This is a genomic window from Kitasatospora sp. NPDC015120 (assembly GCF_043080305.1).
GTDB lineage: Bacteria > Actinomycetota > Actinomycetes > Streptomycetales > Streptomycetaceae > Kitasatospora.
The window spans coordinates 114,141-170,261 of the sequence record NZ_JBIBVJ010000007.1 but is presented as its reverse complement, the minus strand read 5'-3'; the positions used below and the strand labels follow the sequence as shown (position 1 = coordinate 170,261).

Sequence of the window (56,121 nt, the reverse complement as noted above, 5' to 3'; positions counted from 1 at the left end):
GCCGTCGAGCCAGAAGGCGTAGTTGTTCGCGGTGTCCAGGACCGTCCCGCCGCGCTCGACGAAGTGGTCCAGGAGCCGGAACGAGGTCTCCTCGTCGACGATCGTGCCGAAACCCAATGTGCCCAGGACGATCGTCCGCTGAGGAATCGTCATCGGTTCGCACCCCTCCCGTTGTGGTCCGGACCATTCAAGACCGGTTCGCGATCACCCGCAACGGTTTCCCGGATCACCTGAGGAGGAACACCAACGCCGCGAGCGCCGGCGCCGTGCTCCCCACGGCCGGCATCGCGAGGATCGGCGCCCGGAACCGGAGCGCTCCCGGCGATCCCCCGGGGCCGGTGTCCAGCCCGGCCGGCGGCGGCGCCGCCACGGCTACCAGTCCACCGTGCCGGCCTCGAAGAAGTCACGGAGGCAGGCGGGTTCACGCGCCTCCGCGGAGCCGCCACCGGCCGTCAACTGATCGGCGACGATGCGCAGTTCGCCGGGCGTGCGGCCGGACAGCGCGCGGAAGTCGCGGTTCATGTGGGCCTGGTCGTGGTAGCCGCTCATCGCCGCCACATCGGTGAGGGAGAGGTGGGTCCGGCCGGAGAGGGCGAGCGCGCGCTGGAAGCGGAGGATCCGGGACACCGTCTGCGGCGGTACGCCGACGTGGTCCCGGAAGACGCGCTGGAGCCGGCGCTCGCCCCGGCCGGTCGCGGCGGCGAGTTCCCGCGCGCTCAGCCCGCCGTGCGCCTCGTGCAGCCGCTGCCAGGCCTCCACGGCCAGCCCCGGGGCGGACGGGGCGGCGGCGAGCCGCGGTCCGAGGGCGGCGTCGACGGCGGCCCAGCGGGCGGGCCAGTCCGGCGCCTGCGCCAGCCGTTCGGTGAGCCGCGCGGTCCAGCCCGGGCCCATCGCCTCGTCCGGGTGGACGGCGGTGTTGGTGAGCAGGTGCAGCGGCAGTCCGAAGACCCGGGACGCCCCGACGGCCGTGAACTCGATCTCCACGGCGAGGCCCGACCCCCGGAACCCCGCCAGCACCGGTGCCGTCTGCAGGCCGGCGATCATCGCCTGGCGCGTCTCCGCACGCCCCGTGCCGCCCAGCCCCTGACGGATGTGCAGCGGTTCGCCCCAGCCCACCAGCAGGGTCACGGCGGCGCTGGGCAGCGTGACCCTCGGGTTCTGGACGCCGACCGACAGGTACCCGCGGGCCCTGACCACGTCACCGCGCATCCACGGAGGCGGCCGCCGTTCGACCTTCTCGCCGCGCTCGCCCGCCGCGCCGCCGCTCGTCGCACCCATGTCCCCTCCTCGCCCGCGGCGTCCGCGGCCTCCCCGCCGCGGCCCACCGGGTTCGCTTTCGTACAAGGATCCACCGGCCTCCCGGCCCCATGCTGGACGGGTGCCGCCCGGTGCCGGCCCCGCACGGGGGGCGGGGCCGCCACCGGGCGGGAACGCCGGGGCGGGACGCCGGACCGGCCGGCGTCCCCGCCGGCCACACCCGCGCGAGCGGCTCACCGCGGCGCGGGCACGGGCCCCGCGGCTCACCGTACGGCACCGCGGGGCGCCCGCACGACGCGGTTCCCGCCGAGACGTCCCGGCCGGCCGGGCCCCTCGTCCCGTTCGCCCCCGGTTCGTCCCGGTGTGGGCCGGATCACGGCGACCTCGGCCGCCCCGTCCGCCTACGATGCGGGAACGACGCACCTGCCCCGCTCAAGGAGACGGCCCCCGTGACCACCAGCACGATCGCGCGCGAGAGCTACTACGAGCGGACGGGCGAGCACACGTTCAAGCCCACCGCGCACGCGGGCGGGGCGTGGAGCGCCGACGAGCAGCACTTCAGCCCGCTGGCCGGCCTGGTGGTGCACGCCGTCGACCGGTACCTCGACGGGCGCCCCGGCGGTCTGACGCTCGCGCGGATCAGCTACGACATCCTCGGGCGGATCGCGCTCGACGAGTGCGAGATCACCGTGCGCACCGTCCGCCCGGGCCGCACCATCGAACTCCTCGAAGCGACCGTGACCACGGGCGGCCGCGCCGTCGTGCGGGCCCGCGCATGGCTGCTGGCGACCCTGGACACCTCGGCCGTCGCCGACAGTCCGCGCGAGCCGCTGCCCGCGCCCGAGGACCTCCCCGTCTGGGCCATGGGCGACGCGTGGGACGGCGGCTACATCTCCTCCGTCGAGGTCCGCCGGGTGCCACCGGCCCGCCGCGGCCGCGCGACGGCCTGGCTGACCTCGAACGTCGACCTGGTCGCGGGCGAGCCGAGCAGCCCGCTGGCCTCGTTCGTCGCCCTGGTGGACACCGCCAACGGCATCGCCCCGCAGCAGGACCCGGCCGAGTGGATGTTCCCCAACGTCGACCTGACGATCCACCTCCACCGCGCGCCGCGCGGGCCGTGGACCGGCCTGGACACCACCGTCACCTTCGGCCCGGCCGGCCAGGGCCTCACCAGCACCGTGCTGCACGACGTGGACGGCCCGGTCGGCCAGGCCGAGCAGATCCTCACCGTCCGTCCGCAGCCGCGTCCCCTGGGTTGAGCGGGCCGCCGGTCGCGTACTCCAGCGGCGGGGCGATCGCCTGCGCGTCCGCGCCCTCGCCGACCCAGAGGCCGATGAACAGCGCGGCGGTCGCCTCCAGCAGGCCCGCCCGGTCCAGCCCTCCGGCGGCCAGCGGCCGGCAGCCGGTGTCCCGCACCAGCCCGGACACCAGGGCGAGGGCCTGCGCGCCGTCCCCGCACAGCGGCACGGCCAGCGGCCGGCCGTCGAACACCGGCGGCCGCAGCCGCCACACGTCCTCGTGGCAGAGGTTGAACGCCTTCACCACCTCGGCCCCGGGGGCGGCCTCGGCGAGCAGGCGCGCCGCCGACGTCCCGCCCTCGGTCAGCAGCCGGAAGCCGGGGCCGACGGGGTTGGAGCAGTCGACCAGCACCCTGCCGTCCAACTCCGCGCGCAGCTCCCGGACCACCTCCGCGCCCGCCCCGAAGGGCAGCGCGGCCAGCACCACCTCACCGGACGCGGCCGCCGCCCGCAGCCCGGCGGCCCGCGCCCCGCCCCCGATCCGCCGCGCGAGGCGCTGCGCCCGGGCGGCGTCGCGCCCACCGACCGTCACCTCGTGCCCGGCCCGCACCCAGTGGGTGGCGAGCGCGTCCGCCATGTTGCCCGTGCCCAGCACACCGATCCTCATCGGACTGCTCTCCGTTCGTCGTTCGGGACCGTCCCCTGCGACGTTAGGGAACCCGTCGGGCACCATTCGGTACGTGACCACCGACGCCTTCCTCGCCGACTGCCGCGCCCGGCTCGCCTTCGACCTGCTCGCCAACACCTGGAACGCGGTGGTCCTCTGGGCCCTGCGCGACGGCCCGCTGCGCCCCGTGGACCTGCGCGGGCGGATCGGCGGCATCAGCTCCAAGGTGCTCACCGAGACCCTGCGCCGCCTGCAGTTCAACGGCCTGGTGGAACGCCGCGCCGCACCCGGCGCCCCGCCCCGCGTCGAGTACCGGCTGACCGCGCTCGGCCGCACCTTCCTCGCCCCCATCGACGCGGTGGGCGCCTGGGCGTTCGAGCACGGCGACGAGGTGATGGCCGCCCAGGAGCTCGCGGAGGCCCGCGCACGGAGCGCGGAGGGGCGGGCGGAAGGGCCTGGCGCCTGACCTCCCCGCTCCCGGGCGGGGCGGCGCCGTGATCCGGGCCGGGCCGGCCCGCTACTCCACCGGACCGGCCAGGGTGTCGACGGGCCAGAACGGCGCGAGCGGTTCCTCGCGGGTGAGGGCGGCCAGTTCCTCCGGCGGCTCGGCGCCGTCGCGCACCGCCGCGACGTAGGCCCTGGCCTGCGGCAGCCCCAGCCGCGGGGCCCGCCGGCGCAGCTCCCGCAGCGCGGCCACGACCCCGGCGGAGCCCACCAGGGCGCGGACCTCGGCGGCCAGCGGATCGGGGCGCCGGACGCCCTTGGTCTGGAGCAGGTAGTGGTCCTCCCACCCCTCGGGCCGCCACCAGGCCTCGGCGACGTAGTGCAGGCTCCCGTCGTACCGGTCCACCAGCACATGGCTGTCGCCGCCGACGGGCCTGTCGTGCGCGCTGCCGGCGCGGTCGCGCGCGGCGGGGCCCCAGAACACCAGCCACCCGACCTCGCATTCCTCCACGGCGTGCACGACCCGCTCGGGCCCCGGCCCCGGCCCCGCCGGCCGCTCGCCCGCCAGATAGGCCTCGACGAGCCCGATCGCGCGTTCCCTGTCGATCACCCTGCCATCGTCCACCCTGCGTCAACCGGGTTTCCGGCGCCGGCCGGCCCCGGCGGAGCCCGCACCCCCTGGACCGGCCGCTGCGCCGCCTACGTCAGCCGGGCCAGGGCGTCGGCCACCCGGTCGATCGCCTGACAGACCACGTCCGGCCGGTAGGCCGTGAAGCACAGGCGGAAGAATCCGGGCGCCGGGCTGTGCATGGTCTGGCCCGGGAGGAGGGTGACCTCGGTGGGCTCGCAGCGCAGGTACTCGAAGAGCCACTGCTCGTCGGGGTCCATGTCGTTGGGCGGCGTGAACGTCGTCGTCCCGCAGGGCAGCTCGCCGGTGCGCCTGCCCAGGTACGCCGTCAGGTCCAGCCAGAAGAACTGGGCCGGGTTGTCGCCCTCCGTGTGGACGAAGTCGATCTCCTTCTCGACCAGCCTCGCCCGCACCTTCTCGAAGCTCTCGCTCAGCATCTCCTGGTACTGCCGCATCGCGTAGGTGGTGTACAGCTCCGTGCCGCCGTTCACCGTGCCCTCCAGCAGCTCGCCGAGGACGTAGTGCTTCAGCGAGTCGACCGGGGTGAACCACGACATCGAGTGGGTCTTCTCCTCGATGTCCGTCGCACCGGTCATCGCCCGGTGCACCGGCCCGTACTTCGACACCACGAAGCCGGTCCGGAAGCCCGAGAGCCCGAAGTCCTTGGCGAACCCCCACACCACGTGGATCCGCTCCGGGGCCCGCGTGTACGCGTCCAGCGCGAACGCGCTCGTGAACGGCACCCGCGCACCGGCCACCTGCGAGTGGCAGTAGATCTCGTCGGAGACGATGTGCATGTCGGTCTCGTCGAGCACCCAGGCGTAGATCTCGTCGAGCAGCGGCAGACCGTAGTTGACGCCCAGCGGGTTGTGCGGATTGGTGAGCGCGAGCAGCCGGGGGAACTCGCCGGACAGCCGCTTGTACGTGAAGTACGCCTCCCTGATCACGTCCAGGGTCAGCCGGAACCGGTCCGGCCCCTGTGCCGGAAGCCCCACCGGTACGCACTTCAGCCTCGGGCGCTGCTCGAACGACCAGTTGAAGCCCTGCCAGTACGGCGCGGGCAGCAGGACGGCGTCCCCCTCCTTCAACGGCGGCGGACCGGCCTCCCCCGGCCTCGGCGGGGACTGCAGCGCGAACGCGAGGCACTCCAGCGCGGAGCCGACGCCGCCCGTGCCGAACACGTCGTCCGGTGCGACCGGCGCGTCGAAGGCCCTGGCCAGGAGTGCCGCGACCGCCTCGCGCAGCTCCGGGGAGCCGTACGGGGTGGCGTAGTGGATGTACTTCTCCGGGAGCAGGTCGATGTGGTCGAAGATCATCTTCTGCATCGAGCCCTCGTAGACGAGGACGTTCTCCGCGACGGACAGATTGATCGCGGTGTCCGGTTCCAGGTCGCGGTGGAGGGCGAGGGCCTGCTCGAAGTCGGGGATCCGGGCGAGGAGTTCGGCGGTCGGCGTCGGGCGGCCGGTCGAAGCGGTCATGACGGCGTGGCTCACTTCCGGGGTGCGGTCGGTTCGCATGCGGACGGCTCCAGCGCACCACGCGTCCCCGGCCCCCGCCAGCCGTTCGCGCCCATCCGGCGACGGGCCGGCAGCCCGCCCGTCCCGCCGCACCCTCCCCGGCGGCCGCGCGCCCCCACCGGCCCGGAGCCTCCCCGGCCGGGGAGGCTCCGGGGGAGGTGTCAGGAACAGGTGGGCGGCGACTCCGTCCAGCCCGAGGTGTAGCTGCCGTTCGTGTACCACATCCGGGTGCAGAAGCAGTACCCCGGCGCGCCGCCCACGTAGAGGTCACCGCGATGCTGCCACCGCGTCCGGCGCCTTCCCAGGGGCGGCGGCCCACCTCGGACGGGCCTGCACGAGCCTGCACGGATCCGGACGGCCGTGGACGGGCACGACGGGGCGGGGGGACGACCGCACCGGCCCCCGCGCGGGCGGTCAGCCGGTCCGCTCCGGCCCCGCCAGCGGCTTCGCCCAGCGCGTCCACTGGGGCTGCGGCCCGTACCCGGCGGCCCGCCAGGTCCGGTGGCCGAGCGCGTTCTCGTCCAGCACCATCGCGTCCGCCCGCCGCCCGCCGAGCGCGGCGAACCGGTCCTCCGCGGCCGCCAACAGCGCCGCGCCGATGCCACGCCGGCGGTGCTCCGGGTCGACGGCGAGCCGGTATAGGTGGCAGCGCCAGCCGTCCCAGCCCGCGATGACCGTGCCGAGCAGCACGGCCGGGTCGTCCGCCCGGACGGCCACCAGCAGGCACTGCGGGTCACGGGCGAGCAGCGCCGCCACGCCGTCGGCGTCGTCGGTGATGCTGGTGCCCTTGGCGGCGCGGGCCCACAGGGCGAGCACGGCGGGGATCTCGTCGGGGCCCGCGGTGCGCAGGGTGAAGTCGCTCATGGGTGGCTGTCTACCAGCGCACCGCGCCGCCGCGCGCTCCATATCGACAGCCGGACACTCAGCCGCCCGCCAGCTCCCACACCGTGGTCGTCTTCAGCGCCGCGTCCTCCAGGTCCGCGACCACCGGCACGTCGTACGCCGCCAGCGCGGTGAACCGCTCGCGCGGCAGGTACGCGCGGCCCGGGTCACCGACGATCACCACCGCGCCCCGCGCCCGGGCGCGTTGCAGGAACGGCAGGAACCGGGCCGCCATCGCCCGCTCGTAGAAGACGTCCCCGGCGAGCACCACCTCGGCCGGTGCGCCGTCCCCGTCCAGCAGGTCCTCGACGGCGGCGGACACCTCCACCCCGTTGGCGGCCGCGTTGACCTCGATGGCGGCGACGGCGTACGCATCGATCTCGGCGGCCCGCACCGCACGGGCGCCGCGCAGCGCCGCCGCGACGCCGACCACCCCGGAGCCCGCCGCGAGGTCCAGCACCGTGCGCCCGGCGACCAGCTCCGGGTGGTCCAGCACGTACCGCGCGACCCCGACGCCACCCGCCCAGGCGAACGCCCAGAACGGCGGCGGCAGCCCGCGCTCACCGCGGGCGGCCTCGGTGGTCTCCCACAGCGCGATGGCGTCCTCCGCCATGTGCAGGCGCACCTCCGGCACGAACGGCACCGGCCCGATCCGGGTCTGTGCCCGCACGAACTCCTGATCCGACAAGATGGCCGCCCCCGAACCCACCGGGCGTGTCTCGCTCAGCATGCGCAGCAGCATAAGCCCCCTGAGCAGGTGCTCCGCCCACCCCGCCGCGCCCGCCCGGTCAACGGCCCCGCGGACCGGGCCGATCGGGGGCCGTGACACCGGGCCTGCTGTGCGCTCAGGGCGCTGGGGCCATCGTTCCCCGTGCGGCGGGGGGATCCCATGGTCCGACGGAGAGGCGGCTCGGAGGAACTCAACCGGACTGCCCGCCAGTCTTTTTGACGTTCCGCCAGGTAGTCATCATGTCGCGTGAGCACCACTGCGCCGCCGCCGGTCCAGGACCGTACGGCGGCCCTGCGGACGCTCCTCCTCCGGCGCGACGAGCACCCGCGTCCGGGGCGGTCAGCGGCGGGGGTCCGCCGGGGCCAACGGGACCGTCATGGGCCTGGCCGCGTTCCACGCCGACGTGCACGGCTCGGCGCACTCCCCGGGGTCCTCGGCCGTGGACCGGGCCGTCCACGCCCTGCTGCTCGCCGGCCGGCCGCTCGGCCGGCAGATCACGGGCCGCCCGCACCCGCGCCGCGCCGGTGGCCCGCCAGAACGGGCACCGCAAGCCGCCCCGGATCGGGCAGTGACGGCCGGACCGGACGTCCGAGGGCCAAGGGAATCCCGGGCTCGGGGCGCCGTCGTCAGGGTGCTCCGGCTCCGCCCTCAGCGCCGCCCGGCGCCTCCGGCTCGGGTGCGGGCAGGCCCAGCGCCGCGTGCAGTTCGACCACTGTCGCCCGGTCCAGCGGCCCCGTCCGCGCCGATCCCAGCCGGCGGGCCAGCTCGGGCGCGTACAGCTGGCTGACGCGGCGCACGTGCTCGGCGAAGCCGGCCGTGGCCGCCCGCAGCCGGTACCGGGCGACCAGGAGGACACCGCCCGCCAGGAACAGCAGCGGCCAGCACGCCGAGCCGAGCAGCAGGTACAGCCAGCCCCAGCCGAACAGCCCCGTCGCCGAGCCCACCGCCGCCCGCTCGGCGTTCAGCTCCGCCCGGTCGGCGTCCGGCACCACCAGCCACAGACTCGGCCAGAGCCCGGCGAGGTCGAGCCCGTAGGCCGCGCGCAGCGCGTCGCCGGTCCCGAGGATCCGGTCGCCGCTCCAACTGGCCCGCACCGGGGGTCCGGTGAGGATCCGGGCGGTGCGGCGCAGCACCCGGGGGGCGTCGTCCGGCAGCGGACGGGGCTCTCGGGCGTCCTGGCGGGCCGCCTCCCGGGCCAGGAGGCGCAGGTGCCCGGCCCGGCGGCGGCGGACGATGCCCGCCACCGGCCGGCCCAGGGGGGCCGGCCAGCGTTGCCAGTCGTCGGTGAGCGCGGCGACCTCCGTGATCTTGCCGAGCCCGCGCGCCGCGAGTCCGGCCGCGGCCGCCGCGAGCCCGGCGGCGAGCGCCGCCGTCGCGATCACCCCCGCTCCGCCCGAACCGAGCCCGGCCGCCAGTGACTTCGCCCCGGCCTGCAGCCCGGCGACGTCGAGGGCGTGGCCGAGCCGTACGGCGGCGGCCCCGATCACGACGTAGAGGGCGCCCCACAGCAGCAGCGATCCCTCATCGCCTTCTTGCCGAGGGCGGAGAGGACGGCGTCCACGTCAGGACCCGGCCCCGGACCCGGTACCGGTACCGGACAGCCTCATCGGCCCGCCGTCGACCGCGCAGACCGGCGCCGGCATCGCGTCCTTCCCCAGTTCGAGCCGCCGGCACCGGCCACCCGGGCACGCGTAGACGGCGGCCCGGGCCTGCGCCGGCCGGCCCAGGCCCGGGAAGGACGAGGCGGGCGACACCGGTTCGGCGCCCCGGAGTTCGCCGTAGAGGCCCTTCGCGTGCCCGGCGCGGCGCAGCGCGTCGTGCACCCCGTCGAGCCCCTCGCGCACGCCCGTGCCGGAGCGGATCGCGGCCAGCGCCGCGTCCAGCACGGCTTCGGTCCCGGCCGCGGCCAGCGTCCTGCGGATGCGTGCCTCCCCCTCGCACAGGTAGGGCACCGCCCGGTCGATCCCGTTCCCTCTTCGCACCATCCGCCGCTTCCTCCTGGACCCGTCCGCACATTTCTGATATCAGATCAACTGAGATGGTACGAACGCATGTTGAGTGGATCAATGACAGCGGGGGAACAGTGTGACGGCCGATCCCGGGGCAACCCTGCACCTCGCCGCACAGCAGGCCCGGCGGGGGCAACCGTTCCCCCTCGCACGGCAGCGGACCCTCCGGCGCCTCGCCGCCGCGTTCGAGGAACAGCTCGACCGTGAGGAGGACCTCGCGGCGCGCAGCGACCTCGGCTGGGTCCACCTGGGGCTGTCCGAGGCCGCATCGCTCACCGAGGACGAACGCTCCGAGGCCCTGCAGGCCGCCCTCGGCTCCTTCGCCCTCTGCCGGCTGAGCGGCATCGGCGACGTCCCGCACGCCCTCGCCGGGCTGATGCCGATGGCCGTCCTGTTCCGGGCCCAGCGGTTCTTCATGATGATCACGACCGACCCGGACCCCGGGACGGCCGCCCGGGCCATCGGCGGCATCGACCGGCTGGTCCGGCTCGCCGGGACGGGGCACCCCGAGTACGCCGACCTGGTGAAGATCCTCTGCATCGCCGTCCAGGCACGTCTCGGCATCACCGATGCCCCCGCCGAGGTCGAGCGCGCCGCCGCCGTCCTGGAGCCGCTGGTGACCGACGGCGCCACGGCGGCCGTCTGGCTGGCCCACGGGCAGGTACTGGGTCACCGCTTCGAGCAGACCGGCGACCTCCGCGACGCCGACCGGGCGATCCGGTCGCTGCGCCGCGGCATCGCCCTCACCCCCGCCGACGACCCGGACCGGCCCGGCTACCTGTCGAACCTCGCCGTCGTGCTGATGCTCCGGTTCGAACAGACCTGGTCGCTCGACGACCTCGACACCGCCATCGAGATCCACCAACAGGTGCTCGCGGCGTTCAGCGACGACGATCCCAACGCCGCCGCCCTCCTGCTCAACGTCGGCGCCGCCCTGACCGCCCGGTTCGAACGGTCGGGGTCGATCGACGACGTCGACACCGCCGTGGACTGGCTGCGCGAGTCCGTCCGCCGTGCCACGCCGGGCGACGAGGTTCACCGCCGGGCGCTCACCACCCTGGCCGGCGCGCTGCTCCTCCGCTACCGCCGGGAATCCCGGCCGGAGGACGCCGAGGCCGCCCTGACGCACGCCGGGGAGGCCCGCCGCCGCACCCCCGCCGACCACGCCGACCAGCCGCTGCTGGCCTTCTCGGTGGCGGCCGTGCTGCACTCCCGGTTCGAGCGGCACCCGCAGCACGACCCGGCCGACCTGGACCGGGCCGTCGAACTCTTCCGGCAGGCCCTCGTCGCGACCGATCCCGGGCACCCGTCGTGGCCGGAGTACGTGATCCACCTGACCGCGGCCCTGCAGCAGCGGTACGACCGCACCCGCGACCTCGCGGACCCCGCGCTGGCCGTCGACCTGCTGCGCCCGATGACGGCGTCCGTCGAGCGCGGCGGACCGCGCCACGCCCTCGGCCTGGTCAGGCTGGGCACCGCGCTCATCCACCTCGGCGCGGCCGCCTCCGACCCGGACGCTTCGAGGGCCGCTTTCGCGGAGGCCGCCCACTGCCTCACGCAGGCCGCCGACTCCCCCACCGCCCAGGCCAGCCTGCGGATCGACGCGGCGCGGTTCGTCGCGCTCATCACCTCGAAGGCCGATCCCGCTCTCGGCGCGCGGCTGCTGGCCCAGGCCGTCGGGCTGCTGCCGCAGGTGGCACCGCGGTTCATCCACCGCGGGGACCAGCAGCAGGCGCTCGGCGGCTTCTTCGGCCTGGCCGCCGACGCCGCCGCGCTCACCCTCGCCGCCCGCCCCGGCGACCCCGGCCGGGGGCTCGCGGCCCTGCGGCTGCTGGAGTCCGGCCGGGCCCTGATGCTCGGTCAACTGCTGCACTCCCGAACCGATCTCACGGCGCTGCGCGACCACCGCCCGGATCTGGCCGACCGCTTCGAGCAACTGCGGCGGCTGCTCGACACCGACGAGGTCGGCCTGCTGAACGGCGGGGTCCTCCCGGCCACCGGCGCCGAGCCGCCCGAGCTCGCCACCCGGCAGCGGCTGCTCCGGGACTTCACCGCGACGGTGGAGGAGATCCGGGCGCTCGACGGGTTCGCCTCGTTCCTGCGCCCGGTTCCGGCGGAGCGGCTGTTCGAGGCGGCGGCCGAGGGGCCGGTGGTGGTGTTCAACGTGAGCCGGTTCGGGAGCGCGGCCCTGGTGCTGACCCCGTCCGGTGTCCGGGTCCTGCCGTTGCCCGGGCTCACCCCGGAGGTGGTGGCGGAGCGGACCGCGGCGTTCCGCACCGCCGTCGCGGCCACCGCGGACGACGACCCGGAGGTCTCCGTCCCCGCCCAGCAGCGCCTCGTCGGATTGCTCGAATGGCTCTGGGACGCGGCCGCCGGACCAGTGCTGGACGCGCTCGGGCCGCCGGCACCGGATCGCCCGGGCGCCGCGCTCCCCCGGGTCTGGTGGTGCCCCGGCGGGCTGCTCGGGCAACTGCCGCTGCACGCGGCCGGCCACCACCGGGCCGGGGCCGCGACAGCGCCCGACGGGCCGCGGCGCACCGTGCTGGACCGGGCGGTGTCCTCGTACACGCCCACCGTCCAGGCGCTGCTGCACGCCCGGCGGCCCGCCCCGTCCGCTGCCGCCGGACGGCCGGACGCGGCACTGCTGGTGGCGATGCCGAGCACCCCGGGGCAGCCCGACCTGGACCACGCCCTGGACGAGGTCGAGGCCGTCCGCGAGCTCCTCCCGCTGCCGTCCGCCGTGCTCGCCCCGGCCGGGCCCGACGGTGCGGGTGCCGACCCGGCCGTCCTGCCGACGGCGGCCCGGGTGCGGCACGCGCTGGGCTCGGCCGCCGTCGCCCACCTGGTCTGTCACGGGATCAGCGAGGCGGCCGACCCCTCGCACAGCAGGTTGCTGCTGCACGACCACCTCAGCTCCCCGTTCACCGTGCTCAGCCTCGCCCCGCTCGACCTCGACGGCGCCCGACTCGCCTACCTGTCCGCCTGCGAGACCGCCGTCAGCACCAACGACGACCTCGCCGACGAGTCGATCCACCTGGCCTCGGCGTTCCAGCTGATGGGGTTCCGGCAGGTGATCGGCACCCTCTGGAAGGCCTACGACGACGAATCCGACGCCATCGCGTCCGCGTTCTACCGCGGGCTGCTGCGCCCCGACGGCGGAATCGACTACGGGCGGGCGGCGGCGGCCCTGCACACCGTGGTGCGGGAGCGGCGCGACGCCCTGCCGGGCACTCCGTCGCTCTGGGCGGCGCACCTGCACGTCGGCGCCTGAGGAGCGCCTCGCCGCCCGGGCCCGGCCCGGGCGGTAGGTTCTCCCCGGGGCCGGTGTGCGGCCGGCCGGAGACGGGGTGTCGGGATGACGGACGGGGTGCTCGCGGGCCGGGCGGCGGTCGTCACGGGCGGATCGCGCGGGATCGGGCGAGCCGTGGTGGAGCGGCTGACGGCGGACGGTGCGGACGTGGTGTTCGGGTACGCGCACGACGACGCGGCGGCGCAGGAGGTGGTGCGCGCGGTGACCGCGCGGGGCGCCGGGCGGGCGCACGCGGTGCGGGCCGACCTCGGCGCACCGGAGGGTGCGGAGTGGCTGATGGCTGCGGCCCAGGAGGAGTTGGGCGGCCTCGACGTCCTCGTCAACAACGCGGCGCGCGCCTTCACCCCCGCGCCGCTCGCCGAGACCGACCCGGCGGACTTCGACGCCCTGCTCGCCGTCAACGTCCGCGCGGTGTTCCTGACGTTGCGCTACGCGGCCCAGCACATGCGCGACGGAGGGCGGATCGTCAACCTCTCCACCCTCAACACCCGCCGCCCGGTCCCCGGCATCGCCCCGTACCTCGCCGGCAAGGGCGCGCTGGAGCAGCTGACGCAGGCCGCCGCGGTGGAGCTCGGACCGCGCGGGATCACCTGCAACACCGTCTCCCCCGGGCCGGTGGAGACCGATCTGCTGCGCGCCACCAATCCCCCGCAGGCGCTGGAGGCGGTGGCCGGGATGACGCCGCTGCGGCGGCTCGGGCAGCCGGCGGACGTCGCCGACGTGATCGCGTTCCTGGTCGGGCCGGACGGCCGGTGGGTGTCCGGGCAGAACCTCGGGGCGACCGGTGGCCTGCTCTGACGGCGGGGCGGAAAGGGCAGGGTCACGCACGGCCACCCGATCCGTACCATTTCGATACCGAAGCCTGGATGAGCTGGGAAGATGCTCGCCGGGCGGGGCGGGGCCCCGGTAGCATCCGGCTGAGGCCATCCGGACCGGCGCAGGCAACACAGCACGCCGTGCCGTTCCCGCCGGGCGGCCGATTCCCGCGGGTCCGCCCGGGGGCGGCCTCCGGCACGACCGGCCGGTGGCGTCGCCCGGTGGTGCCCGTGTACACGGCACGCGCGAAAGGGCAGTCGCGCGGAACGGCGAAGGGCAGCGTCTTGACGGACAGACTCACCGGCGGCGACTCCTCACTCCTGCGGCGGATCAACGCCGCGGTGACCCTCCGGGCGCTGCGCGAGGGCCATGCGGTGACCCTGACCAAGCTGGTCGGGGACACCGGGCTGTCGCGGCCGACGGTCGAGGGCGTGATCGAGGGGCTGGTGGAGACCGGCCTGGTCGCCGAGGTCGAGCAGCCGCAGCCGGGCAGTCAGCCCGGCGCCGGCCGGCGCGGGCGGCCGGCCCGGTGGTTCCGGTTCCGGTCGGAGGCCGGGCACATCCTGGGCATCGAGATCGGGGTGCACGACATCCGGATCATCCTCGCCGACCTCGCCGGTGAGGTGGTGGGCAGCCACTTCCGGCCGGTCGACGAGACCCTGGACGCGGAGGAGCGGCTCACCGCCGTGCGGTCGGTGGTCGCGGAGGTGCTGCGCAAGGCGGGCGTCTCCCGGGACAACCTGTGGGCAGTGGGCGTCGGCACGCCCGGCATCGTCGACCGGGACGGCACCGTGCAGTTGGGCACCGCGATGCCCGGGTGGACGGGGCTGGACCTCGGGGCACGGCTGCGGCGCTCGTTCCGCTGTCCGGTGATGATCGAGAACGACGCCAACCTCGCGGCGATCGCCGAGCACTGGCAGGGCGCGGCGGTCGGCGCCGACGACGTCGTGTTCGTCATGGCGGGCCTGAGCCCGGGCGCCGGCTCGCTCATCAACGGCCGTCTCCACCGGGGCTTCGGCGGCGCGGCCGGTGAGATCGGCGCACTGCACCTGCTGGGCCAGGAGGTGACGCCGGAACGGTTGCTCTCCACCACCGGCAAGCCGCTCAACCCGCTGGACGAGGCGGCGGTGGCGCGGGTGCTGAAGCTGGCCCGCGAGGGCGACGCGGTGGCGAAGGTCGCGACCGACCGCTTCCTGACCCGCCTGGTGCAGAGCGTCGCCGCCCTGGTGCTGGCCATCGACCCGCAGCTGGTGGTGATCGGCGGCTGGGCGGCCGGCCTGGACGGCGTCCTCGACCCCCTGCGCGAACGCCTCGCCCAGTTCACCCTGCGCGCCCCCGAGGTGGCCCTGGCCGCCCTGGGCTCGGAGGTCGTCGCGATGGGTGCCCTGCGGGTGGCCCTCGACCAGGTCGAGGAGCAGCTCTTCGCCGTCAACCCCCCGACGGCGGAGGCGGTTTCGGCCCGGGCCTGAGCATCTCGCCGGCCTGCCGCCCGTCGCCCCGCCGCCCCGCCGCCTCCGGACCGAAGCGGCGGGGCGGCGGCGTTCGCGCCACTCCTGTCCTCCCCTCCCCGCCCCCCGACTCCCCTCTCCTGCAAAACGGCCCAGGCCCGGGCGCCTGGCGGGGCGCTCGGACCTGGGCCTGAGGGTTTTCGGGAGTGGTTCAGGAGGCGGCGGCCGCGCCCACGGGGGCGGCGCCGACGGGGGTGACCTCGACGAGGCCGGTCTCGCCGAAGGTCAGCTTGCAGGTGTCCGCACGGTAGGTGGAGACGGCGAGCGCGACGAGCCGGCCGGCCGCGGCGTACTGCGTGGTCATCACCAGCACCGGCGAGCCGGGCGGACGCTCCAGCAGGGCGGCCTGCTCGGCCTCGGCGACGCCCAGCTCGACGGAGCGGGACTCGCCGTCCACCTCCAGGCGCTCCAGCTGGCGCAGCACCGAACGGGCACGGTCGCTCTCGGCCCGGAAGCCGGGCAGGTGCGGCAGCGCGGCGGCGGGCACGTGCAGCGACTCGGTGGCCACGGTCCGCCCCTGCACGAGGCGCACCCGGCGCACGGTGTGCACCGGCGCGCCCTCGGCCACGCCGAGCGCCTCGGCCAGCCGCCGGGCGGCCGGGGCCGTGGTGCAGTCGACGGTGCGCCAGGCCTGGCTGCGGGCGGCGCCGGGCCAGCCCTCCTCCTGCCGGTTCACCGGGACGCCGACCCGGGGGGCGGCGATCAGGGTGCCGATGCCGCGCCGGCGGACCAGCCGGCCCTCCAGCTCCAGCTGGTCCAGCGCCTGCCGCAGGGTGGCCCGGGCGACGCCGAAGCGGGCGGCGAGCTCGCGCTCGTTCGGCAGGACCTGGCCGATGGTGAACTCCGTGTCGATGGCGCGGAGCAGCACCGTGCGCAGGTGCCAGTACTTCGGCTCCGGTACTGCCGTGAGCTGTCCTGTGGTTCCCACCGTGTCCTCCACCCTGGTGTCTTCCGCCCTGCTGAAAGAGGGCGGATCCCGGCCCGCTGTCCGCTGTCGCGGCAGGTGGGAGAGCGGGCTTTTTCCGTCCTTCTTTATTAAAGGTCCTTGCAGTAAGTGACCCTAGGGGTTCGATCGGGAGATGGTCAAGACCAATAGCGCGGCACGGGGGGACTCCCGCACAGTTTCATGGTGCGTTCACGTCAGCTCCGCAACCGGACGCGTCGTGGCACTCCCCCGCACGGCGCAGTGGGTAGGCTGCCCGGGTGATCGTGGTGACGAGTGTGAACGTGAACGGAATCCGGGCGGCGGCCAAGAAGGGATTCATCGAGTGGCTGGCCGCCACCGAGGCGGACGTGATCTGCCTACAGGAGGTGCGCTCCGAGCCCGGGCAGCTCCCCGTGGAACTGCGCGACCTGGACGGCTGGCACACGGTCTGGGCCCCGTCCGCCGCCAAGGGCCGGGCCGGCGTGGCGATCCTCTCCCGCACGGAGCCGACCCGCACCGCCATCGGCTTCGAGTCGACGGAATTCGACAATTCGGGCAGGTATGTCGAAATCGACCTCCCCGGCCTCACTGTCGCCAGCCTCTACCTCCCCTCCGGCGAGGTCGGCACCGAGCGCCAGGACGAGAAGGAACGCTTCATGACGGAGTTCCTCGCCCACCTCCACAAGCTCCGCACCCGCGCCGCCGCCGACGGCCGCGAGGTCGTGGTCTGCGGCGACTGGAACATCGCCCACCGCCCCGAGGACCTCAAGAACTGGAAGGCCAACCAGAAGTCCGCCGGCTTCCTCCCCGAGGAGCGCGCCTGGCTCTCCCGCGTCTACGACGAGGCCGGCTACACCGACGTCGTCCGCCACCTCCACCCCGACCGCACCGGCCCCTACACCTGGTGGTCCTACCGCGGCCGCGCCTTCGACAACGACTCCGGCTGGCGCATCGACCTGCAGTGCACAACGCCCGGCATCGCCGCCAAGGCCGTCGAGGCCTACGTCGAACGTGCCGCCACTCACGCAGAACGGTGGAGCGACCATGCCCCCGTGACCGTGGTCTACGACCTGGAGGCCTGACCACGAGGCCGAGCCGCCCCTTGATCGGCGGCTCGGCCAGAGCCGATCCCCCGCCGCTCTGTCCGGGTCCGCCGGTATCCTCCCGGTGCAGCCGGTACGTAGATCGCTTGACCGGCGGACCCAGGCGCGGAGGGAATTCCCCGTGATGGACCGTCAGTACCGGGCGCAGGTGCGGTGTCGGGTCCTCGGCCGTGGGGTCGATGAGCAGCGGCTTCCCGTCGGGGTCGAGCGGAAAGACGGCCTTCTTGAGGTGGCTGTTGCGCAGCGAGCAGGCGAGGACGTGGTTGGTCCAGTCGAACCGTGCTACGCGCTCTGCGTCCGGCCGGGGGTGAGCGGGTCGGTGAGGCGTAGCAGGAGTGCGGCGGCGATGTAGCGCATGCGGCCGGTGGTGGTGCGGGGGTCGTAACCGAGGGTGGTGGTCAGTGCTTCGTGGCGGGCCTGGACGGTGGAGTGGTGCATGCCGAGCGTGGCTGCCGCGGAGCGGATGCTGTCGGCTTCCACAAGGGTGCGGAGGATGTCGGCGGAGCGCTGGTCGAGGGTGGCGAGGGTGCGGACGTCCTGGTGCGGGTTGTCGGGGTCGTGGGCCTGGGCGAGCAGGAGCATCGCTCCGAGGTCGGTGGCGTCGACGGTTGGGGTGGTGGGGTCGGTCAGCCGCAGGGCGATGACCGCCGCGTCCCAGGATTCGGGGGCTTGGTCGGCGCGGGTCCAGGTTCCGATGCCGGCCGGTTGCGGTGGGGTGAGGGTGCCGTGGCGGTCGAGGGTGGCCTTGAGGAGTCCGTACCGGGTGGGGACGATGCCGCTGGGGTCGCCGGTGTCGGGAGCGTCCGCGGGGGTCGCCAGGACGCGCACCCTGGTCTGCGGGTCGATCCGGTGCTTTGCGAGGGCGGCCGCGCGCTCGGCGGTGGAGCGGTGCGGGTCGACGATCGCATCGAGGCCGCTGTCGGGGTGGCGGCGCGCCTCCAGGAGGTAGACGCCCAGGGCGAGGCGCTCGGCGATCATGTCGTCGTCGGGGCGCGGTTCCCCGTCGCGCTCCAGCCACACCGTCCAGCCGCCGTCGGAGCGCGGGGAGGAACGCCGGTGGGCATCGGGGGCGTCGGGCGGGCGGGTGTCCGTCCGGGTCGCGCCGGGTCACCCGTCCCCGGATCTCGGCGCCGGCGACCGTCCCGGAGAGGAGCGCGGCGCCGCGCAGGAGGCCGTCGAGTCCGGCTCCCCGGGCGATGAGGACGTCGAAGTAGGACACGATCCGCAGGGTCTCGCCCGCCTGCGGGTCGGTCGAGTTCAACCGTCCGGCCAGCTGATGCACCACCGCGCTCCTTCTCGGCTGCCCCCCAGTTTACGGAGCCCCCGGGGAGGTGTCGCCTCAGGTTCCCAGGGTGCGCGCCACCCAGGCGTTGCGGGCGGCGGTCATGGCGTGGGCGAGGGCGGTGTGGGGTGCGGTGAGGTCGAACCCGTGAAACCCGCCGGGCCAGATGTGGAGTTCGGCCTGGACGCCCGCGTGCCAGAGCGCGGTCGCGTAGGCGACGTCTTCGTCGCGGAAGACCTCGGCGGAGCCGCAGTCGATGAAGGCGGGCGGCAGGCCGGTGAGGTCGGTGGCGCGGGCGGGTGCGGCGTAGACCGACACGTCGTCGGTTCCGCGTCGCTCGCCCAGGAGCGCGTTCCAGCCCATGAGGTTGCTGCCGCGGTCCCACACGCCGGCCCCGTCGAACTGGGCCGAGGAGACCGTGCGGTCCCGGTCGTCGAGCATCGGATAGATGAGCACCTGGCCGGCCAGGGCCGGGCCCTGCCGGTCGCGGGCCATCAGGGCGATGCCGGCGGTGATGCCGCCTCCGGCGCTCTGGCCGGCGATGAGCAGCCGGTCCGGGTCCATGCCCAGCTCCCGGGCGTGCTCGGCGGTCCAGAGCAGGCCGGCGTAGCTGTCCTCGACCGGGTAGGGGTCGGGGTGCTCGGGTGCGAGCCGGTAGTCGACGGTGACCAGGACGGCGTCGTGGTCGGCGACCCACGGGAGGACCTGCACCAGGCCGGAGAACCGGTCACCGGAGACCATGCCGCCTCCGTGCGTGTGGTAGATCCCGGGTCCGAGGCCCTGGTGGTCCTCGCGGGCGATCACCGAGACGGTGATGTCGTCCCCGAGGTGGCCGGGGACGGTGACGTCGCGCCGGGTCAGGCCGGCGGCGCGGAGCATGTCGTCGGTGACCTCCGACGGCGATGCCCGGCGCATGTGCGGGATCATCTCCGCGGTCATGGTCGGGGGGATCCGGTCGCCGAGGGCGGCCAGCACGGCCTCCAGTTCCGGGTCGAACGCGGGTCGCGGGATGTTGACGGACACGGGTGCTCCTTCCTGTGCGCCGCACGGTTCGCGGCACCCGTCAAGCCTCCGGTGCGGGTCCTGGCCTGCGGAACCGCCGAACGCGGCGGTCCCGGACGGCGCCCCCCGCCGTCCGCGCGGCCGGGCTGCGGAAGCGACGCGGTCCGGTAGGCGCGCCCCCGGGGTGGGTGCGCCTCCCGGACCTGTGAGGGAGGGCGGGTGCGGGCTCAGAAAGTCCAGGCGCCACCCGCGCCTGATCCCCCGTGCCCGAGTCGCAGGCCCGAACCTTCGCCAGACGCGTCAGGGCGCCGGCCGCACCGGCGGTCTGGCGGTCTTCGGCGAGCACCTGAGACCCCGTGCGATCCGCCTTTCCTGAAGACCGGCCGACCACTTGATGACGTGCGGACGTCGACCGCGCCCCTGGAGGAGGAGTGCGGCTCGGACTGTGGTCAGGGCGTCCCGTCCGGCGCGGCCGGGACTGCCGGGAAGAGTCGCTGGACCGCGTTGACGATGGCCGCGCGTCGGGCGGCGAGGTGCTGGGCCTGTTCGGGGGAGGTTGTGGCGGTGAGGCCGGGCTGGTCGGCCCAGGAGGTGGCGATCTGGTTGACGAAGACGAGGACGTCGAGCGGGTCCCAGGCGGGGTCGAGGTGGCCAGCCTCCTGGGCCCTGCGCAGCTGCCGGGTCTTGTGGGCGACGGTCCGACGGATCGGGTCGTCGTCGGCCGGTGTGCTGCCGGGATCGAGTTCCAGTCGGCCCCAGGCCATCAGGCGGTGCCGTTCGGGGTGGGCGGCGAAGTAGTCGTGGAGCCGGCCCGCGTAGCCGGGTAGGTCGGTGGGGTCCATCCGGGTGGCCTCGGCGACGGCGGCGAGTTCCTGGGCGGAGACGAAGCGGTAGAGGTCCTCCTTGCTGCGGAAGTAGGCGTAGACCCGCTCCTTGCTCGTCCGGGCGGCCTTGGCGATGCGGTCGATGCGGGCGCCGGCGATCCCGTGCCGGGCGAACTCGGTCGTGGCCGCGGTGACGATGCGGTCGCGGGTGGAGTCGGCGCCAGGTTGGGGATTCATGTGCCGAGCCTACCAACCAAACTGTTTGGTTTGACCCGGGGGCGGAACCGCCGTACGGTCGAACCAGACAGTTTGGTTTGCCCCTGGAGGAAGACATGCAGCAGCGGACACTCGGCAGCCAGGGCCTGACCGTCTCGGCGATCGGCTACGGCTCGATGGGCCTGACCATGGCCTACGGCCCCACCGACGAGCAGGCCGGCCTCGCCGCGATCCGGCGCGCCCACGACCTGGGCGTCACCTTCTTCGACACCGCCGAGCTCTACGGATGGGGCACCGGCTCCAACGAGATCCTGGTCGGCAAGGCGGTCAGGGACTTCCGCGACGAGGTGGTCCTGGCCACCAAGTTCGGCTTCGACCTCTCCAACCCCGCGGCCGGCTTCGGCCTCGACAGCCGGCCCGACAACATCCGCAAGGTCGCCGACAACAGCCTGCGCTACCTCGGCACCGACCACATCGACGTCCTCTACCAGCACCGTGTCGACCCCGACGTCCCCATCGAGGAGGTCGCGGGCACCGTCAAGGAGCTGATCGACGCGGGCAAGGTCAAGTACTTCGGCCTGAGCGAGGCCGGCCCCGAGACCATCCGCAGGGCGCACGCCGTCCAGCCGGTCTCCGTCCTGCAGACCGAGTACAGCCTCTTCGAGCGCGACGTCGAGCGGCTCTTCCCCGTCCTCGAAGAGCTCGGCATCGGCTTCGTCGCCTACTCCCCGCTCGGCCGCGGCTTCATCACGGGCACCGCCAAGCCCGCCGGCCAGTACGACGAGAGCGACATGCGCAACCACGACCCGCGCTGGCAGCCCGGAAACTTCGAGAAGAACGTCCAGGCCGTCACCAGGCTCGCCGAACTCGCGACGTCGAAGGGTGTGACCGTCTCCCAGCTGGCCCTGGCCTGGCTGCTCGCCCAGGGCGAGCACACCGTGCCCATCCCCGGCACCCGAAGCGCCGCGCGCATCGAGGAGAACGCGGGCGCCGCCGACATCACACTCACCCCGGCCGACCTCGCCGCCATCCGCGAGATCCTGCCCACCGGCGGCTTCGGCGCCCGCTACGCCGAGGTGCCCACCTGGATCTGATCCCGAGGCGTCAAGGGGAGCACGCGCTCCGGTTCGGTGGTGCGAGAGGCGCTGGCCTTCGCCGCCTGTTCCTGCCCGAGCCCGCTCCTTACAGAACCACCGGCGGGCTGCACGGCCCGCGAGACGAGGGGACCGCAGATTCTCCGCGACCTGTTCCCGCTCCACCTCACTGCGTCCACGGGTGCCGTCGTTGACCTGGTGGTGCGCGCCAGCGACCTCTACGTCGTCGGCTGGTACCTGCCGGTCCAGAACGTCTTCTGGGCCCTCGACGACATGCCCGCGCCTCAGTACCGGCCACATCCGTACACGGCGCGTCTCGCCGTCGGGTTCGACGGCAACCACACCACCCCGACACGGGAGAGTGTGGGCCTGGCACGCTCCGGCGTCAATCAGGCGGTGATCGACCTCGCCGACGCCACGATGAGCCCGCTCAACGTCCAGCGTGCGGCCAGGGCTCTGCTCATCCTCGTCCAGGACACCAGCGAGGCAGGCCGCCCGCTTCGCGAAGATCGAGGACCTGGTCGCCGACGACTGGACGGGCACACCCAAGCAGCACCTGTTCATCACGACACGAGAACGACTGCAGGGCCGACTTGAAGCCCTCGCCCCCGGCCGCCTTCCGGTCGGTCGGGGGCGAGGACAACCCGGCGAACAGCGGGTTCGGCGTCGGACCGACGAAGCCGCCCCCTCGGCTCGGCGCTCCTGCCGACCGGGCTCCTTGCCGTCGGGGACGCTGCTTCGACGGTTCAGCGCTGCTGGTCTGCGGCGGCCTGGGCCGCCACCGTGCGTACGTCGAACTCCTCGTCGCCGTCGTAGCGGGGCGCGTAGGTCTCGTACGCCTGCATGATCTCCTTGTAACGGGCGGCGATCCGCACCGCGTTGTAGGAGTGGCTGACCACATAGAACCGGCCGGCCCGCAGCTGCGGCATGGTGATGTCGACGAACCTGTCGGTGTCCATGCCATGTGCCATGAACTCCGGGTCCTCGATCTCGGACCGCACGAACCCCGGACAGATGAGACTGACCTCGATGAAGTCCGGCAGCTCCTCACGCAACGACTCGCTCAGCGCACCGACCGACTGCTTGCTGGCCACATACCCAGCCCCGCCGAAAGCCGCGTGGAACAGCGAGTTCTCCGAACCCACGTTGTAGATCGCTGCCGGCGTGCCCTGCTCCACGAACCGGCGGGCGAACACCTCGGCGACATGCCACACCCCGAAGAAGTTCGCCTCGAACAACTTGCGAACATCCGCCAAGGACGTCTCCAGCACCGGACTCAGCATTCCCGTCCCGGCGTTGTTGACGATGACGTCCACCCGGCCGAACCTCTCCTGCGCGAAGTCGGCCAGCCGCACGACCTGCTCCCGGTCGGTCACATCACAGACCTGAAAGGCGGCCTCGACACCGTCCGTGGTCAGCGTGTCGACCGCTTCACGCAGACGGTTCTCCCTGCGCCCGGCCAACACGATCCGAGCGCCGTCGCGACCGAACGCCCTCGCATAGGCGAACCCGATCCCCGTGGCACCGCCCGTGATGACGACGACCTTGTCCTTGTAGTCCTTCATTTCCGTGTCCTTCTGTCCTGTTGGAGTGTCACGCCGTGTCGTCACGTCGCGCCGACACTCACGCAGATCGGTCACGCCTGAATTCCGCGGACCAGAGGCGTGAGCACCGTGTTCGGCGTCGAAGCCTGGATGATTCCTTCGTCTTCGTGCGATGAGGGCCTGGTACGACGGCCCGGTGCGGGAGCAGGCCACCGTTCGGCGGCGGCCTGCTCACCGTCAGTGCGGCTGTGTGTCAGGCGCCGCCGCCGGCGGCGATGGAGACCTGCTCCCAGTCGGCCCAGGTCTGCAGGCGCTGCGCGTAGAGGCCCTTGACGAAGTCAACGGGCATGGCGCCGAACAGGATTCGCAGCGGCGGCTCTTCGGCGTCGACCACCTTCAGCAGTGCGGCGGCGGCCTTCGGGTCGCCGGACGTCGCGCCCTCGGACACCGCGGCGAGTGCGTCGCGGGCGGGCTGGTAGGCGGCGATCGGCTCGGCGTACGTGGCGGAGGAGCCGCCCCAGTCGGTGCCGAATCCGCCCGGCTCGACCAGGGTGACCTTGACGCCGAAGGGCGCGACCTCCTGGGCGAGGGACTCCGTCATGCCTTCCAGCGCCCACTTCGAGGCGTTGTAGATGCCCAGGGAGGGGAAGGCGACGATGCCGCCGAGCGAGGAGATCTGCACGATGTGCCCGCCGCCCTGGGCGCGCAGCAGGGGCAGCGCGGCCTGGGTGACGTTCAGCGCGCCGAAGAAGTTGGTGTCCATCTGCTGACGGGCCTGCTCCTCGGTGACCTCCTCGACCATGCCGAACAGGCCGTAGCCGGCGTTGTTGACCACCACGTCCAGCCGGCCGAAGCGCTCGTGCGCCGTGGTGACAGCGGCCTGAACGGCCGCGCGGTCGGTGACGTCCAGCGCGAGCGGCAGGACCGCGTCGCCGTAGGTCTCGGCGAGGCCTGTCAGGGTGTCGGTGTTACGGGCGGTCGCGGCCACCCGGTCGCCGCGGGACAGGGCCGCCTCGGTGAAGGCCCGGCCCAGGCCGCGGGACGCGCCGGTGAGGAACCAGATCTTGCTCATGTCGTTCCCTCTTGAATCTGTCGTGATCGATCGTGGGGGGATGCGTCAGATACCGCTCACCCGGATCCGACGGGGTGGACAACCGTTGCCGCCGGTTCGTCCCCGAAGGCAGGTGCCGGCCGGACTGCGGCCGGAGCTGTGTGAGAGTCGCGCTCAACGGGGACCTCAGCGGTCTCGAACCCCAGGTTGGCACCGCACTGGACGCCCTCGTGCACGCCGGGCAGGCCGAAGGCGACATTCACCCCGATGTCACGGTCACCGACTTCTCTCTGCTCCTCGGCAATGTGGCCGCCGACGGCACCCCGGAGTCCGCCGCCCGCTGGCTCACCCTCGTCCTGCCCGGCCTCACCACGCAGGGCCGCCCGGTGGACTGACGCGGGCCGTCCGGGTGGTCCGCCGCCGGCGCACGGGGTATCCGTACGCCTGGACCTGCCGTCGGCCCGGTTCTTCCTCCGGGACCGCCGCACGGGTCCGGCCCCCGCTGTGCCGGTGAGCCCTGACCTGCGGTCGTCGTCCGTCTCCCGGAGGTGCGGGCTGCTCGTTCCGGTGTGCTCGTGGTTCAGACCGTCTTGTTCATGCCGCCGTCGATGACGTGGTTGACGCCGGTGATGTTGCCGGCCGCGTCGGAGAGGAGGAAGGCGATCAGGGCCGCGACCTCCTCGGGCTCGGTGATGCGGCCGGTCGTGACGTTCTGGTCCCTGACCAGCTGCTGGGTGAATTCGGCGAGGGTCAGACCGGAGGCAGCGGCCCATCGAGCGGCCTGGCCGTCGGGGTCCTGGAAGGCGGTGGTGTTGACCATGCCGGGGGAGACGGTGTTCACGCGGACGCCCCGGGGTCCGAACTCCTCGGCCAGGGACTTGCCGAGCGTGGTGACCGCGGCCTTGACCGCACCGATGACGGGGAAAGCGTCGGGCATCGTCGCGCTGATGGAGGAGACGTTGACGATCGCTCCGCGGCGCTCGATCAGGCTGGGCAGGGCCGCACGGGTGGCACGGACGGTGCTGAGCACGTTGATCTCGAAGGCGCGGGTCCACACGGTGTCGTCGGCGTCGAGGAAGCCGACGGACGAGCCGTTTCCGCCGCCGACGTTGTTGACGAGCAGGTCGATGCCGCCCAGTTCGGTGAGCGCGGTGTCGAAGAGGGTGGCGACGCCTTCGGCGCTGCTCAGGTCGGCCGCCACCGCGATGGCGCCGGTGGCCTCCAGCTCGGGGGTGATGGTGCGGGCGGCGCCCACGACACGGACGCCTTCCGCGATCAGGGTCCGGACGGTGGCCAGTCCGATACCGCGACTGGCACCGGTGACGACCGCCGTCTTGTCGGTCAGGTTGAGGTTCATGACGTTCCGATCGTTGAACGAGAGGTACAGCTGTGGATGGGGGCCGATGCCCCGGGCCGGGCTCACGCCTCGACCGGCCAGAGCGTCGGCCCGGCACCGGCATGGATGCGGCCGATCCCGAACGATGCGGTGCGAGCGCTGCTCACCGTGGCTTACTGGGGCTCCGGAGGCGTGAACTTGCCCGCGGCCATCGCCCCGTCGACGGTGACCTCCGCGCCGCTGATGTAGGCCGAGGCATCCGAGGCGAGGAAGGCGACCAGTTCGGCGACCTCGTCGGGCGTACCCGTTCGCTGCAACGGCAGGGTGGGGAAGCTGCCGGGGCCGGTGGTGAGGTAGGGCACCATCGGGGTGGCGATCGGGCCGGGATGGACCGAGTTGACGCGAATTCCCCTGGGGCCCAGTTCGAGTGCGGCGATCCTGCTCAGACCGCGCAGGCCCCACTTGGAGGAGCCGTAGGCGGAGTGGCCCATGAGCCCCTCAAGTCCGGCCAGTGAAGAGATGTTCACGATCGACCCGCCCGCCTGCGACATCGGCCCGACCACGGACCGGATCCCTCGGAACGCGCCCACCAGATTGACCTGCAGAATCCTTTCCAGCTCTTCCGGCGTGGTCTCGGTGAGGGGCTTCACCGCATAGATCGCGGCGTTGTTCACCAGCACGTTCAGCGTTCCGAACGCGGAAACCGCCGCCGCGACAGCGGCGTTCCAGTCATCGGTCGAGGTGACGTCGTGCCGCACGAAGCGGGCCGCGGCCCCGAGGTCGTCGGCCACCTGCCTGCCTTCGTCCTCCAGCACATCGGTGAGGACGACGCGTGCGCCGCGTTCGACGAACAGGCGGGCTTCCGCCGCGCCCTGTCCGCGGGCCGCGCCGGTGATCAGCGCTACTTTGCCCGTGAGGTCGGCCATGCGATTTCTCCGTTCTGGGAACACGCCGGGATCCTGCGCCGCGCCGGCTTGCCCGGCTCCGGAGCGCCCTGGTGAGCGGGATCGTGCGTGGGTTCGGTTGTCGTGTTCGGTTGTTCCGGCCATGCGGGACGGCCTTCGGGCGACTCGGGACCTGTCGGCGGCCGGGGTCCGGACCGTCACTGCGTACGTCAGGACTGAAGGTTCCAGGAGACGCCGGTGAGGTCTTCGGAGGCGGTCCACAGGCGCCGGGCGGCGGCGGGGTCGCTGGCCGCCCGGGAGCGGCCGACCAGGGTGGGGGCGCCGCGCATCTCGCCCCGGCCGTCGGGACCGACGAAGCTGCCTCCGGGCAGGTCCTGGACCGCGGCGTACAGGGTGGGCAGCGCACCGGCCTCGCTGTCCTGGGCGATCAGCCGGTTGCCCAGGCGCATGAGGAGGCCGCGCAGAGCGCTGGCGTCGTTGCTCTGGAGGTTGGTGGCGGCCCAGCCGGGGTGCGCGGCCAGGGCGCGCACGCCCGAGCCCGCCGCGGTCAGCCGCCGCTGGAGTTCGAGGATGAACAGCAGGTTGGCGAGCTTGGACTGGCTGTAGGCGGTCACCGCCTGGTACTCGCCGGTCAGGTTGAGGTTCTCGAAGTGGATGCGCGGCGAGCCGGGGGTCCGGTGACCGGTCGAGGACAGCGACACCACGCGGTCGGTGAGGTGCGGCAGCAGGAGGTTGGTCAGGGCGAAGTGCCCCAGGTGGTTGGTGCCGAACTGCATCTCGAAGCCGTCCTTGGTGCGGCCCTCGGGGACGTTCATCACGCCGGCGTTGTTGATGAGCAGGTCCAGCGGCCCGTCCCAGCCGTCGGCGAAGCGGTGGACGGAGGAGAGGTCGGCCAGGTCGAGGGGCCGCACCTCCGTGCTTCCCCGCACGCTCTCGGCGGCGGCCTGCCCGCGCTTCGGGTCGCGGACGGCGAGGACGACGTGGGCGCCGGCGCCGGCCAGGGCGCGGACGGTGGCCAGCCCGATCCCGCTGTTGGCGCCGGTGACGACGGCGACGCGGCCGCTCTGGTCGGGGATGTCGGCAGCGGTCCAGGTGGTGCTGTTCGTGCTGTGGGTGTTCTGTGCCATGACTCCAATGTAGCCAGTGGCCACAATGTGGTCAATGGCAACAATGTTGACGATGGCCACTCCCCGGATAAGGTGGCACCGTGACGAACCGGCCCTACCACCACGGAGACCTCCCCGCCGCCCTGCTCGCCCAGGCCGAACAGACGCTGCGCGACAAGGGCGCGGACCAGCTGTCCCTGCGCGAGCTGACCCGCGCCATCGGCGTCAGCCCCGCCGCGCGCAGCCGGCACTTCAAGACCAAGCAGGACCTGCTGGACGCCCTCGCGCAGTCCGGCTTCGAACGGCTCGCCGACGCCGTCGCCGCCTCTCAGGACGGGGCCGAGTCAGCCTTCGCCCAGCGCCTCGACGCCGCGGCGCGCGCCTACGTCCGCTTCGCGGTGGACAACGCCGCACTGCTGGAGCTGATGTTCTCGGCCAAGCACAGCCCGCAGGCCTCCCCGGATCTGGCCGCCGCCGGCCGCCGCTGGTGGGACCTCTTCCTGGAACTGATCGACGCCGGCCAGCGCAGCGGCGAGGTGCAGCAGGGACCACCGGAACGGATCGGCCTTCCGGTCTTCGCGGCCCTGCACGGCTACGTCAACCTGGTGATCAGCGGGATGCTGCCGCACGACCTGACCGAACACGGACTCGACGACCTGATGGCCTCCGTCCTCCGCGGCTGCGCACCGCAGCAGAGTCCACCGCCGAGCCCGGCGCCGCCGCCGGGAGCCTGACCGCGCCGAAGCGGGACGGATGCCGGCGGCGCGCGGCACCCGTCATCGGGCCGTCGGTCTCGACACCCTCCGCACGGCCCTCGCCGGCTGGCGCCGCCGCCCAGCAACCGCACCGGAACCTCCCCGGTTCGACCTTCACTCCGCGCGGGCGCGGTGAAGGCCGGCGCCGAGCGGGCCACCGCCGGTGCGGCGAAGGCAACGCCCCATGGGGGCGCATCGACCAGGTCGAGGACAGATCCATCCGCGCCTGCTACGGCGTGGAGTCGGCCGACGGGAGCGTGCGAGGCATCTCCGACCCGTTCCGGCCGGGCCCACCCGGCCGAAGCCCGGCGGCGTCCTCCGGCGCGACTGACCGTGGAGGGCGCCACGGCGCGCCCTGTCGCGCGGACCCTGGTGCACGCGGCAGCGTAGGGCACGGTGCGAACCGGCGCATGTGACCGCCGGCGACGTCGCCCGACCGGGGGCGGCACCTGAGGCGGCACCCCGTGCGGTGACCACCGGGTGACCCGAGATGCCTTGGAGGCGGATGTGACCGTGAACCGGCTCGGCCTGGTCGTCCACACCGGGCGCCCTGCGGCTGTGGAGGCCGCCGCCGTGGTCCGGAGGTGGTGCGAGGCGCACGACGTGCGATGCACGGAGATCGACGTGTGGCGCGACGGCGGGAGGCGCAGCGCCCGTGCGGAGGACGAGGCCGCGGGCCATCCCGATCTCATCGTCACCCTGGGCGGGGACGGCACCTTTCTGCGCGGCGCCCGGCTGGCCGCCCGGAACGACGCCTTGGTGCTGGGCATCGACCTGGGCCGGGTGGGGTTCTTGACGGAGGTACCGGCTTCCGCGGTGCGTTCGGCCTTGGACGCGGTACACGCGGGGCGACTGAGGATCGACAGTCGCATGCTGCTCGCCGTGCGGGCCTCTCGTCCTCTGGAGGTCCCGGCGGGCATGGAGCCGTGGATGCGGTACGGCCGTGGGCCGCTGCTGCCGCCGCCCCAGGTGCGTACCGACTACGGGGTCGACGACGAGTGGGGCATTCCTCTGGACGTCACCGCGCTCAACGACGTCGTGCTGGAGAAGCTGGCCAGGGACCGGCAGGTATCGGTGGGGGTCTATGTCTCCGGCAGGCTGCTGGCGTCCTACTCGGCCGACGCGCTGCTGGTGGCCACGCCCACCGGTTCGACGGCCTACAGCTTCGCGGCCGGCGGACCCGTCGTCTCGCCTCGGGCGGAGGCCCTGGTCTTCACGCCGGTGGCCCCGCACATGGCGTTCAACCGCTCGGTCGTCACAGCCCCGAACGAACCCATCGGGCTGAAGGTGCTGAAACGCTCGGGGCAGGCCGTGGTCAGCATCGACGGCCAGGCGCGGGGGGTGATCGATCCGGGAGACTGGATCGGGGTGTACGCCGCCGCACGCCGGCTGCGGGCCGTGCGGCTGGGGCCGATGGACTTCTACAGCCGACTGCGCGAGCGGATGAACCTCACCGACGCCCCCGCCGCGGTGGCCGAGGGATCGCCCGCTCCGCTGTGGTCGACGACCACGCCGCCGCCCGAGGACCTCGCCCATCTGGCCCTGCTGACGGACCCGGACGACCCCTCACCCCTTCGATGAACCCGCGGCGAGCACGGGTCGGGACGGGGGCGGTTCGGCGCAAGGGCCGATGTTCCTCGCCCCGCTGCAGACCTGTTCCACCGCATCGACCGATCGTGACTCGGGTACACCGCCCCTTGACGCGCTGGAGGCGCCGTGCGCGGATCCGGCGTCAGGGCTGCGGCGGCCGGAGAGCGGCTGCGTTGTTGATGTCGGCCGTGGTCAGGACCCGGCCGGGCGGCCTGGTGCGTGCGGTGTGGACCATCGCCTGTCCCAGTTGCGCGCTGCTGGTGACGTGGCGTGGGGCGAGGCGGCGCAGCAGGGGATTGAGCGGGGCGAGGGCCCGGTAGAACAGCGTGTACCAGGCGGTCTTGGAGGTGGTGCCAGGCAGGGGGGTGATGTAGCCGGGGCGGAACATGTAGGAGCGGGGGCTGAGTTGGAGGAGGGCGGTCTCGGTCTCGCCCTTGACGCGGGCCCACATCATGCGGGACTTGCCGGTGGGGTCGGTGCCGGCACCGGAGACGTAGCAGAAGGCGAGGTCGGGGCTCGCGGCGTGCAGGGCACGGGCGGCGGCTAGCGGGTAGTCGTGGGTCACGGTCCGGTACTCGGCCTCGGTCCGGCCGGCTGCCGTGACGCCCAGGCAGTAGAAACAGGCGTCGTATCCGGCCAGTCGGTCCTGGACGGCGGTGAGGTCGGTGAAGTCGCCGTGATGGATCTCGTGGAGCTTGGGGTGGGTGCGGCCGGTGGGGGTGCGGCCTATGACGAGGACGTCGGTGACGTCGTCGTCGCGCAGGCAGGTGTCCAGGACGCCCTGGCCGACCATGCCGGTGGCGCCGAAGATGATGGTGCGCACGGTGTTCCTGTTCTGTCGCTGGTACCGGTCGCCCGGGTGGGTACGTGCGAGTCCGCCGGTTCGGGTGCCGATCCGCGGCTTGGGTTCCGGGCGGAGGCGGAGCGCTTCCGCTCCGTCGGGTGATCGCTGTCAGGTGGTCGGGACCGGGCGGCCCCGGGCGGTGAGGCCGGGCAGGACGAGGGTGAGCCAGCGGTCGGCGGCCTCGGGGGTGCGGCGGGCGGGGGCGCCGTCGAGGAGCAGGTGGAAGTCGTCGAGGGTGACATCGGGGTGAATGTCGCCTTCGGCCTGCCCGGTACGGATGAGGGTGTTCAGTGCGGCGGTGACGCGCTGGAGCGGGGTGTCGGGGTCGGTGTCGGCGCCGATGGCACGTGCGGCGTTCTTGACGGCCATGTCGTTGGCCGCGGTGTCCACGAAGTGCCGCAGGAACGCGGCGATCTCCTCCAGCGCACGGGATCCGGCGTCGAGCCGGGCGACGGCGGCCTCCAGCCCGTCCGCGACGCTGTCGACCCAGTCGGCGAGGACGGCCTCGATGAGGTCCGTCTTCGCCGGGAAGTGCCGGTAGAGGGTGCCGACAGCCACCCCCGCCGCGGCGGCGATCTCGTCCATACCGATGTCGGGCCCATGGGCGGCGATCTGCTCCCGGGCCGCGTCGAGGATCTTCTTCCGGTTGCGGGCGGCGTCCGCGCGCAGGGGTCGGGCCGAGGTCAAGGGTGCTCCGGTGCCGGTCGGGTGACGCCTACAAAAATATGAACTCTCATTCACCATAGATGATGAGCGTGGGTTCATCTTAATTTGCCGCGGCGAGTCGAGCCCCACGGCAATTGATGGAGGGGGCCCGCGGCGCCGCCCCCGTCGTCCCGGCGGGCCGGGGCGGCGTCGCGGGGCGCGCCTCAGTAGGTGATGACGGCGCGGAAGCGGACGTTGCCTTCGGTGACCTTGGTGACGGCGTCGACGATCCGCTCCTTGGGGAAGGTCTCGATCATGGGGGTGACCTTGCCGGATGCGGCGAGGTCGAGGGCTTCGGTGAGGTAGTTGAGGCCGTTGTGGGTGGCGCCGATGAACTTCTGGCGCTGGGCGAAGAACGGCTGGGGGTTGGTGGGGATGGTGAACTCGCCGAAGGGGTCGAGGCCGAGCAGGACCGCCCGCCCGTTGTGCCGCAGGCCCTGGATCGCGGCCTTTCCGGCGTCGTAGGAGTTGGAGCACAGCAGCAGGACGTCCGCGCCGCCGGCGGCCTGGAGTTCGGCGCCGTCGGCGACGACCTGGTCCGCGCCGAGCCGGCGGGCGAGGTCGTGCTTGTCCGGGGAGTGGGTGATCGCGATGGTCTCATGGCCGGCCGCCTTGGCGAACTGGACCGCGAGGTGGCCCAGGCCGCCGATGCCGAGCACGGCGATCCTCTCGTGGGGCTGGGGTTCGGCGGCGCGCAGACCGCTCCAGGTGGTGTACCCGGCGCAGAAGATCGGGGCGGCCTGCTCGTAGGAGAGGCCGTCCGGGATCAGGACGGTGCCGGTGGCGGTGACCGCGATGTACTCGGCGTGCCCGCCCTGGACGGTGAAGCCCGTCAGCCGGGCGTTCGGGCAGTTGACGGCGGCCTGTCCGGACAGCGGGAGGTTCTCCCGGCAGTACGCGCAGCGCCCGCAGGTGGACTGCACCCAGGTGGTCCCGACCCGGTCGCCGACCTGGCGGGTGTGGACGCCTTCGCCGACCTCCACGACCTCGCCGACGACTTCGTGGCCGGGGATGCTGGGGAACACGTCGCCGGCGGCGCCGCGGGTGGTCCAGATGTCGGTGAAGCAGATGCCGGTGGCGTGGACCTTGATCAGGACCTGGCCGGGTTCGGCCTTCGGGGTGGGGACGTCGCGCAGTTCCCAGGTGGCGTTGAGCGCGGGGATGACGGCGGCTTTCATGACTGGTCCTCTCGGTGGAGCGCGACCCCAAAAGGGGGTAACTAACTGGTTATGGACAACGTACGCCCGCTCACGCCGACCGTCAATAACCGGTTAGTTACCGTGTCGGGTATGGTGATGCCATGCCACCGGACTCCGCCCCCACCAAGGCCCGCCTGCTCCGGGCCGCCTTCGAGGAATTCACCCAGTACGGGCTCGCGGGCGCCCGCGTCGACCGCATAGCCGAGAAGGCCGCCAGCAACAAGCGGCTGATCTACGTCTACTACGGCAACAAGGAACAGCTCTTCGACGCGGTCCTCGCCGAGCACCTGGGCGTCCTCGCCGACGCGGTCCCCTTCACCCCCGACGACCTGGCCGGCTACGCCGGCGCCATGTTCGACCACCTCGTGCGCGAGCCCCAGATCCTGCGCCTGGCCGCCTGGCACCAGCTGGAGCGGCCCGACACCACCCCCGTCGAGGCCGACGCCTACCGCCTCAAGGTCGAAGCCGTCGCCGACGCGCAACGGCGGGGCACCGTCGCCGCGGACATCGCCGCCGTCGACCTGCTGGCCCTGGTCCTCGGCCAGGTCACCGCGTGGTTCGCGGCCTCGCCCGCCCTGCGCGCCGCCGCGCCCGACGAGGCCTTCTCCCCCGCGCGCCTCGAACGCCACCGCGCCGCCCTGACCGCGGCCGTCCGAACGCTCACCCTCCCCGACCACGACCCCGGCACCGAACCGTCGCGGTGACCCCTGCCCGGCCGGGCCCGACAGCGAGAACGACCCGGGCCAAGACCATCGCGGCGACTCCACCGATCCGGCCAAGGGCCTGACCGCAGGGGAGAGCCGAAGCCGGTGGCGTACGAGCCCTCGCCGACACCGAGCACCGTCCCGAGCCAGTCCCTGGCAACGCAGTTCTTCGCCCACTCGCCGCCACCATGGCTGCGGCGGCCTTCGGCGCCGGCGTGGTCACGCTCGTGGGCCACGCGCCGGCCACCGGACACCTGCCCCGGCGAGCCGGCTGACGGCCGTGTCAGCGGCCGCCATCCTGGTCACCAGCGTGATCCTCGTACGCAAACGCTCGGTTCCGACGGAGAGCCCTGCGCGATCACCTGGGCCCACCGTTCTCGTTACGCGGAGCCGAGGAGCGCCTCGACCGCGGTTCGAACGGCCTCGCGCCGCGACCTCTCGTCACCCCCGATGGCCTTCGTGATCTCCCGGGGCTGGGTCGCCCACATCCGGGCGATCGTCTGCACCGCCAGGACCAGTTCACCGGCACCGAGGCGGCTGGAGATAGTTCCTGCGTCCAAAGCCGCGGCGACCAGCTCGACCTTCTCCCGCGAGGCCCGTTCGAACGACTCACGCAGGTTCGCGCCCCCGCCGTCCCGGAGCTGGTGCCAGGCGATGAAGCGATCGATCTCCGGCGAGGCGATTCCGAGGTCGTAGAGGCGCACGGCGTATCCAGGAAGGTCCTCGGGCGTGATCGGCATGGACTCGGCCGTGCGCTCGGCGATGTCGTCGAGCACGGCATCGAAGAGCCCTTCCTTGCTGCCGAAGTAGGTGTAGACAAGGCCGGTGCTGCATCCCGCCCGCGCGGCGATGTCCTCGGTACGCGTGCTGACGATGCCCTTGGCGGCGAACTCCACCAGGGCAGCGTCGAGCAGGCTGCGCTTCTTGCTCTCGGGATCACGGACGACGGCCATACGTAAATCTTGCTTATTGAACCGTCATTTGACAACTCGGACAACCCGGCTTAGCGTCGAATCTGTCTTGAATGACGCGTCAATAACTAACGGAGGACAGGCATGCCCAAGGTCTGGTTCATCACCGGCAGCTCCCGTGGCCTCGGCCGCGCGATCGCCGAGACCGCACTGAGCTCGGGCGACCGGGTGGTCGCGACCGCCCGCCGCCCCGAGCAGCTCTCCGATCTGGTCGACCAGTACGGCGAGAACGTCATCCCCGTGGCGCTCGACGTCACGGACGCCGCCGCTGCCGAGTCCGCGGTCGCGACGGCTGTCGAGCGTTTCGGACGCATCGACGTGGTGGTCAACAACGCCGGCTACGGCGACATCGCCGCCATCGAAGACGTCACGATCGAGGACTTCACCGCGCAGATCAACACCCTCCTGATGGGCACGGTCTACGTCACGAAGGCCGTGCTGCCCACCCTGCGCGAGCAGGGATCGGGCCACATCTTCCAGGTCTCCTCGGTCGGCGGCCGCATCACCCTCCCGGGCCTGGCGGCCTACCAGGCGGCCAAGTGGGGCGTCGGCGGCTTCTCCGGGGTCCTCGCCCAGGAGATCGCCCCGTTCGGTGTGAAGGTGACCGTGCTCGAGCCGGGCGGCATGCGCACCGACTGGGCCGGCTCCTCGATGACGATCCCGCCGATCAGCGAGCCCTACCAGCAGACCGTCGGAGCCATCGCCGGCATGCTCCGCGCCGGCACCGGTTCGGAGCCGAACGACCCTGCGAAGATCGGAGCCCTCATTCAGCAGATCCTCGAGCTCCCCGAGCCGCCTGTCCGTCTCCTCGTCGGATCCGACGCCTTCCAGTACGCCACTGCGGCGGCCGAAGCACTCGCAGAGTCCGACGCCCGCTGGCACGAGCTCAGCGAATCCGTCGCCTTCGACGAGAACTGACCGCATCACCGAGAGGAACTTCCCCCATGGATCTCAAGCTCACAGGAAAGACCGCAGTGGTCACCGGAGCCAGCCGCGGTATCGGACTGGCCACCGTCCGGACCCTCATCGACGAAGGCGTCCGCGTCGTCGGCGCGGCACGCACCATCACTCCCGAGTTCAGGGACACCGGGGCCCATCCGGTGGCGGCCGATCTCAGCACGCCGGAAGGAGTCACCCTCCTCATCGACACCGCGCTCACCGAACTCGGCGGAATCGACCTGCTGGTCAACAACGTCGGCGGTGGCAACGGCACGACCGTCGGCTTCGACCAGGCCGACGACGCCGTGTGGATGCGCGCGTTCGAGCTGAACCTGCTCGCGACAGTCCGCGCCACGCGCGCAGCGCTGCCCAGCCTCATCGAGCGCCGCGGGGCGATCGTCAACATCTCCTCGATCAGCGGCCTCGTGCCCGGCGCTTTCCCGGTCACTGGCGCGGTGAGTGCGGCGATCACCGCGTTCGGCAAGTCGGTGTCCGAGGAGTTCGGGCCTCGAGGCGTCCGGGTGAACACCGTCTCCCCAAGCATGGTCAACACCACGGCGTTCAGGGATCCCAACGGCGAGTTCGCGCAGTGGGCCGCCGCCGCAGACGTGACCGTGGACGAGCTGATCCAGCGGCTGATCAAGGACGAGCGGGTCACGGCCGGCCGCATCACCGAGCCCGAGGAAGTCGCAGCCCTCATCGCCTTCCTCCTCTCCGACGTCGCCGGCAACATCACCGGCGGCAACCACCTCATCGACGGCGGCATGAACAAGACCGTTTGAGGCAGAAGCACACCCCAGGGCTGATCTCGCGGGATTGGTCACGCTGATCGCCGCAGCCGCTCGTGGCCAGGGAGCCGCTGAGGTCCGCGAAGGCAGACGGGTGGCCGACGAGATCGGAGACGCAGCGCCCAGGGGTTGATGCCGGCGGCCTCCTCGGCAGCAGCTGTCCGGCCGGGACCGGACCGCCGCGGTCGCGGGTCAGCAGGGCGAGCGCCGCCGCGAGGCCGCCACCCGCGCTGTTGCCCGGCGAGAGCAGGGTGCCGGTGGCGACGTCTCGGCGGTTCGGAGGGGATCTGCTGAGCCGATCGTCGGCGACGAGGGCTCAGCGGACCGTCCCCTCCGGCGCGTCGTGGGCCGGGCGGAAAGCCGGCCGCCGCCAGGGGTGGAGGGCGGACGTTTTCGTCAATCGAGTGGCAGTGGCATCCGGCGGCTGAAGAGCCGCACGTTCTCCGGTCCGAGTTCGGCGATGGAGGTCACTCCGAGGAGTTGCATGGTCCGTTCCACTTCGGTGCGCAGGATGTGGGCCGCCCGGTCCACGCCGGCCTCGCCGCCGGCCATGAGGCCGTAGAGATAGGCCCGTCCGACGAGGACGAGGCGGGCGCCCAGGGCGATCGCCGCGACGACATCGGCCCCGGTGCGCACACCGGAGTCGATCATCACCTCCGTCCGCGCCCCGACGTCGCGGACCACGCGCGGAAGCAGGTGCAGCGGTGGAGCCGTACGGTCCAGCTGACGGCCCCCGTGGTTGGACAGCACGATCCCGTCGGCCCCCGCGTCGACGGTGCGGCGGGCGTCGGGCAGTGTCTGGATCCCCTTGATCACCAGGGGGCCGTCCCAGGCCGCACGCACCCAGGCGAGGTCCTCGAACGTCGTCGTGTTGTCGTTGAACCCGGACACCTGCAGCTCGGAGCGGGGCCGGCCCGGTTCTTCGTAGGTGAAGGTGTACGGCTCGGTGGTGAGGAGGTTCATCCACCACTCGACCCGGTAGGACGCGTCGAGGAACGTCCTGAGGGTGAGCTGCGGCGGGTAGGACATCCCGGTGCGCAGGTCCCGCAGGCGATGGCCGGAGACCGGCACGTCCACGGTGACGATCAGCGCGTCGTAGCCGTGCGCCTTCGCCTCGGCGATCATCCGCAGTGAGAGTTCGCGGTCCTTCAGCAGGTAGGTCTGGAACCACCGCCGTGCGCCCGGCTGCGCCGCCGCCAGATCCGCGATGGCGGTGGTGCCCACGGACGAGAGCGCGTACGGGATGCCCGCGCGCGATGCCGCCCGCAGCACCGCGCGCTCCCCCGCGGCGTGCATCATGCGGGTACCGCCCGTCGGGCCGAAGCCGAACGGCAGCGCGCTGGGACCGCCCAGCACGGTGGTGGCCATGTCCACGGCGTGCACGTCGCGCAGGATGCCGGGGCGGAATTCCAGCTCGCGGAACGCCTCCCGGGCCCGGTCCATGCTGATCTCCTCCTCGGCCCCGCCGTCCACGTAGTGGAACGGCCCGGACGGAGTGCGCGCCTTGGCGATGCGGCGCAGGTCCTCGATCGTGTGCGCGGCGGACAGCCGCCGCTGCACCCGATCGAGACCCCTGCTGTCCCTCAGTGCCAGGAACGGCCTGAGGTCACCCGGCCGTGGAATGCGGCGCTCCAGCCGCGGGTAGTCCGGCATCCGGTCGGGGTCCTTCCTCGTCAGCGGGCTCTACCTTCTGAGCCGGGTCGGGCGAACGCGCGGAAGGCAAGCGGCACGTCCAGGCCGTGATGGCCCTGGCCCGCCGCCGCGTCAACGTCCTGTGGGCGCTGATCCGTGACCGACGCTGCTACCACGTCACACCTCCCGTGACCACGGCGGCTTGACAACGACATCAGGAAGCGATGAAGAGGGCGTCGACAAGGGTGACCTCGCCGGTCCCTTCCCTGATGAAGGCCGGGTTGAGGTCGGCTTCGACGATGAGGTCGCCCAGGTCCGCGGCCAGCGTGCCGAAGCGCACGATCACTTCGGCCAACGGCCCGACGTCGGTCGGCTGGGCGAGTCTGCGGTACCCGGACAGCAGTCGGCCGAGGTGGGTTCGGGCGATCATGTCGAGGGCGCCCTGCGGCGAGACGGGTGCCAGGTCCACGGCCCGGTCGCCCACCAGCTCCGCCAGGGAGCCGCCGGATCCGGCGACGACCAGGGAGCCCAGCGGCTCCTCCCGGGTGAATCCGAGGATCCCTTCGATGCTGCCGGTGACGGCCGCCTGGACCTCGTATCCGTCCACCTCGGCACGCGGGAGCGCCCGCATGCGTTCGCGGATCCCGCGGACCGCCGCCCGCAGCGCGTCCTCGTCCTCGATGCCGACCACCACGCCGCCGACGTCCACGCGGTGCGGGACGTCCTTGGACGCGATCTTCACCACCACCGGGAAGCCGAGGTCATGCGCGAACGCGACCGCCTCGTCCTCGTCCCGCGCCAGCCGGGAGCGGACGTAGGGCAGCCCGTAGGCGGAGACGATCCGCTGGACGAGGGCGTGCGGGAGCGGCCCGTGGTGCGCGGCGATCTCCTCCCGGAGCTGCGCGAGCAGAGCGGCGGGGACCGTCGGCCCGGTGTCCTCGGCCGCGGCCCGCGGTACCGTGCCCAGCGTGGTGATCGCGGCCAGGGCGGGTTCCAGGCCGCGCAGGATCGTCACGTTGGTGCCGGCCGTCAGTTCCGCGAGGAGCGGGTGGATCGGGGACGCCGTGCTGGACACCAGCACGACGGGCTTCGCGGACGGCCTCGCACCGTCCACGATCTGCCGCACGTGCTCCAGGTAGTCGTGCCGCGGGGTGAGGGGCAGCTTCTCCTGGGCGTCCTGCACGACGACGATGGCGTCGACGGCGGGGTCGTCGCCGACCGCTTCGAGCGCCAGCGCCGTGCGGCGGGCGTCCTCGTCGATGCTGGCGCCGATGTCGACGGGGTTCTCCCCGGTGGTCCCGGGAAGCGCGGTCCTGACGCGCTGGGCGGTGGCCGGGGCGAGATCGGCGATCGTGGCGCCCGCCTCGGTGGCGATGTCGCACGCGAGCGCGCTCTGCCCGCCCGAGATGGACATGACCGCGAGCCGGTTGCCGCCCACGGGCCGCGAGCCGAGGCCCGCGTACAGCTGCAGGGTGGTCACCAGTTCGTCGTAGTCGCGGACCAGCGGCACGCCGAGTTGCCGGAAGAGGGCCCGGTACGCGTCGTACCCGGTGACCAGGGCGCCGGTGTGCGCCTGGGTGGCCCGGCCGCCGGCCGAGGTGCGCCCGACCTTGACGGCCACGATCCGCTTGCCCGCGGCCTGCACCCGCCGCACCGCCGCCCGGAACTTCTCCGGTTCCTTCAGCGACTCCAGCACCAGGCCCACGGCCGCCGTCTCGTCGTCGTCCGCCAGCCAGGAGAGGTAGTCGGCGGCGGACAGGGAGAGCTCGTTCCCGCTGGAGATCACGCGGGAGAACCCGAGGTCCGAGGTGGTGGTCACGGAGATCGCGGCGGATCCGGACTGTGTCACGAGGGCGACGTTCCCGGTGGGGAAGTCGCCCCGGATGTGGGCGGTCCACAGGGGGGCGGCGTCGGCGGCGCTCAGCGTGCCGAGGCAGTTGGGGCCGTTGACCACGATCGGCAGCTCTTCCAGGACCGAGCGCAGCCCGGCGAGGTCCTCCTCGGAGAACCCGGCGGCCGGCAGGACGGCGGCGGGACAGCCGCGGGCCGCGAGCTCGCGGAGCACCCCCGCGGTGCGGGAGGCGCGCACGCTGACCACCGCGACGTCGACGCCGTCGGGCAGCTGCGCGACCGCCGGCACCGCCGGATACCCTTCGAGCACGTCGGCGCGCGGATGCACGGGGACGACCGTGCCGGCGAAGCCGAAGGCGCGGAGGTTGCGCAGCACCTGGTTGCCCAGGGTGTGGCGCTGCGGCGAGGCGCCGATCACGGCGATGGTCTTCGGCCGCAGCAGCCCGGTGATGCCCCGGGTGGTCTGCACCGCGGCGTCCTTCTCGATCTCCACGGTGGCGCTCACTCGACCCCCAGCACCCGGCACGCGTTGCTGTACAGCCACTTCTCCTTGACCGACTCCTTGAGGGGCAGCTCCAGGTATTCGTCGATGATGTCCTCCATGGACATGCCGAGCAGGCCCCAGGAGAGCCCCACCATGACCTTGTCCTGGATCAGGGTGTTGCCGAACTGCATGAACTGCTCCCAGCCGGACCCGGGCCGGCCGAGGTACTTGGGCCGGTGCGCGGCGGTGTCGCAGAACAGGTTCGGGTGGCGGCGCAGCAGGCCGACCATGTCGTTGATCCACGGCCAGCCGCTGAGGCCGGCGATGATGGTCAGCTCGGGGAAGTCCACGGCGATCGTGTCGAGGTGACGGGGGTGGGCCAGGTCGTAGGGCCGGTCGTTGGCGTAGGGCATGGAGGTGTAGACGCGCACCGGGATGCCCAGTTCCACGGCCTTGGCGTACAGGGGGTAGTAGCGGCGGTCGCTGGGTGAGACGACGTCGTACAGGGCCGCCACGGACAGGCCGCCGATGCCTTCCTCGCGGACCAGCCGCTCCAGCTCGCGCACGGCCCGCATGCCGTCGTAGGGGCTCAGGTGGGCGAAGCCGATGAACCGGTCCGGGAACGCCTGGACCACTTCGGCGGTGACCGCGTTGGACGCCGCCGCCACCACGCTCTTGACCACGCCGGCCCGGTCCATGAGTTTCACGAGCTCGGCGGCGCGTTCGGCCGGCGGGCGGGTGTCGCTCACGGCGTTCACGGCCGGTGCGTCCGGGGTGTCCGAGCGGGTGAAGATGGTGTCGTAGTTGGACCAGCCGTACCCGGGCGGGTTCGGCAGGCGGTCCGGTCCGGCGGGGCCCCGCTGTCCGGTTCCCGGGTGCTCCCCGTCTCCCCCGGGGAGCACGGTTTCGAGGTCGATGACACGCATGGGGGTGTTCCTTACTGGTTCGGTGGTGGTCAGGCGGCCGGTGCGGGTGCCGGCGTGGTGAAGACGATCTTGAGCTGGCCGGGCCTGGGATCGGCCGCTCGTTCGTAGGCGCCGTTGATGTCGTGCGGTCCGACGACGTCGGTGAGGTAGGCGCCGGCCAGCCGTGGGTGGCGGGCGAGGTAGGCGCCGGCTGCGGCGAGCCAGTGGCGGCGGTCTCGTGTGAGGCCGGAGCGCAGGGTGAGGTCCTTGGTGAGGAAGCGGTCCATGTCGAGCGGGTAGGTCTGCTCGTCGGGGATGCCGAAGTAGTAGATCTGCCCGCCGTGGGCCACCGCTTCGACGGCGTCGTTGAGGGTGGCGCTCTGGTGCCCGATCGCCTCGACCACGATGTCCGGGCGCTCCTCCTCGGTGAGGGCGCGGGCCCACCGGTCGGCGGAGGCCCACACCGTCTCGTCGACCCCGAAGTCGCCGGCGGCGTCCCGGCGGTCCACCCGGTCCACGCCGGTGACCCGCGCCGCTCCGGCGGTCTTGAGCACGTGGCTGAACAGGACCCCGATCGGTCCTTGGCCCATGACCGCGGCGCGGCGGCCCGTGACGGCGCCCAGCCGGTCCACCGCGGCGAGCACGCACGCGAGGGGCTGCAGCATGACGGCCTCCTCGGCGGCCAGGCTCCCGTCGAAGGCTGTCAGTCCCTCGCCGCGGGTGACGACGTACTCGGCGACCGCGTTGTAGCCGGTCGCCCAGCCGACCACGGTCTGACCGGGGTGCAGGTCCTGGTGTTCGGAGGCGACCACCACTCCCACCACCTCGTGCCCGGGGAATCCCGCCGGGCCGGGGAGGTGGGTGTGCTGCGGGGCGTCGCTCTGCCGCATGCCTCGGAAGAACGGGAGATCGCTTCCGCAGATCCCGACCGCGAGGGTGCGCAGCAGTACGTCGCCGGGCCCGAGATCGGCCGGGTCGGGCTGCGGTGCGTCGTACGGTGCGAAGCGTTGCGGCGCCACCAGGCGCATCGCCCACATTCAGACCACCCCGTCCGGGCTGATGCGGATGTCGATGAGCAGCGGGCCGCTGCGTTCGGCGATGGCGCTCTTGATGCCGTGCAGTTCGTGCGGGGTGGTGACGGTGACGCCGGTGCCGCCGAGCGCGGTCGCCACGCCTTCGAAGCCGGGCCAGTCGAACAGGGTGAGGTCGCGGTTCTTCCCCAGGTCCCGGAACTGGACCTCCTCCGCGCCGTAGCAGCCGTCGTTGAGGATCACGCAGATCAGGTCCCTGCCGTAGCGCACGGCGGTGTTGAACTCGGTGAGCCCGGTCATCATGAAGCCTCCGTCGCCGCAGATGAGCAGCGCGGGGCGCTCGGGGCGGGCGAAGCTCGCGCCGATGGCGCTGCCCATGCCGATGCCCACGGCGCCGTAGCTGGCGCCGTAGATGTAGGAGCGGGCGTCGGGCGCGTGGACCCGGCGGACGGTCTCCTCCATGAACCGCCCCACGTCGACGGCGAGGGTGCGGTCCGCGGGCACGGCGTCGTCGATGACGGACAGGGCGGTGCGCAGGTCGACGACGCCGTCGCCGCTGCTGTCGTGGTATCCGTCGTCGCGGAGTCCGGCGAGGATGCCGGCGGCCTCTTCGTGGAAGCGGGTGGGGGCGGTCTCGGCGAGGTCGAGGAGGCCGACGATCGCCCGGGCCACGTCCGCGGCGTCACCGGCGATGACGGTGTCGACGTCCAGGTTCGCGCCGAGGCGGGCCGGGTCGGCGTCGCATTCGATGACGGCCTTGCCGCGGAAGAGCGCGCCGCGCTCGGTGGTGAGCTTGGACAGGCTCGCGCCGAGGGCGATGACGCAGTCCGCGCGGTCGATGACCGCGGAGCCTTCGGGGCTGGCGAGGCCGCCGCAGATGCCGATGGAGCGGGGGTGTGCGCGGAACAGTTCCTTGGCGCGCAGGGTGGTCGCGACGGGTGCGCCGATGCGGTCCGCGAGCGCGAGGATGCTGTCCTCGGCGCCGCTGAGCACCGCGCCGTGGCCGGCCAGGACGAGCGGTCGGCGGGCGGTGCTGATGATGCCGAGTGCCGCGTCCATCTCGTCCTCGTCGAGGGCGGCGGGTGGCGCCTGGGCGGGGCCTTGCGGTGTGCGGTACAGGACGTCGTCGTGCTGGATCTCCACCGGGACGTTGAGGACGATGGGGCGCCGTTCGCGGCGTGCGCGGTGGAGTGCGTCGGCGACGTCGTGGAGCGCGGAGTGGCGGGATTCGACGGCGATGAAGCCGGCGCCGGTGGGCGCGATGTACTGCGCCTGTTCGATGTACTGCTTGTTCTGCGTGTCCCGGGTGTCGCCGGCGAGGAGGACCAGGGGGGTGCCGGCGCTGACGGCGTCGCGCAGGGCGGTGATGGTGTTGGTCAGGCCCGGGCCCTGGGTGACGGTGGCGACGCCGACTCCCCCGCCGGCCTGGGCGTAGCCGTTCGCCATGGTGACGGCTCCGAATTCGTTCGCCGCGGCCACGTAGTTCAGGCCGAGCTCGTGGACGAAGTGGTCGATGATCAGGAGATTCCCCTCCCCCATCAGTCCGAAGATCGTGTCCACGCCGTGGTCGGCGAAGGCCTTGGCCACGGCTGCGCCGAGCTTCACGCTGATCCCCTTCTCTCACTCATCGCGCGGGCCAGGAACGCCCTGGTGCGTTCTTCCTTGGGGGCGGACAGGACCTCGGACGGCGGTCCCTGTTCCACGACTCTTCCGTCGCTCATGAAGGTCACGGTGTCCGCGACGTCGTGGGCGAAGCCCATCTCGTGGGTGACCACCACCATGGTCATGCCGTCTCTGGCCAGCTGTTTCATGACGGAGAGGACCTCGCCCACCAGTTCGGGGTCCAGGGCGGAGGTGGGTTCGTCGAAGAGCATCAGCTGGGGGTCCATGGCGAGGGCCCGGGCGATGGCGATGCGCTGCTTCTGGCCGCCGGAGAGCTGGGCCGGGTACGCCCGCGCCTTGTCGCTGAGGCCCACCCGTTCCAGCAGTTCATGGGCGCGGGCCTTGGCCTGCGCCGCCGGGATTCCGCGGACGCCGCGGGGCGCTTCGACGATGTTCTCCAGGACGTTCTTGTGCGGGAACAGGTTGAAGTTCTGGAACACCATGCCGATCTGTTCGCGGTTGCGGCAGACCTCGGCGTCGCGCAGTTCGTGGAGGCGTCCGTCCACCTCCCGGTAGCCGACGATCCTGCCGTTCACGTAGATGCGGCCGGCGTTGATCTTCTCCAGGTGGTTGATGCAGCGCAGGAAGGTGGTCTTTCCGGAGCCGGAGGGTCCGATGATCACGGAGACCTCGCCGCGCTGCACTTCGAAGTCGACGCCTCGGATGATCTCCAGGGTGCCGTACCGCTTGTAGACGCCGGCGGCTTTGACCATGGGGCCGTCGTGGCGCGCGGTGGAGGGGGCTGTGGCTTTGCGTGTGCGGAACATCGTGGGGATCCCCCTGTCAGGCCTTCGGCGGGAGGCGGCGCATGCCGGGGTGGAAGTCGTAGAGCGTCCGGCGCAGCCGCTGGAGCGGGGTGAGGGGTTGATTGCGCACGGAGCCGCGCGAGTAGCGGCGTTCCACGTAGTACTGGCCCACCGTCAGGATGGACGTGACCACCAGGTACCACAGGCTCGCGACGATCAGCAGCGGGATGGTGTCGTAGGTGGAGGCGTAGACCAGCTGGACGGAGTGCAGGAGTTCGACGACGGTGATGACGCTGGCCAGGGAGGACATCTTGAGCATGCCGATGGTCTGGCTGCCGGTGGGCGGGATGATGACCTTCATGGCCTGGGGCAGGATGATGCGGAACATGGCGCGGCGGCGTGTCATGCCCAGGGACTGGGCGGCTTCCTCCTGGCCTTCGTCCACGGAGAGGATGCCGGCCCGGACGATCTCGCACATGTACGCGGCCTCGTGGAGGCCCAGGCCGAGCAGGGCCGCCAGGAACGGGGTGATGAAGGTGTTGGCGTCCAGGGAGACGAAGACCGGGCCGAACGGGATGCCGATGTCGAGCCGCGGGAACATGTAGCTGAGGTTGTACCAGAACAGGAGTTGGACCAGCACGGGGGTTCCGCGGAAGAACCAGATGTAGAGGGCGCTGGCGCCGGAGAGCATCACGTTGCTGGACAGGCGCATGACGGCGAGGATGACGCCGCCGACGATGCCGATGGCCATGGCGGCCACCGTGAGTTCCAGGGTCATGAGCAGGCCGTCGAAGATGTTCGGGGACAGGAGGTACTGGCCCACCACCTCCCAGCCGAAGCGGGTCTGCATCAGATCGCCGCGTTGGATCTTCTCGAATCCCACCGTGTACACGCCCCAGACGGCGATGATGGTGAGCACCACCACCGCCACCCACCGCCCGGGGCGGGGAACCGGGACCGGCTTCTCATCGATGAAGGTGGGCCCGGCGGCAGACCTGGTCCTCTCCTGGGGATCCGTCATGGTCCCGGCTCCTTCCGGCATCTTCTGCTCCTGTTCGGTCAGCATGAGTCAGCGGCGGCGGGCCCGGCTCAGCCGGCGGATCCCGTGTCGTTGATGGCCGGCTGCTTGATCATGATGGGCGAGACGCCCCAGTCGTCGAAGATCTTGGCGTAGGAGCCGTCGGCCATCATCTCCTCCAGGGCCTTCTGGACGGCCTTGTCCAGGCCGGAGCCCTTCGGGACGGCGATGCTGCTGGGGACGTTGGCGGCGATGGTGGAGCCGGTGAGCTTGAACTGGCCGTTGGTCTGCTTGATCAGGTAGTTGATGGTCTCCTGGCTGTCGAAGCCGACGTCGGCGCGGCCGCTGCCGACGGCGAGGGTCTCTTCGCTGCCGTTGCCGAAGGTGAGGATGTTGACGGCGGGTTTGCCGGCGGCCGCGCACTTCTTGGACTGCTCCTCCAGCATGGTCTGCAGGGCGGTGCCGAGTTGGACGGCGACGCCGGCACCGCAGAGGCTGTCCAGCCCGTCGTAGCTCTTGGAGGACTTGCTGCCGGTGAAGAGTGTGGAGCCGATCCTGGCGTAGGAGACGAAGTCGGCCTTCTCCAGGCGTTCCTTCTTGGCGTACATGCCGGCCTGGCCCACGTCGATCCGGCCGGAGGCGAGGCCGGGGATGATGGTGTCGAAGCCGGCGTTCTCCAGTTCCAGGGTGATGCCGAGCTTCTGGCCGATGCCCTTGATGAGGTCCGCCTGGTAGCCCAGGATCGTCTTGCCGTCCTTGTCGATGAACTCGCCGGGAGGGGTGGAGGCGTCCAGGCCGACCACCAGCTTGCCCTTGTCCTTGTACTTCTGCGGGAGCAGTTCGGCAGCCTTGCCGGCCTTGGTGGGATCGGCGGGTGAGGTGTTGCCGGTGGCGGGGGCGCCGGCGGTGGAACCGCCCGAGGCGGAGGGGCCGCCGGGGGCGCTGGAGGCGCAGGCGCTCAGCGTGAGTGCGACGGCGATCCCGGCGGCGCCGAGGACGGCGGCCGGCGGTCTGGTCGGGTGCACGGGCGTGGTGGCCCGGGTCGTGAACAGCATGCGATGAACTCCTTCGGTCACGCACGTGCCTGAGAGGTGATGGTGTGGACGCTGTGGTGGTGTGGGGCCGCGGCCGGCGCGGGATCCGACGGGGTCCGCCGAGGATCCGATGTCTCATCGCTCGGTCACCCGGGCGGGGATCGGATCGTCCATGGGGCCGGGCCCGGCGCGGGCGGCGTTCGCTTGGCGCGGCCGGCCGGCCGGCCTGCGACGACGGGTGAGCGCGGTGTCGCCGCGCTACGGGAGGAACCCGACGCCCACGCGGTTCGGGCCGACGACTCGGCTGCCCGGTTCGTCGCACCGGGCGGCCGGGTGCTGCGGGATCCCCGCACCGTCGTCGCTCATCTCGGCGGAGCCCGCCGCGACACGATGTCGGGCTTGCCCCGGGGCCGCGGCGTCGGTCATGCCCTGCGGCGTCGTCCGCCTTCCGGCGGCGCCGCGGGCGAGAGGGCTGCGCGTCGAGGTGCGCGGATACCGGTGATCGCGGGTTCTTCAGTCGTGGCCCGCATCCGCGGGAAGTTGGAGGGACTGCGGTTCGAGGTACTCGGCCATGCCGTGCACGCCGAGTTCGCGGCCGTATCCGGAGTGCTTGAAGCCTCCGAAGGGGGCGGCGGGGTTGAAGGAGCCGCCGTTGATGTCGACCTGTCCGGTGCGGATGCGTCGGGCGACCCGGACGGCGTGGTCCGTGTCGTGTGCCCAGACCGACCCTCCGAGTCCGTACCGGGTGCCGTTCGCGATCTCGACGGCCTCGGCTTCGTCCCGGTAGCCGATGATGGACAGGACGGGGCCGAAGATCTCCTCCTGGGCGAGGGTGGACGCCGGATCGACGTCGGTGAAGATCGTGGGTCGCACGAAGTAGCCGCCGTCGCATCCGTCGGGAGGCCCTTCCCCGCCCGTCAGGAGCCGGGATCCGTCGCTGAGGCCCGCGTGGATGAACGCTCGTACGCGTTCGCGCTGCTGGTCACTGATCACGGGGCCCATCCGGGTCCTGTCGTTCGTCGGATCGCCCACGGTGTGCTTCTCGGCGGCCGCCCGTGCCAGCTCGTTGACGTGTTCCAGCCGGTCGGCCGGCACCAGCAGGCGGGTCCACGCGTTGCACGCCTGGCCGGAGTTGAAGAACGCGTTGGCGACACTGACCTTCACGGCGGTGGGGATGTCGGCGTCGGGCAGGACGAGGCTCGCGGACTTGCCGCCGAGTTCCAGCGTCACGCGTTTGACGGTGCGCGACGCGGCGGCGGCCACGGCTCGTCCGACGTCGACGGATCCGGTGAACGAGACCAGGTCCACGTCGTCGTGGTCGACCAGTGTCCGGCCTGCGGTCGGCCCTCCGGTGACGACGTTGAGCACGCCGTCGGGCAGGCCGGCCTGCGTCAGGACCTCGGCGAGCAGCAGGGCCGACAACGGGGCCAGCTCACTGGGCTTGAGCACCACCGCCGCACCGGCCGCCAGGGCCGGGATGACCTTGCTGGTCACCTGGTGCAGAGGGAAGTTCCACGGAGTGATGGCGGCGACGACACCGACGGGCTGATGGATGACCAGCGAGTTGCCGATCCGCTCGTCGAAGGAGTGGGCCGACAGCAGGCCGGCCGTCGTCGACGTGACGGTGATGGGCAGTTGGGCGTGCACGGAGCGGGCGATCCGGATCGGAGCACCCAACTCGGCCGTCACCACCTGGGCGATCTCCTCGCGGCGGTCCTCCAGCAGCTTCGCGGCGCGGCGCAGCACACTCGCCCGATCCGCGACGGGCGTGGCGGCCCACGTCCCGAACGCCTGGCGCGCAGAGCGGACCGCGTCGTCGACGTCGCCGGGTCCTGCGTCCGCAACGGTCGCGATGACGCGCCGCGTCGCCGGGTTCTCCACCTCGATACGCGCTTCGCCGGCCGGTGACGGTCGGCGTACGCCGTCGATGAACTGGCCATAGTGGGGCGTTGGCACGAATCCCTCCTCTCAGGGCACGGCCGTTCCACCGCGTGATCGTTCGCGGGGTGTTTACGAAGCTAGAGCTAAACATTCGTTTAGACAAGGGTCTTGCATGACTACTAGGTCCAGCGTTCACTGTGCTTAAGACCTAAACGGTCGATTAGAACTGAGTCATGACGGAGGCAGCCCATGATGAGTGGCACCACACCGGTGGACCTGCGGGTGGAGGACGGCGTGGCGGTGGTGACGCTGAACCGACCGGAGCGGCTCAATGCCATGACCGCGGAACTGCTCCACCTGGCGACCAGCACGTTCGAGACCGTCGCCGCCGATCCCGCGATCCGCGCACTGGTGCTCACGGGAGCCGGCCGCGCGTTCTGCGCCGGCGGCGACCTCTCCCAGGGCGCCGGCGGAGCGGTCACCGCGGGCGTCGGCCCCGAGTCGCGGGCCGAGCTGCTGCGGCAGTTCATGGAGACGTCGAAGCTGCTGCACGAGATGCCGGCCGTGACCATCGCGGCCGTCAACGGGGCGTGCGCCGGCGCCGGGCTGTCGTGGGCGTGCGCCTGCGATCTCCGCTACGCCTCGGCGACGGCGAAGTTCAACGTGGCCTTCCTCAACGCCGGGCTCTCGGGCGACTTCGGCGGGACATGGACGCTGCCCCGCATCATCGGGCAGGGCCGCGCACGCGAGAAGTACCTGGTGTCCCAGCCCTTCGACGCCGTCGAGGCGGAGCGGATCGGCCTGGTCTCGGGCGTCTTCGACGCGGAGCGGCTGCTGCCGGAGGTCACCGCCATCGCCCGCCGTATCGCGGCCTCCGCGCCGCTCGCGGTCTCACGCATCAAGCAGAACCTCGCCGACAGCGCGAGCGTGGACTTCGGGCGCGCACTCGACCTTGAGGCGCAACGGCACACCGAGTGCGTGGAGTCCGAGGACGGGAGGGAGGCGGCACTGGCGTTCATCGAGAAGCGTGTGCCGCGCTTCACCGGGCGGTGACGGGCTCTGCGCCCGCACCGGTGTGACGGCGGCTTCGCCGCGGGGACTGGATCGGCTCGGCGACGGGCCGATCCACCCGTACCGGTCAAGCCCCTCCGTAGGTGGGCGGCTCGAACTGCGGCGCCCGCGACGCCCCCACGAGGGAGAGGGCCATGTGCCCGTAGCGCCAGGCGATCTCCTCGGGGCTGAGCGGCCCGGATTCCCGGTACCAGCGAGCGACGAACGTGCACATCACGACGACCGCCCGGCTCGCCTCCCGCGGCCACGGTGCCGTGAACACGCCCTTGGCGCACCCGTCTTCCACACACGCGTCGAAGAGGCGCTGCAGCCTGTCGCGCTGGGCGACGTTCCGCTCGCGGTTGTCGGGCTCAAGGCTTCTGATCTCGCTGTTGACGATGAAGCTGGAGGCGACATCGGACGCGTTCCACAGGACATGCGACTGCGCGGCCGCGAAGAGTCGTGCCGCCGGATCCGGACCGGCCCGTCGCAGCGCCGCCTCGGTCCTGTCGATGGAGTTGTCCATGAACCTCGTGATGATCTCCATCAGAAGGTCCTGCTTGGACGCGTAGTAGTGGTACAGCGCCGCCGGGGTCACTCCTGCCTCCTGAGTGATGTCCCTGACCGACGAACCGTCGTACCCGTGCTTGTAGAAGCGGCGCACCGCGGCATCGATGATCACCTGCCGGCCCGGTCGGTGCGCGCCCGAGCTCGCGTTGCCACGTGTCACAGACAGAGATGCCCCTTGCTCGTCACAACCCTCGTCAACCCTTCGTTCCCCACCCCCGCCAGCCTACTCGCCCGCAGGGCGGCCACCGTCACCGGCCGGGAACCCCGCGAGGCCGCTGCCCGCTTGGCGCCCTGGTCCGAGGTGAGGCCTGCGGCCTCGCGGTGGCCGTACTGCTGGTGGAACGCACGGAGCTTGACGGTCTGGAGGATCCGGGCGGCGCGCTGTCGGGCGTTGATCGTGCGCCACTCGATCGGCGACTCGGCCGGGGCCGACTGCCCGCTGCTGGCGGATCATGGCGACCTTGATCATCGCTTCGGCGTGCGCGGTCCTGCGCTCGTAGTCCCGTGCCAACCGTCTGCACTGTCCCAACGAGGAGAATGTCCGCTCGATCACCGACCGAAAGACACACCACGCGGTTGATCAATTACCCAACACTTTCTCAGCCGACCTGCAGCAGGATCTTCCCGCCGACACCGCCGCGCAGTGCGTGGAGGGCGCCGACGACGTCCTCCAGCGGCAGTTCCTGGACCCAGCCGGTGGTGTCGTAGACGCCGTCGGCCATGGCCGCGATGACCGCGTCGAACTCCGCGGGGCGGTAGCCGACCGCGCCCACGACCTCGGTCTCGCCCATCATGAGCTGCGTGGGCTGGAAGTCCATCGCGTGCTCGTGCAGCGCGACGACCACCAGCCGGCCACCGGGCGCCAGGCCCGCCAGCGCGGCGGTCACCGCCGCACCCGCACCCGCCGCGTCCACCGCGACGTCCACGCCCTCGCCGCCGGTGAACGAGGCGACGGCGGCCGCCAGGTCCTCGTGCACCGGGTCGACGACCCGGGCGCCCAGCGCGGCCATGACCGCCCGGCGGTCCGCACTCGGCTCCGACACCAGCACCTTCTCCACCCCTCGGGCCTTGAGCGCGAACCAGGCACCGATCCCGATCGGCCCGGCCCCCGCGACCAGCGCGCTGCCGCCCGCCCGGACTCCGCTGCGCTCGACGGCGTGCCAGCCCACCGCCATGGGCTCGACGAGCGCGCCCGTCCGGAGGTCCACACCGTCGGGGAGGACGTGCACCTGCGAGGCGTCGCACACGGTGAACTCCGACAGACCACCGCCGGGCGCGTTCGAGCCGAGTGAGGCCATCAGCCGGCACGAGAACGGCAGCCCCCGGCGGCAGGCGGTGCACGTCCCGCAGGACACCGCCAGCGGGAAGACCGCGCACCGGTCACCGGCCTTCACGTCCCCCACCCCCTCGCCGACCTCCACGACGGTGCCGGAGAACTCGTGGCCGAGGATCTGCGGCAGCGCGGCACCGGTCAGCGGATGCGGCTCGTCCAAGGCGAAGGGCAACGACTCCGGGTAGAAGAAGAAGTGGAGGTCCGAGCCGCAGATGCCGGCGAAGGCGTTGCGCAGCTTCACCTGCCCCGGGCCGGGAGAAGGCTCCGGCACCTCCTCGACCCGGAGGTCTTCTTTGCCGTAGAACCGCGCTGCCTTCATCCTTCGACTCCTTGCTCCGGGGCCACCGGTCCCGCCGGTCGCCCTTCCTGTGAACGCGAACCGCGCCGCCCGCGAGGCCTGCTGCGGAAACCGGTGGCGGACGGCCGGGCCCTCTGCCACCGGCTCCCTCTCGTCCATCGCCGCGCCGCCGGGCTCCGCTCCACCCTCGCCGTCCTCCTGGCACCCGGGCCACCGCCGAACACGGCGGATTGCGGGGAGCCGGCCCGCCATTCGCGCGCCCGCGCAGGTGTCCATCCACGGGCAGCGGTCATCGACGACGCGAACAGCCGACCCGCTGCCGAAGGCAGTAGCGATGTCGATGATTCCCGGAGGTGACCCGTTTCGTTCCCCGGCCGAGGGGCAGCCGCGCGGACGTGGTTTCGTACGAGCCGGAGCAGCGGGTGGTGTTCGCCGCGTTGCGGTCCGGGTGGCTTTCGCAGACGTTCGTGCACTGGGCCTACGAGCCGGAGCAGGTGCAGCCTCTGCTGCCGGACGGCTTGGAGGTGGACGTCTTCGAGAGGGCGGCGTGGGTGAGTCTGACGCCGTTCGTCATGGCCCGGGTACGGCCCTGGGGCGTGCCCGGTGACGGGCGGACGTTCCTGGAGACGAACCTGCGCACCTACGTCCGGCGCCCGGACAGATCCTGCGGGCTGTGGTTCCTGTCGCTGGAGGTGGACTGCGCCGCCATGCTGGCCGCACGTGCGGTCGGCGTCCCCTACCACCTGGGCCGGCTGGGCCTGTCGCGACAGGGCGGCGCGCTGGCCTACACCGGCCGCCGCAACGGCGAGGGCGTGTCGTACCGGCTGGCCGTTCGCCCCGGCGCCCGGATCACCTCCACCGCGCTGGACATCTGGCTGACGTCGCGGTGGCGGGCCTACACCCGCCGGCTCGGCGCGCTCTGGCAGACGCCCGTCGAACACCGACCGTGGCCACTGCGCGAAGCCACGCTCGATTCGCTCCACGAGACCCTCACCGGCGCCGCCGGGCTACCCGCGCCGCGCGATGAGCCGCTCGTACGCTTCTCGGACGGAGTCGAGCCGGTGCACCTGGGTCTCTCCCGCCCGGCCTCCGCACTGGCCCCAGGCGGGCGGTCCTCGTCGGCGACCGCCTGATCAGCCGTGGAAACCCCAGGAGGACCGACATGAACCCACGGACCGTCGCCCGCCTGCACGGTCTGTTCAACCTCGCCGGCGGCGCCTGGCCGATCCTGCACCTGCACAGCTTCAAGCAGGTCTTCGGCCCCACATCCGACCGGTGGCTGCAGTACACCTCCGGAGGACTGCTGGCCACCACCGGCTGGACACTGCTGCGCACCGGCAGCGGCGCCGGCCAAGCAGTCCAGGCTCGCCGGGCGGGCCTGGGAGCTGCTGCGACCCTGCTGACCATCGACCTGATCTACGCGCCCTCGGGCCGCATCCGGCCCACATACCTTCTCGACGCCGCGATGCAGACCGGACGGATCGCCGGGTCGGGTCATGCCATCAGGATCCCAGGCGCGGTGATCACGGCTCCCGGGAGTCCACGACCCGGCGCAGCTTGCCGAGCGAGCGTTCCAGGGTCTCCGGGTCGACGACGCCGACATCGACGGTCATGCCGACGCCGTCCTTGACGCCCTTGGCGAGGGCTGCGGCGGCGGCGTCGCGCTCGGCGGCGGTCGCGTCCGCCCGCGCCTCGACGCGCACGGTCATGTGGTCCATGCGTCCGCGCCGCGTCAGTTCCAGCTGGAAGTGCGGGGCGAGAGCGGGGGTGCGCAGGACGATCTCCTCGATCTGGGTCGGGAAGACGTTGACGCCGCGCAGGATGATCATGTCGTCGCAGCGGCCGGTGACCTTCTCCATGCGGCGGAAGGCGGGCCGGGCGGTGCCCGGCAGCAGGCGGGTGAGGTCGCGGGTGCGGTAGCGGATGATCGGCAGGGCCTCCTTGGTGAGGGAGGTGAAGACCAGCTCGCCGTCCGCTCCGTCGGGCTGGACCTCGTCGGAGAGGGGGTCCACGATCTCGGGGTAGAAGTGGTCCTCCCAGATGTGGAGGCCGTCCTTGGTCTCGACGCATTCGCCGGCGACCCCGGGGCCGATCACCTCCGAGAGGCCGTAGATGTCGACGGCGTGGATGTCCAGGCGTTCCTCGATCTCGCGGCGCATCTCCTCGGTCCACGGCTCGGCGCCGAAGATGCCGATCTCCAGGGAGGTGGTGCGCGGGTCGATGCCCTGGCGCTCGAACTCGTCGAGGAGCGTGAGCATGTAGGACGGGGTGACCATGATGATCCTGGGCCTGAAGTCCTGGATGATCTGGACCTGGCGGGCGGTCATGCCGCCGGAGGCCGGGACGACGGTGCAGCCCGCGCGTTCGGCTCCGTAGTGGGCGCCGAGGCCACCGGTGAACAGTCCGTAGCCGTAGGAGTTGTGCAGGATGTCGCCGGGGCGCCCGCCCGCCCCGCGGATGCAGCGGGCCACCATGTCGGCCCACATCGACAGGTCGTTCTCGGTGTAGCCGACCACGGTGGGGCGGCCGGTGGTGCCGCTGGAGGCGTGGATCCGGCGGACCTCCTCCCTCGGGACGGCGAACATGCCGAAGGGGTAGGTGTCGCGCAGATCGGCCTTGGTGGTGAACGGGAAGCGGGCCAGATCGGCGAGTGTGCGGCAGTCCTCGGGCCGGACGCCGGCCTCGTCGAACCTGCGGCGGTAGAACTCGACGTTCCGGTAGGCGTGTTCCAGGGTGCTCCGCAGCCGGGCGAGTTGGAGGGCCTTCAGTTCCTCGCGGTCCAGGCGCTCGCCCTCGTCCCGCAGGCCGGCCGGGAGCGCGTCGCCCAGTCGGCGGGGCCCGTCGACGGAACGCGTCGTGCCGGTGGTCGTGCTCATCGTGTCTCCTTCACGTCTTGAGGCTGCGGCTGCGGCCGCGGAACTCGGCGATCACCTCGTCGCCGCGCCGGACGGTGACGTCGTAGATGCCGCTGCGGCCGAATCTGGTGCGCTCCTGCGCCGTCGCCACGAGCACGTCGCCCTCCCGGGCCGGGGCGACGAAGGTGATGTCGCCGCCCGCCGCGACAGTGACCGGACCGTGGCTGTTGCAGGCGCAGGCGAAGGCGGTGTCGGCCAGCAGGAACAGGTAGCCGCCGTGCGCGATGCCGTGGCCGTTGACCATCTGCGGGGTCACCGTCATGGTCGCCGAGGCCGCTCCGTCGGCGGCGGCCAGGAGCTGGATCCCCAGGCTCCGGGACGCGGTGTCCGCCGCGAACATCACCTGGGCCGGCCCTGCCGCAACCGTACCGTCGGGTGGTCGATTCATGTGCATTTCACCACTCTTGTCGCCCGACCGAACATTCGGTTAGTGTCTCGGTCCGGCTTAGTAATCCAGCATCGGCACTGCCTGTCAAGAGGTGAGCGCATGTCGCCAAACGCCCAGGATCGACCCGATTTCTTCACCCGCCACCAGGAACTCCTGGAACGGTCGGTCGCTGCCACCCGGGACCGCGGCTTCTGGAGCCCCTACCCGGAGGTCCCCAGCACCTCGGTGTACGGCGAGCAGGCACCCGCCGACGGGGAGGCCGCCTTCAAGCGTCGCCTCGGCCGGCCCTTCGAACTCCCCGGGCACCCCGGTACCGGGACGGTCCCGGCCACCGAGGTCTCCCCGTACGGCTTCCCCCTGGGGATCGGCTACCCCCGCGTCGCGCCGGCCGAGGCGGTGGCGACGGCGAAGTCGGTCACCGGCCCCTGGATCGCCGCCGGGCCCGACGCCCGGGCCGGGGTGGCGGCCGAGATCCTGGCCAGGCTGAACGCGGCGAGCTTCGAGATCGCGCACGCCGTGCAGCACACCACCGGCCAGGCCTTCGTCATGGCGTTCCAGGCCGGCGGGCCGCACGCACAGGACCGGGGGCTGGAGGCCGTCGCGTACGCGTGGGCCGAACAGAAGCACCACCCCGCCTCGGCCCGCTGGACCAAGCCGCAGCGCAAGGGCGAACCGCTGGCGCTCGACAAGAAGTTCACCCCGGTCGGACGCGGCGTGGCCCTGCTGATCGCCTGCAACACCTTCCCCACCTGGAACGGCTACCCGGGCCTGTTCGCCAGCCTGGTCACCGGCAATCCGGTCGTCGTCAAGCCGCACCAGGGCGCGGTGCTGCCGCTCGCGATCACCGTGCGGATCGCCCGCGAGGTCCTCGCGGAGGCGGGCTTCTCCCCCGACCTGGTGATCCTGGCCGCCGAGGGCCCGGGCGAGCGCACCGCCGCCGAACTCGCGACCCACCCGGACGTGCGGATCGTCGACTTCACCGGCTCCAGCGCGTTCGGCGACTGGCTGGAGGCCAACGCCCGCCAGGCCCAGGTGTACACCGAGAAGGCCGGCCTGAACACGGTGGTCCTCGACTCCACCGACGACTACCGGGGGCTGCTCGGCAACCTCGCCTTCTCGCTGGCGCTCTACAGCGGGCAGATGTGCACCACTCCGCAGAACCTCCTGGTGCCCCGCGACGGCTTCGCCACCGATGACGGCGTCAAGACCGCCGAGAAGTTCGCCGCCGACCTCGGCCGCGCCCTCGACCGGCTGCTCGCCGATCCGCAGCGGGCCGCCGGCACCCTCGGCGCGATCGTCAACGACGGCGTGCGCGACCGCCTCGCCGAGGCCGCCGGGGTCGGCCGCACCGTCCGCCCGTCCACGTCCGTCACCCATCCGGACCACCCCGGCGCGGACGTCCGCACCCCGCTGGTCGCCCTGCTCGACGCCGGT

At 72.4% G+C, this 56,121-nt stretch carries 52 protein-coding genes and 3 pseudogenes (2 of these 55 running past the window's edge); 18 read left to right on the top strand and 37 right to left on the bottom strand.

What is annotated here, in order from left to right; genetic code table 11:
* On the bottom strand, positions 1-153 hold the start of the coding sequence (locus ACF1AK_RS18980) for an aldo/keto reductase (protein ID WP_391499927.1). 786 nt of this gene lie to the left of the window's left edge; only the first 153 of its 939 coding nucleotides appear in the window; its start codon is at positions 151-153; its stop codon lies beyond the left edge, outside the window.
* Positions 154-372: 219 nt separating this feature from the next.
* On the bottom strand, positions 373-1,278 hold the full coding sequence (locus ACF1AK_RS18975; protein WP_391499926.1) for a helix-turn-helix domain-containing protein: 906 nt from the start codon (positions 1,276-1,278) through the stop codon (positions 373-375).
* A 428-nt stretch (positions 1,279-1,706) separates the two neighbouring features.
* Between ACF1AK_RS18975 and ACF1AK_RS18970 the strand changes: the two genes are divergently transcribed.
* The gene (locus ACF1AK_RS18970) at positions 1,707-2,516 is read left to right on the top strand and encodes a thioesterase family protein (RefSeq protein ID WP_391499925.1); all 810 of its coding nucleotides are present in this window, start codon (positions 1,707-1,709) and stop codon (positions 2,514-2,516) included.
* On the opposite strand, the gene ACF1AK_RS18965 is transcribed toward ACF1AK_RS18970, so the two are convergent.
* Positions 2,482-3,162, bottom strand: coding sequence for an NADPH-dependent F420 reductase (locus ACF1AK_RS18965; RefSeq protein WP_391499924.1), 681 nt, complete (start codon positions 3,160-3,162; stop codon positions 2,482-2,484). The two genes, ACF1AK_RS18970 and ACF1AK_RS18965, sit on opposite strands and share 35 nt — an antisense overlap.
* Positions 3,163-3,235: 73 nt before the next feature.
* Between ACF1AK_RS18965 and ACF1AK_RS18960 the strand changes: the two genes are divergently transcribed.
* The gene (locus ACF1AK_RS18960; protein ID WP_391499923.1) at positions 3,236-3,628 is read left to right on the top strand and encodes a winged helix-turn-helix transcriptional regulator; all 393 of its coding nucleotides are present in this window, start codon (positions 3,236-3,238) and stop codon (positions 3,626-3,628) included.
* A 51-nt stretch (positions 3,629-3,679) separates the two neighbouring features.
* On the opposite strand, the gene ACF1AK_RS18955 is transcribed toward ACF1AK_RS18960, so the two are convergent.
* The 6 genes from ACF1AK_RS18955 to ACF1AK_RS18930 form a co-directional block, all read right to left on the bottom strand.
* Complete coding sequence (locus ACF1AK_RS18955) at positions 3,680-4,216, bottom strand: hypothetical protein (RefSeq protein ID WP_391499922.1); 537 nt, start codon at positions 4,214-4,216, stop codon at positions 3,680-3,682.
* Positions 4,217-4,305: 89 nt separating this feature from the next.
* Positions 4,306-5,712: an aminotransferase class I/II-fold pyridoxal phosphate-dependent enzyme gene (locus ACF1AK_RS18950; protein WP_391499921.1), complete on the bottom strand. Its 1,407-nt coding sequence runs from the start codon at positions 5,710-5,712 to the stop codon at positions 4,306-4,308.
* Between the two features lie 453 nt (positions 5,713-6,165).
* Entirely contained in the window at positions 6,166-6,615 is a 450-nt protein-coding gene (locus tag ACF1AK_RS18945) for a GNAT family N-acetyltransferase (protein ID WP_391499920.1), read from the bottom strand.
* Between the two features lie 58 nt (positions 6,616-6,673).
* Positions 6,674-7,363, bottom strand: coding sequence for a class I SAM-dependent methyltransferase (locus ACF1AK_RS18940; protein ID WP_391499919.1), 690 nt, complete (start codon positions 7,361-7,363; stop codon positions 6,674-6,676).
* Between the two features lie 626 nt (positions 7,364-7,989).
* A complete protein-coding gene (locus ACF1AK_RS18935; RefSeq protein ID WP_391499918.1) occupies positions 7,990-8,850 on the bottom strand; it encodes a hypothetical protein in 861 nt (286 codons plus the stop codon).
* Positions 8,851-8,925: 75 nt separating this feature from the next.
* Positions 8,926-9,348, bottom strand: a complete 423-nt coding sequence (locus tag ACF1AK_RS18930) for a hypothetical protein (RefSeq protein WP_391499917.1) — start codon at positions 9,346-9,348, stop codon at positions 8,926-8,928.
* A gap of 100 nt (positions 9,349-9,448) precedes the next feature.
* Here ACF1AK_RS18930 and ACF1AK_RS18925 point away from each other — a divergent pair, with 100 nt between their 5' ends.
* The 3 genes from ACF1AK_RS18925 to ACF1AK_RS18915 all read left to right on the top strand — a co-directional run bounded on the left by ACF1AK_RS18925 (position 9,449) and on the right by ACF1AK_RS18915 (position 14,967).
* Entirely contained in the window at positions 9,449-12,643 is a 3,195-nt protein-coding gene (locus ACF1AK_RS18925; RefSeq protein ID WP_391499916.1) for a CHAT domain-containing protein, read from the top strand.
* Between the two features lie 84 nt (positions 12,644-12,727).
* Positions 12,728-13,480 (top strand): SDR family oxidoreductase, encoded by a 753-nt coding sequence (locus ACF1AK_RS18920; protein ID WP_391499915.1) that lies wholly within the window; start codon positions 12,728-12,730, stop codon positions 13,478-13,480.
* 302 nt (positions 13,481-13,782) lie between these two features.
* Positions 13,783-14,967, top strand: coding sequence for an ROK family protein (locus ACF1AK_RS18915; protein WP_391499914.1), 1,185 nt, complete (start codon positions 13,783-13,785; stop codon positions 14,965-14,967).
* Positions 14,968-15,157: 190 nt separating this feature from the next.
* On the opposite strand, the gene ACF1AK_RS18910 is transcribed toward ACF1AK_RS18915, so the two are convergent.
* Entirely contained in the window at positions 15,158-15,934 is a 777-nt protein-coding gene (locus tag ACF1AK_RS18910) for a GntR family transcriptional regulator (protein ID WP_391499913.1), read from the bottom strand.
* Positions 15,935-16,209: 275 nt separating this feature from the next.
* Between ACF1AK_RS18910 and ACF1AK_RS18905 the strand changes: the two genes are divergently transcribed.
* Positions 16,210-17,013 (top strand): exodeoxyribonuclease III, encoded by an 804-nt coding sequence (locus tag ACF1AK_RS18905; RefSeq protein WP_391499912.1) that lies wholly within the window; start codon positions 16,210-16,212, stop codon positions 17,011-17,013.
* Positions 17,014-17,316: 303 nt separating this feature from the next.
* Here ACF1AK_RS18905 and ACF1AK_RS18900 read toward each other — a convergent pair whose 3' ends face one another.
* From ACF1AK_RS18900 to ACF1AK_RS18890, 3 genes are all read right to left on the bottom strand, one after another.
* Positions 17,317-18,054 carry a hypothetical protein gene (locus ACF1AK_RS18900; protein WP_391499911.1) on the bottom strand — a complete coding sequence of 246 codons (738 nt, stop codon included), beginning with the start codon at positions 18,052-18,054 and terminating at the stop codon, positions 17,317-17,319.
* A 319-nt stretch (positions 18,055-18,373) separates the two neighbouring features.
* The gene (locus ACF1AK_RS18895) at positions 18,374-19,339 is read right to left on the bottom strand and encodes an alpha/beta hydrolase (protein WP_391499910.1); all 966 of its coding nucleotides are present in this window, start codon (positions 19,337-19,339) and stop codon (positions 18,374-18,376) included.
* Between the two features lie 428 nt (positions 19,340-19,767).
* Positions 19,768-20,379, bottom strand: a complete 612-nt coding sequence (locus ACF1AK_RS18890; RefSeq protein ID WP_391499909.1) for a TetR family transcriptional regulator — start codon at positions 20,377-20,379, stop codon at positions 19,768-19,770.
* Positions 20,380-20,474: 95 nt separating this feature from the next.
* Between ACF1AK_RS18890 and ACF1AK_RS18885 the strand changes: the two genes are divergently transcribed.
* Together ACF1AK_RS18885 and ACF1AK_RS18880 are read left to right on the top strand one after the other, a co-directional pair.
* On the top strand, positions 20,475-21,452 hold the full coding sequence (locus tag ACF1AK_RS18885) for an aldo/keto reductase (protein ID WP_391499908.1): 978 nt from the start codon (positions 20,475-20,477) through the stop codon (positions 21,450-21,452).
* Between the two features lie 39 nt (positions 21,453-21,491).
* Positions 21,492-22,049, top strand: coding sequence for a ribosome-inactivating family protein (locus tag ACF1AK_RS18880; RefSeq protein WP_391499907.1), 558 nt, complete (start codon positions 21,492-21,494; stop codon positions 22,047-22,049).
* Between the two features lie 149 nt (positions 22,050-22,198).
* On the opposite strand, the gene ACF1AK_RS18875 is transcribed toward ACF1AK_RS18880, so the two are convergent.
* A complete protein-coding gene (locus ACF1AK_RS18875; protein ID WP_391499906.1) occupies positions 22,199-23,017 on the bottom strand; it encodes an SDR family NAD(P)-dependent oxidoreductase in 819 nt (272 codons plus the stop codon).
* A gap of 232 nt (positions 23,018-23,249) precedes the next feature.
* The gene (locus tag ACF1AK_RS18870; protein ID WP_391499905.1) at positions 23,250-24,068 is read right to left on the bottom strand and encodes an SDR family oxidoreductase; all 819 of its coding nucleotides are present in this window, start codon (positions 24,066-24,068) and stop codon (positions 23,250-23,252) included.
* Positions 24,069-24,208: 140 nt separating this feature from the next.
* Between ACF1AK_RS18870 and ACF1AK_RS18865 the strand changes: the two genes are divergently transcribed.
* Positions 24,209-24,442, top strand: a complete 234-nt coding sequence (locus tag ACF1AK_RS18865; protein WP_391499904.1) for a hypothetical protein — start codon at positions 24,209-24,211, stop codon at positions 24,440-24,442.
* 185 nt (positions 24,443-24,627) lie between these two features.
* Here the strand turns inward: ACF1AK_RS18865 and ACF1AK_RS18860 are convergent, their stop codons facing one another.
* From ACF1AK_RS18860 to ACF1AK_RS18850, 3 genes are all read right to left on the bottom strand, one after another.
* The gene (locus ACF1AK_RS18860; protein WP_391499903.1) at positions 24,628-25,404 is read right to left on the bottom strand and encodes an SDR family oxidoreductase; all 777 of its coding nucleotides are present in this window, start codon (positions 25,402-25,404) and stop codon (positions 24,628-24,630) included.
* 152 nt (positions 25,405-25,556) lie between these two features.
* Positions 25,557-26,309, bottom strand: coding sequence for a glucose 1-dehydrogenase (locus tag ACF1AK_RS18855; RefSeq protein WP_391499902.1), 753 nt, complete (start codon positions 26,307-26,309; stop codon positions 25,557-25,559).
* 188 nt (positions 26,310-26,497) lie between these two features.
* Positions 26,498-27,415, bottom strand: a complete 918-nt coding sequence (locus tag ACF1AK_RS18850) for an oxidoreductase (protein ID WP_391499901.1) — start codon at positions 27,413-27,415, stop codon at positions 26,498-26,500.
* 80 nt (positions 27,416-27,495) lie between these two features.
* On the opposite strand from ACF1AK_RS18850, the gene ACF1AK_RS18845 reads away from it, so the two are divergent.
* On the top strand, positions 27,496-28,128 hold the full coding sequence (locus ACF1AK_RS18845; protein WP_391499900.1) for a TetR/AcrR family transcriptional regulator: 633 nt from the start codon (positions 27,496-27,498) through the stop codon (positions 28,126-28,128).
* Between the two features lie 528 nt (positions 28,129-28,656).
* Positions 28,657-29,730, top strand: coding sequence for an NAD(+)/NADH kinase (locus tag ACF1AK_RS18840; protein WP_391499899.1), 1,074 nt, complete (start codon positions 28,657-28,659; stop codon positions 29,728-29,730).
* 151 nt (positions 29,731-29,881) lie between these two features.
* On the opposite strand, the gene ACF1AK_RS18835 is transcribed toward ACF1AK_RS18840, so the two are convergent.
* The 3 genes from ACF1AK_RS18835 to ACF1AK_RS18825 all read right to left on the bottom strand — a co-directional run bounded on the left by ACF1AK_RS18835 (position 29,882) and on the right by ACF1AK_RS18825 (position 32,466).
* A complete protein-coding gene (locus tag ACF1AK_RS18835; RefSeq protein ID WP_391499898.1) occupies positions 29,882-30,562 on the bottom strand; it encodes an NAD-dependent epimerase/dehydratase family protein in 681 nt (226 codons plus the stop codon).
* A 129-nt stretch (positions 30,563-30,691) separates the two neighbouring features.
* The gene (locus ACF1AK_RS18830; RefSeq protein WP_391499897.1) at positions 30,692-31,270 is read right to left on the bottom strand and encodes a TetR/AcrR family transcriptional regulator; all 579 of its coding nucleotides are present in this window, start codon (positions 31,268-31,270) and stop codon (positions 30,692-30,694) included.
* A gap of 182 nt (positions 31,271-31,452) precedes the next feature.
* Positions 31,453-32,466 carry an alcohol dehydrogenase catalytic domain-containing protein gene (locus ACF1AK_RS18825; protein ID WP_391499896.1) on the bottom strand — a complete coding sequence of 338 codons (1,014 nt, stop codon included), beginning with the start codon at positions 32,464-32,466 and terminating at the stop codon, positions 31,453-31,455.
* Positions 32,467-32,588: 122 nt separating this feature from the next.
* Between ACF1AK_RS18825 and ACF1AK_RS18820 the strand changes: the two genes are divergently transcribed.
* A complete protein-coding gene (locus ACF1AK_RS18820; protein WP_391499895.1) occupies positions 32,589-33,191 on the top strand; it encodes a TetR family transcriptional regulator in 603 nt (200 codons plus the stop codon).
* Positions 33,192-33,571: 380 nt separating this feature from the next.
* On the opposite strand, the gene ACF1AK_RS18815 is transcribed toward ACF1AK_RS18820, so the two are convergent.
* Positions 33,572-34,144 (bottom strand): TetR family transcriptional regulator, encoded by a 573-nt coding sequence (locus ACF1AK_RS18815; protein ID WP_391499894.1) that lies wholly within the window; start codon positions 34,142-34,144, stop codon positions 33,572-33,574.
* Positions 34,145-34,246: 102 nt separating this feature from the next.
* Between ACF1AK_RS18815 and ACF1AK_RS18810 the strand changes: the two genes are divergently transcribed.
* The gene (locus ACF1AK_RS18810) at positions 34,247-35,080 is read left to right on the top strand and encodes an SDR family NAD(P)-dependent oxidoreductase (protein WP_391499893.1); all 834 of its coding nucleotides are present in this window, start codon (positions 34,247-34,249) and stop codon (positions 35,078-35,080) included.
* A gap of 26 nt (positions 35,081-35,106) precedes the next feature.
* Positions 35,107-35,883 carry an SDR family oxidoreductase gene (locus ACF1AK_RS18805; protein ID WP_391499892.1) on the top strand — a complete coding sequence of 259 codons (777 nt, stop codon included), beginning with the start codon at positions 35,107-35,109 and terminating at the stop codon, positions 35,881-35,883.
* A gap of 157 nt (positions 35,884-36,040) precedes the next feature.
* Here ACF1AK_RS18805 and ACF1AK_RS18800 read toward each other — a convergent pair.
* Positions 36,041-36,127 (bottom strand): annotated as a pseudogene (locus ACF1AK_RS18800) (alpha/beta hydrolase fold domain-containing protein); the annotation flags it as partial.
* 158 nt (positions 36,128-36,285) lie between these two features.
* Positions 36,286-37,542, bottom strand: coding sequence for an alpha-hydroxy acid oxidase (locus ACF1AK_RS18795; RefSeq protein WP_391499891.1), 1,257 nt, complete (start codon positions 37,540-37,542; stop codon positions 36,286-36,288).
* Positions 37,543-37,595: 53 nt separating this feature from the next.
* Here ACF1AK_RS18795 and ACF1AK_RS18790 point away from each other — a divergent pair.
* Positions 37,596-37,727: pseudogene (locus ACF1AK_RS18790) on the top strand (IS110 family transposase); the annotation flags it as partial.
* An 8-nt stretch (positions 37,728-37,735) separates the two neighbouring features.
* On the opposite strand, the gene ACF1AK_RS18785 reads toward ACF1AK_RS18790, so the two are convergent.
* From ACF1AK_RS18785 to ACF1AK_RS18750, 8 genes are all read right to left on the bottom strand, one after another.
* Positions 37,736-39,877, bottom strand: a complete 2,142-nt coding sequence (locus ACF1AK_RS18785; RefSeq protein WP_391499890.1) for an acetate--CoA ligase family protein — start codon at positions 39,875-39,877, stop codon at positions 37,736-37,738.
* Positions 39,874-40,782: an amidohydrolase family protein gene (locus ACF1AK_RS18780; RefSeq protein ID WP_391499889.1), complete on the bottom strand. Its 909-nt coding sequence runs from the start codon at positions 40,780-40,782 to the stop codon at positions 39,874-39,876. The genes ACF1AK_RS18785 and ACF1AK_RS18780 overlap by 4 nt, the downstream gene beginning before the upstream one ends.
* Before the next feature lie 29 nt (positions 40,783-40,811).
* Positions 40,812-41,798 carry a zinc-binding dehydrogenase gene (locus ACF1AK_RS18775; RefSeq protein ID WP_391499888.1) on the bottom strand — a complete coding sequence of 329 codons (987 nt, stop codon included), beginning with the start codon at positions 41,796-41,798 and terminating at the stop codon, positions 40,812-40,814.
* Complete coding sequence (locus tag ACF1AK_RS18770) at positions 41,799-43,397, bottom strand: thiamine pyrophosphate-binding protein (protein ID WP_391499887.1); 1,599 nt, start codon at positions 43,395-43,397, stop codon at positions 41,799-41,801.
* Positions 43,394-44,167 (bottom strand): amino acid ABC transporter ATP-binding protein, encoded by a 774-nt coding sequence (locus ACF1AK_RS18765; protein ID WP_391499886.1) that lies wholly within the window; start codon positions 44,165-44,167, stop codon positions 43,394-43,396. The genes ACF1AK_RS18770 and ACF1AK_RS18765 overlap by 4 nt, the downstream gene beginning before the upstream one ends.
* Positions 44,168-44,237: 70 nt before the next feature.
* On the bottom strand, positions 44,238-45,221 hold the full coding sequence (locus ACF1AK_RS18760; protein ID WP_391499885.1) for an amino acid ABC transporter permease: 984 nt from the start codon (positions 45,219-45,221) through the stop codon (positions 44,238-44,240).
* 68 nt (positions 45,222-45,289) lie between these two features.
* Positions 45,290-46,273, bottom strand: coding sequence for an ABC transporter substrate-binding protein (locus tag ACF1AK_RS18755; protein ID WP_391499884.1), 984 nt, complete (start codon positions 46,271-46,273; stop codon positions 45,290-45,292).
* 492 nt (positions 46,274-46,765) lie between these two features.
* Complete coding sequence (locus tag ACF1AK_RS18750; protein WP_391499883.1) at positions 46,766-48,208, bottom strand: aldehyde dehydrogenase family protein; 1,443 nt, start codon at positions 48,206-48,208, stop codon at positions 46,766-46,768.
* A gap of 177 nt (positions 48,209-48,385) precedes the next feature.
* On the opposite strand from ACF1AK_RS18750, the gene ACF1AK_RS18745 reads away from it, so the two are divergent.
* Complete coding sequence (locus tag ACF1AK_RS18745; protein WP_391499882.1) at positions 48,386-49,186, top strand: enoyl-CoA hydratase-related protein; 801 nt, start codon at positions 48,386-48,388, stop codon at positions 49,184-49,186.
* 85 nt (positions 49,187-49,271) lie between these two features.
* On the opposite strand, the gene ACF1AK_RS18740 is transcribed toward ACF1AK_RS18745, so the two are convergent.
* From ACF1AK_RS18740 to ACF1AK_RS18730, 3 genes and pseudogenes are all read right to left on the bottom strand, one after another.
* Positions 49,272-49,865: a TetR/AcrR family transcriptional regulator gene (locus ACF1AK_RS18740; protein WP_391499881.1), complete on the bottom strand. Its 594-nt coding sequence runs from the start codon at positions 49,863-49,865 to the stop codon at positions 49,272-49,274.
* 321 nt (positions 49,866-50,186) lie between these two features.
* Positions 50,187-50,312, bottom strand: a pseudogene (locus ACF1AK_RS18735) (IS5/IS1182 family transposase); the annotation flags it as partial.
* Positions 50,313-50,352: 40 nt separating this feature from the next.
* Positions 50,353-51,405 carry a zinc-binding dehydrogenase gene (locus ACF1AK_RS18730; protein ID WP_391499880.1) on the bottom strand — a complete coding sequence of 351 codons (1,053 nt, stop codon included), beginning with the start codon at positions 51,403-51,405 and terminating at the stop codon, positions 50,353-50,355.
* Positions 51,406-51,737: 332 nt separating this feature from the next.
* Between ACF1AK_RS18730 and ACF1AK_RS18725 the strand changes: the two genes are divergently transcribed.
* Complete coding sequence (locus ACF1AK_RS18725) at positions 51,738-52,517, top strand: YqjF family protein (protein WP_391499879.1); 780 nt, start codon at positions 51,738-51,740, stop codon at positions 52,515-52,517.
* Between the two features lie 390 nt (positions 52,518-52,907).
* Here ACF1AK_RS18725 and paaK read toward each other — a convergent pair whose 3' ends face one another.
* Positions 52,908-54,260 (bottom strand): phenylacetate--CoA ligase PaaK, encoded by a 1,353-nt coding sequence (gene paaK / locus ACF1AK_RS18720; RefSeq protein ID WP_391499878.1) that lies wholly within the window; start codon positions 54,258-54,260, stop codon positions 52,908-52,910.
* Between the two features lie 10 nt (positions 54,261-54,270).
* Positions 54,271-54,687: a hydroxyphenylacetyl-CoA thioesterase PaaI gene (paaI, locus tag ACF1AK_RS18715; protein ID WP_391499877.1), complete on the bottom strand. Its 417-nt coding sequence runs from the start codon at positions 54,685-54,687 to the stop codon at positions 54,271-54,273.
* Positions 54,688-54,786: 99 nt separating this feature from the next.
* Here paaI and paaN point away from each other — a divergent pair, with 99 nt between their 5' ends.
* Positions 54,787-56,121 carry the 5' portion of a phenylacetic acid degradation protein PaaN gene (paaN, locus tag ACF1AK_RS18710; protein ID WP_391499876.1) on the top strand. Its footprint extends 378 nt past the window's final position, so the window shows 1,335 of its 1,713 coding nt (coding positions 1-1,335); its start codon is at positions 54,787-54,789; the stop codon falls past the right edge of the window.

Bases quoted from the DNA above. Each gene is read 5' to 3' on its own strand.
- ACF1AK_RS18975 (WP_391499926.1), bottom strand. From the start codon at position 1,278: ATGGGTGCGACGAGCGGCGGCGCGGCGGGCGAGCGCGGCGAGAAGGTC.
- ACF1AK_RS18965 (WP_391499924.1), bottom strand. From the start codon at position 3,162: ATGAGGATCGGTGTGCTGGGCACGGGCAACATGGCGGACGCGCTCGCC.
- ACF1AK_RS18950 (WP_391499921.1), bottom strand. From the start codon at position 5,712: ATGACCGCTTCGACCGGCCGCCCGACGCCGACCGCCGAACTCCTCGCC.
- ACF1AK_RS18945 (WP_391499920.1), bottom strand. From the start codon at position 6,615: ATGAGCGACTTCACCCTGCGCACCGCGGGCCCCGACGAGATCCCCGCC.
- ACF1AK_RS18940 (WP_391499919.1), bottom strand. From the start codon at position 7,363: ATGCTGAGCGAGACACGCCCGGTGGGTTCGGGGGCGGCCATCTTGTCG.
- ACF1AK_RS18930 (WP_391499917.1), bottom strand. From the start codon at position 9,348: ATGGTGCGAAGAGGGAACGGGATCGACCGGGCGGTGCCCTACCTGTGC.
- ACF1AK_RS18920 (WP_391499915.1), top strand. From the start codon at position 12,728: ATGACGGACGGGGTGCTCGCGGGCCGGGCGGCGGTCGTCACGGGCGGA.
- ACF1AK_RS18890 (WP_391499909.1), bottom strand. From the start codon at position 20,379: ATGAATCCCCAACCTGGCGCCGACTCCACCCGCGACCGCATCGTCACC.
- ACF1AK_RS18885 (WP_391499908.1), top strand. From the start codon at position 20,475: ATGCAGCAGCGGACACTCGGCAGCCAGGGCCTGACCGTCTCGGCGATC.
- ACF1AK_RS18875 (WP_391499906.1), bottom strand. From the start codon at position 23,017: ATGAAGGACTACAAGGACAAGGTCGTCGTCATCACGGGCGGTGCCACG.
- ACF1AK_RS18870 (WP_391499905.1), bottom strand. From the start codon at position 24,068: ATGAGCAAGATCTGGTTCCTCACCGGCGCGTCCCGCGGCCTGGGCCGG.
- ACF1AK_RS18860 (WP_391499903.1), bottom strand. From the start codon at position 25,404: ATGAACCTCAACCTGACCGACAAGACGGCGGTCGTCACCGGTGCCAGT.
- ACF1AK_RS18855 (WP_391499902.1), bottom strand. From the start codon at position 26,309: ATGGCCGACCTCACGGGCAAAGTAGCGCTGATCACCGGCGCGGCCCGC.
- ACF1AK_RS18850 (WP_391499901.1), bottom strand. From the start codon at position 27,415: ATGGCACAGAACACCCACAGCACGAACAGCACCACCTGGACCGCTGCC.
- ACF1AK_RS18825 (WP_391499896.1), bottom strand. From the start codon at position 32,466: ATGAAAGCCGCCGTCATCCCCGCGCTCAACGCCACCTGGGAACTGCGC.
- ACF1AK_RS18820 (WP_391499895.1), top strand. From the start codon at position 32,589: ATGCCACCGGACTCCGCCCCCACCAAGGCCCGCCTGCTCCGGGCCGCC.
- ACF1AK_RS18815 (WP_391499894.1), bottom strand. From the start codon at position 34,144: ATGGCCGTCGTCCGTGATCCCGAGAGCAAGAAGCGCAGCCTGCTCGAC.
- ACF1AK_RS18810 (WP_391499893.1), top strand. From the start codon at position 34,247: ATGCCCAAGGTCTGGTTCATCACCGGCAGCTCCCGTGGCCTCGGCCGC.
- ACF1AK_RS18805 (WP_391499892.1), top strand. From the start codon at position 35,107: ATGGATCTCAAGCTCACAGGAAAGACCGCAGTGGTCACCGGAGCCAGC.
- ACF1AK_RS18795 (WP_391499891.1), bottom strand. From the start codon at position 37,542: ATGCCGGACTACCCGCGGCTGGAGCGCCGCATTCCACGGCCGGGTGAC.
- ACF1AK_RS18780 (WP_391499889.1), bottom strand. From the start codon at position 40,782: ATGCGTGTCATCGACCTCGAAACCGTGCTCCCCGGGGGAGACGGGGAG.
- ACF1AK_RS18775 (WP_391499888.1), bottom strand. From the start codon at position 41,798: ATGTGGGCGATGCGCCTGGTGGCGCCGCAACGCTTCGCACCGTACGAC.
- ACF1AK_RS18765 (WP_391499886.1), bottom strand. From the start codon at position 44,167: ATGGTCAAAGCCGCCGGCGTCTACAAGCGGTACGGCACCCTGGAGATC.
- ACF1AK_RS18760 (WP_391499885.1), bottom strand. From the start codon at position 45,221: ATGACGGATCCCCAGGAGAGGACCAGGTCTGCCGCCGGGCCCACCTTC.
- ACF1AK_RS18755 (WP_391499884.1), bottom strand. From the start codon at position 46,273: ATGCTGTTCACGACCCGGGCCACCACGCCCGTGCACCCGACCAGACCG.
- ACF1AK_RS18745 (WP_391499882.1), top strand. From the start codon at position 48,386: ATGAGTGGCACCACACCGGTGGACCTGCGGGTGGAGGACGGCGTGGCG.
- ACF1AK_RS18730 (WP_391499880.1), bottom strand. From the start codon at position 51,405: ATGAAGGCAGCGCGGTTCTACGGCAAAGAAGACCTCCGGGTCGAGGAG.
- paaK (WP_391499878.1), bottom strand. From the start codon at position 54,260: ATGAGCACGACCACCGGCACGACGCGTTCCGTCGACGGGCCCCGCCGA.
- paaI (WP_391499877.1), bottom strand. From the start codon at position 54,687: ATGAATCGACCACCCGACGGTACGGTTGCGGCAGGGCCGGCCCAGGTG.